The 57,671-nt window shown below is 59.1% G+C and carries 54 protein-coding genes (2 of these 54 cut by a window edge); 48 read left to right on the top strand and 6 right to left on the bottom strand.

Going from position 1 to position 57,671, the window contains the following annotated elements; all coding sequences use genetic code 11:
- The 27 genes from AC781_RS00470 to cysK all read left to right on the top strand — a co-directional run.
- Window positions 1-1,655, top strand: the 3' portion of a protein-coding gene (locus AC781_RS00470) for a phage portal protein family protein (protein WP_067771785.1). It extends 619 nt beyond the left edge of the window; 1,655 of the gene's 2,274 nt are visible here — the last part of the coding sequence; its start codon lies off the left edge, out of view; its stop codon occupies window positions 1,653-1,655.
- A gap of 123 nt (window positions 1,656-1,778) precedes the next feature.
- Window positions 1,779-3,029, top strand: a complete 1,251-nt coding sequence (locus AC781_RS00465) for a phage protease (RefSeq protein ID WP_083076308.1) — start codon at window positions 1,779-1,781, stop codon at window positions 3,027-3,029.
- 21 nt (window positions 3,030-3,050) lie between these two features.
- Complete coding sequence (locus tag AC781_RS00460; RefSeq protein ID WP_067771779.1) at window positions 3,051-3,482, top strand: hypothetical protein; 432 nt, start codon at window positions 3,051-3,053, stop codon at window positions 3,480-3,482.
- A gap of 14 nt (window positions 3,483-3,496) precedes the next feature.
- Window positions 3,497-4,435: a hypothetical protein gene (locus AC781_RS00455; RefSeq protein ID WP_067771776.1), complete on the top strand. Its 939-nt coding sequence runs from the start codon at window positions 3,497-3,499 to the stop codon at window positions 4,433-4,435.
- A 68-nt stretch (window positions 4,436-4,503) separates the two neighbouring features.
- Window positions 4,504-4,932 (top strand): hypothetical protein, encoded by a 429-nt coding sequence (locus tag AC781_RS00450; protein WP_071133353.1) that lies wholly within the window; start codon window positions 4,504-4,506, stop codon window positions 4,930-4,932.
- Complete coding sequence (locus AC781_RS00445; RefSeq protein ID WP_067771770.1) at window positions 4,929-5,369, top strand: DUF1320 family protein; 441 nt, start codon at window positions 4,929-4,931, stop codon at window positions 5,367-5,369. Before AC781_RS00450 ends, AC781_RS00445 begins: the two co-directional genes overlap by 4 nt.
- A gap of 163 nt (window positions 5,370-5,532) precedes the next feature.
- Complete coding sequence (locus tag AC781_RS00440) at window positions 5,533-6,324, top strand: hypothetical protein (RefSeq protein ID WP_067771767.1); 792 nt, start codon at window positions 5,533-5,535, stop codon at window positions 6,322-6,324.
- A gap of 22 nt (window positions 6,325-6,346) precedes the next feature.
- The gene (locus AC781_RS00435; protein ID WP_067771764.1) at window positions 6,347-8,377 is read left to right on the top strand and encodes a hypothetical protein; all 2,031 of its coding nucleotides are present in this window, start codon (window positions 6,347-6,349) and stop codon (window positions 8,375-8,377) included.
- Window positions 8,374-8,796, top strand: coding sequence for a hypothetical protein (locus AC781_RS00430; protein WP_067771761.1), 423 nt, complete (start codon window positions 8,374-8,376; stop codon window positions 8,794-8,796). Before AC781_RS00435 ends, AC781_RS00430 begins: the two co-directional genes overlap by 4 nt.
- Before the next feature lie 9 nt (window positions 8,797-8,805).
- Window positions 8,806-9,438, top strand: a complete 633-nt coding sequence (locus AC781_RS00425) for a hypothetical protein (RefSeq protein WP_067771758.1) — start codon at window positions 8,806-8,808, stop codon at window positions 9,436-9,438.
- A complete protein-coding gene (locus tag AC781_RS14325) occupies window positions 9,435-9,569 on the top strand; it encodes a hypothetical protein (protein WP_281241744.1) in 135 nt (44 codons plus the stop codon). The genes AC781_RS00425 and AC781_RS14325 overlap by 4 nt, the downstream gene beginning before the upstream one ends.
- Before the next feature lie 6 nt (window positions 9,570-9,575).
- Complete coding sequence (locus AC781_RS00420) at window positions 9,576-10,088, top strand: hypothetical protein (RefSeq protein WP_067771755.1); 513 nt, start codon at window positions 9,576-9,578, stop codon at window positions 10,086-10,088.
- A 17-nt stretch (window positions 10,089-10,105) separates the two neighbouring features.
- Window positions 10,106-10,312: a hypothetical protein gene (locus tag AC781_RS00415; protein WP_067771752.1), complete on the top strand. Its 207-nt coding sequence runs from the start codon at window positions 10,106-10,108 to the stop codon at window positions 10,310-10,312.
- A gap of 29 nt (window positions 10,313-10,341) precedes the next feature.
- Window positions 10,342-10,956 (top strand): hypothetical protein, encoded by a 615-nt coding sequence (locus AC781_RS00410; RefSeq protein WP_067771749.1) that lies wholly within the window; start codon window positions 10,342-10,344, stop codon window positions 10,954-10,956.
- Window positions 10,957-11,014: 58 nt separating this feature from the next.
- Complete coding sequence (locus AC781_RS00405; protein WP_141675641.1) at window positions 11,015-12,178, top strand: hypothetical protein; 1,164 nt, start codon at window positions 11,015-11,017, stop codon at window positions 12,176-12,178.
- 12 nt (window positions 12,179-12,190) lie between these two features.
- A complete protein-coding gene (locus AC781_RS00400) occupies window positions 12,191-12,676 on the top strand; it encodes a hypothetical protein (RefSeq protein ID WP_067771743.1) in 486 nt (161 codons plus the stop codon).
- 12 nt (window positions 12,677-12,688) lie between these two features.
- The gene (locus tag AC781_RS00395; protein WP_067771740.1) at window positions 12,689-14,839 is read left to right on the top strand and encodes a hypothetical protein; all 2,151 of its coding nucleotides are present in this window, start codon (window positions 12,689-12,691) and stop codon (window positions 14,837-14,839) included.
- The gene (locus AC781_RS00390) at window positions 14,836-17,244 is read left to right on the top strand and encodes a hypothetical protein (protein ID WP_067771736.1); all 2,409 of its coding nucleotides are present in this window, start codon (window positions 14,836-14,838) and stop codon (window positions 17,242-17,244) included. The genes AC781_RS00395 and AC781_RS00390 overlap by 4 nt, the downstream gene beginning before the upstream one ends.
- Window positions 17,217-18,206 carry a hypothetical protein gene (locus AC781_RS13850; RefSeq protein ID WP_218107243.1) on the top strand — a complete coding sequence of 330 codons (990 nt, stop codon included), beginning with the start codon at window positions 17,217-17,219 and terminating at the stop codon, window positions 18,204-18,206. The genes AC781_RS00390 and AC781_RS13850 overlap by 28 nt, the downstream gene beginning before the upstream one ends.
- A 73-nt stretch (window positions 18,207-18,279) precedes the next feature.
- Window positions 18,280-18,783 (top strand): LamG-like jellyroll fold domain-containing protein, encoded by a 504-nt coding sequence (locus AC781_RS13845; protein WP_172801783.1) that lies wholly within the window; start codon window positions 18,280-18,282, stop codon window positions 18,781-18,783.
- A gap of 326 nt (window positions 18,784-19,109) precedes the next feature.
- Entirely contained in the window at window positions 19,110-19,691 is a 582-nt protein-coding gene (gene hpf / locus AC781_RS00375; protein WP_067771726.1) for a ribosome hibernation-promoting factor, HPF/YfiA family, read from the top strand.
- Window positions 19,692-20,219: 528 nt separating this feature from the next.
- A complete protein-coding gene (locus AC781_RS14320) occupies window positions 20,220-20,345 on the top strand; it encodes a hypothetical protein (protein ID WP_281241745.1) in 126 nt (41 codons plus the stop codon).
- A gap of 511 nt (window positions 20,346-20,856) precedes the next feature.
- Complete coding sequence (gene rph / locus AC781_RS00360; RefSeq protein ID WP_067771717.1) at window positions 20,857-21,636, top strand: ribonuclease PH; 780 nt, start codon at window positions 20,857-20,859, stop codon at window positions 21,634-21,636.
- 107 nt (window positions 21,637-21,743) lie between these two features.
- On the top strand, window positions 21,744-22,511 hold the full coding sequence (locus AC781_RS00355) for a type II secretion system protein (protein ID WP_067771714.1): 768 nt from the start codon (window positions 21,744-21,746) through the stop codon (window positions 22,509-22,511).
- 139 nt (window positions 22,512-22,650) lie between these two features.
- Complete coding sequence (locus tag AC781_RS00350; RefSeq protein WP_067771712.1) at window positions 22,651-23,367, top strand: peptidoglycan recognition protein family protein; 717 nt, start codon at window positions 22,651-22,653, stop codon at window positions 23,365-23,367.
- Between the two features lie 381 nt (window positions 23,368-23,748).
- Entirely contained in the window at window positions 23,749-25,020 is a 1,272-nt protein-coding gene (locus AC781_RS00340; protein WP_067771707.1) for an O-acetylhomoserine aminocarboxypropyltransferase/cysteine synthase family protein, read from the top strand.
- Window positions 25,021-25,159: 139 nt separating this feature from the next.
- Window positions 25,160-26,158 carry a cysteine synthase A gene (gene cysK / locus AC781_RS00335; RefSeq protein WP_067771703.1) on the top strand — a complete coding sequence of 333 codons (999 nt, stop codon included), beginning with the start codon at window positions 25,160-25,162 and terminating at the stop codon, window positions 26,156-26,158.
- Window positions 26,159-26,271: 113 nt separating this feature from the next.
- Here the strand turns inward: cysK and AC781_RS00330 are convergent, their stop codons facing one another.
- The 3 genes from AC781_RS00330 to AC781_RS00320 form a co-directional block, all read right to left on the bottom strand.
- Window positions 26,272-26,709: a GNAT family N-acetyltransferase gene (locus AC781_RS00330; protein ID WP_067771700.1), complete on the bottom strand. Its 438-nt coding sequence runs from the start codon at window positions 26,707-26,709 to the stop codon at window positions 26,272-26,274.
- A gap of 67 nt (window positions 26,710-26,776) precedes the next feature.
- Window positions 26,777-27,298, bottom strand: coding sequence for a preprotein translocase subunit SecG (gene secG / locus AC781_RS14175; RefSeq protein ID WP_067771697.1), 522 nt, complete (start codon window positions 27,296-27,298; stop codon window positions 26,777-26,779).
- Window positions 27,299-27,337: 39 nt separating this feature from the next.
- Complete coding sequence (locus AC781_RS00320; RefSeq protein WP_067771694.1) at window positions 27,338-27,676, bottom strand: aspartate 1-decarboxylase; 339 nt, start codon at window positions 27,674-27,676, stop codon at window positions 27,338-27,340.
- Between the two features lie 222 nt (window positions 27,677-27,898).
- Between AC781_RS00320 and AC781_RS00315 the strand changes: the two genes are divergently transcribed.
- The 18 genes from AC781_RS00315 to AC781_RS00230 all read left to right on the top strand — a co-directional run bounded on the left by AC781_RS00315 (window position 27,899) and on the right by AC781_RS00230 (window position 48,827).
- The gene (locus AC781_RS00315; RefSeq protein WP_067771987.1) at window positions 27,899-29,839 is read left to right on the top strand and encodes a phospho-sugar mutase; all 1,941 of its coding nucleotides are present in this window, start codon (window positions 27,899-27,901) and stop codon (window positions 29,837-29,839) included.
- Window positions 29,840-29,992: 153 nt separating this feature from the next.
- Window positions 29,993-31,285 carry a phosphopyruvate hydratase gene (gene eno, locus AC781_RS00310; RefSeq protein ID WP_067771691.1) on the top strand — a complete coding sequence of 431 codons (1,293 nt, stop codon included), beginning with the start codon at window positions 29,993-29,995 and terminating at the stop codon, window positions 31,283-31,285.
- A 26-nt stretch (window positions 31,286-31,311) separates the two neighbouring features.
- A complete protein-coding gene (locus tag AC781_RS00305) occupies window positions 31,312-31,683 on the top strand; it encodes an FtsB family cell division protein (RefSeq protein ID WP_083076303.1) in 372 nt (123 codons plus the stop codon).
- A 48-nt stretch (window positions 31,684-31,731) separates the two neighbouring features.
- Entirely contained in the window at window positions 31,732-33,294 is a 1,563-nt protein-coding gene (locus AC781_RS00300; RefSeq protein WP_067771685.1) for a hypothetical protein, read from the top strand.
- Between the two features lie 15 nt (window positions 33,295-33,309).
- Window positions 33,310-33,558 carry a hypothetical protein gene (locus AC781_RS00295; protein WP_067771681.1) on the top strand — a complete coding sequence of 83 codons (249 nt, stop codon included), beginning with the start codon at window positions 33,310-33,312 and terminating at the stop codon, window positions 33,556-33,558.
- 3 nt (window positions 33,559-33,561) lie between these two features.
- The gene (locus tag AC781_RS00290) at window positions 33,562-34,581 is read left to right on the top strand and encodes a chorismate-binding protein (RefSeq protein WP_067771677.1); all 1,020 of its coding nucleotides are present in this window, start codon (window positions 33,562-33,564) and stop codon (window positions 34,579-34,581) included.
- A gap of 166 nt (window positions 34,582-34,747) precedes the next feature.
- Window positions 34,748-36,154, top strand: a complete 1,407-nt coding sequence (locus AC781_RS00285; protein WP_067771674.1) for a sugar transferase — start codon at window positions 34,748-34,750, stop codon at window positions 36,152-36,154.
- 15 nt (window positions 36,155-36,169) lie between these two features.
- Window positions 36,170-36,631: a tRNA (cytidine(34)-2'-O)-methyltransferase gene (locus AC781_RS00280; protein WP_067771671.1), complete on the top strand. Its 462-nt coding sequence runs from the start codon at window positions 36,170-36,172 to the stop codon at window positions 36,629-36,631.
- A gap of 5 nt (window positions 36,632-36,636) precedes the next feature.
- Window positions 36,637-37,194: a ribonuclease H-like domain-containing protein gene (locus AC781_RS00275; protein WP_067771668.1), complete on the top strand. Its 558-nt coding sequence runs from the start codon at window positions 36,637-36,639 to the stop codon at window positions 37,192-37,194.
- Window positions 37,195-37,434: 240 nt separating this feature from the next.
- On the top strand, window positions 37,435-38,031 hold the full coding sequence (locus AC781_RS13180) for an RNA recognition motif domain-containing protein (protein WP_083076302.1): 597 nt from the start codon (window positions 37,435-37,437) through the stop codon (window positions 38,029-38,031).
- A gap of 163 nt (window positions 38,032-38,194) precedes the next feature.
- Complete coding sequence (locus AC781_RS00265) at window positions 38,195-39,046, top strand: FKBP-type peptidyl-prolyl cis-trans isomerase N-terminal domain-containing protein (RefSeq protein ID WP_067771665.1); 852 nt, start codon at window positions 38,195-38,197, stop codon at window positions 39,044-39,046.
- A 172-nt stretch (window positions 39,047-39,218) separates the two neighbouring features.
- Window positions 39,219-40,397, top strand: a complete 1,179-nt coding sequence (gene galK / locus AC781_RS00260; RefSeq protein WP_067771662.1) for a galactokinase — start codon at window positions 39,219-39,221, stop codon at window positions 40,395-40,397.
- A 279-nt stretch (window positions 40,398-40,676) separates the two neighbouring features.
- Complete coding sequence (locus tag AC781_RS00255) at window positions 40,677-42,737, top strand: sodium:solute symporter family transporter (protein ID WP_083076321.1); 2,061 nt, start codon at window positions 40,677-40,679, stop codon at window positions 42,735-42,737.
- Window positions 42,738-42,888: 151 nt separating this feature from the next.
- On the top strand, window positions 42,889-45,108 hold the full coding sequence (locus AC781_RS00250) for an NPCBM/NEW2 domain-containing protein (RefSeq protein WP_172801784.1): 2,220 nt from the start codon (window positions 42,889-42,891) through the stop codon (window positions 45,106-45,108).
- Between the two features lie 84 nt (window positions 45,109-45,192).
- Entirely contained in the window at window positions 45,193-46,047 is an 855-nt protein-coding gene (locus AC781_RS00245; protein ID WP_067771653.1) for a TerC family protein, read from the top strand.
- A 9-nt stretch (window positions 46,048-46,056) separates the two neighbouring features.
- The gene (locus AC781_RS00240) at window positions 46,057-47,127 is read left to right on the top strand and encodes an Mrp/NBP35 family ATP-binding protein (protein ID WP_067771650.1); all 1,071 of its coding nucleotides are present in this window, start codon (window positions 46,057-46,059) and stop codon (window positions 47,125-47,127) included.
- Window positions 47,128-47,267: 140 nt separating this feature from the next.
- Complete coding sequence (locus AC781_RS00235) at window positions 47,268-47,780, top strand: glucosaminidase domain-containing protein (RefSeq protein ID WP_067771647.1); 513 nt, start codon at window positions 47,268-47,270, stop codon at window positions 47,778-47,780.
- Between the two features lie 165 nt (window positions 47,781-47,945).
- A complete protein-coding gene (locus tag AC781_RS00230; RefSeq protein ID WP_176712461.1) occupies window positions 47,946-48,827 on the top strand; it encodes a thioredoxin family protein in 882 nt (293 codons plus the stop codon).
- Window positions 48,828-48,912: 85 nt separating this feature from the next.
- Here the strand turns inward: AC781_RS00230 and AC781_RS00225 are convergent, their stop codons facing one another.
- Genes AC781_RS00225 through AC781_RS00215 form a run of 3 tightly spaced genes read right to left on the bottom strand, consistent with a single transcriptional unit; the run spans window position 48,913 to window position 51,678 of the window.
- Entirely contained in the window at window positions 48,913-50,067 is a 1,155-nt protein-coding gene (locus AC781_RS00225) for an FtsX-like permease family protein (RefSeq protein ID WP_083076299.1), read from the bottom strand.
- Window positions 50,030-50,662 carry an ATP-binding cassette domain-containing protein gene (locus AC781_RS00220; RefSeq protein ID WP_067771639.1) on the bottom strand — a complete coding sequence of 211 codons (633 nt, stop codon included), beginning with the start codon at window positions 50,660-50,662 and terminating at the stop codon, window positions 50,030-50,032. The genes AC781_RS00225 and AC781_RS00220 overlap by 38 nt, the downstream gene beginning before the upstream one ends.
- A complete protein-coding gene (locus tag AC781_RS00215; protein WP_067771636.1) occupies window positions 50,659-51,678 on the bottom strand; it encodes a hypothetical protein in 1,020 nt (339 codons plus the stop codon). Before AC781_RS00215 ends, AC781_RS00220 begins: the two co-directional genes overlap by 4 nt.
- A gap of 179 nt (window positions 51,679-51,857) precedes the next feature.
- On the opposite strand from AC781_RS00215, the gene AC781_RS00210 reads away from it, so the two are divergent.
- The 3 genes from AC781_RS00210 to gyrA all read left to right on the top strand — a co-directional run.
- The gene (locus tag AC781_RS00210; protein WP_172801785.1) at window positions 51,858-53,360 is read left to right on the top strand and encodes a sulfatase-like hydrolase/transferase; all 1,503 of its coding nucleotides are present in this window, start codon (window positions 51,858-51,860) and stop codon (window positions 53,358-53,360) included.
- A 156-nt stretch (window positions 53,361-53,516) separates the two neighbouring features.
- Window positions 53,517-56,075, top strand: a complete 2,559-nt coding sequence (gyrB, locus tag AC781_RS00205; protein WP_067771630.1) for a DNA topoisomerase (ATP-hydrolyzing) subunit B — start codon at window positions 53,517-53,519, stop codon at window positions 56,073-56,075.
- 21 nt (window positions 56,076-56,096) lie between these two features.
- Window positions 56,097-57,671, top strand: partial view of a DNA gyrase subunit A gene (gene gyrA, locus AC781_RS00200; protein WP_067771627.1) — the 5' portion only. It continues 1,050 nt past the right edge of the window; 1,575 of the gene's 2,625 nt are visible here — the first part of the coding sequence; its start codon is at window positions 56,097-56,099; the stop codon falls past the right edge of the window.

The following is a 57,671-nucleotide window of genomic DNA, read 5'->3' as shown; positions in this document are numbered from 1 at the left end:
TATTCGACCGCAAGAACGGCAAATGCCAGCTGGCGGTATACAATGGCCGATACGGCACGCCGCCCATGTACATCATCATGCCCGACGGAATCTCGGAAGAACAGAAAAAAGCCTTCATCGAATTCGGACGCCAGTGCCTCTCCAACAGTGCCGGAGTCCTGCCGCCCGGCAGCAAGGTGGAAACAGTCCAGCCCGGCTCCCTCGGCCCCGACTCTTTCACGCGGTACATCGACATGGCCTCGCAGGAAATCGTCCTACGCTGCACGGGCGGCCTCATGACCATGCTCACGGCGCCGGGAGAAGGAACGACGACCTCCACCGGCAACGCCCACCAGGACGCCTTCGATGCCATCGCCGCCGCCGAAGGGGAAGACATCGCCGCCCTCCTGCAACGGCATCTCTTCGCTCCGGCATTGAACCAGTGGCACCCCGGCCAGCCGCATCTGGTCGAATTCACGCTCGCCCCGCTGGAAGACAAGGGCACCTCCGAAATCGTCCAGTCCATCGCCATGCTCGCCTCCGCAGGCTACCGCCTCACCGACGACCAAGTCGCAGAACTCACGGGGCTGGACGTCACCAGCGCCAACATGGACGCCCGAGCCATCTACGCCGCCAAGTCCGCAGGATTCGTGCCGACCCAACAAAGCCTGGAAGAACGAATGGGCATGCCTCTGGCTCCCGTGCCTCTCACGCCGGAGCAGCAGGCTGCCGGCATGCTCAACAGCATGCACCGTCGCTTTGCCCCCACCATGCTGTGGCCGCAGGCCCGCAGAGTGTATGACGCCGCCACGGCCGTACGCATGCACAACCTGTCTGCTCGCCCTGCCGCACAGGTGCAGCCGGAAGACGGCATCACCGCCGAACAGCGTGCCATCCTCACACGCCTCGCCTCCATGCCGCTCGACCCGGCCCGCATCGAGGCCAAGGCGGAAAGCCTTCGAAAGGCCCTGCAGGAAGCGATCGCGCCCTATGCGCCCGATGATGCCTCCGACGCAGCATCCCCCCATGCACGCCCGATGCACGGCGCGGCACGGGGCACATCCGAACAGGATGGTGACAACCATGCGGCACAAAACGCGCAAACCTCCCCGGAAGACGAACCCGTCGCCGAAAATTACGGCACCAGCGAAGGCGCCAAAAAGGGGTGGGACAAAAGAGGACGCGGCCGCAAAGACCTCAAAACCGGATTCGGCCATGCCGCCGTCGGCAAAACGGGAACGGCCGAACAACTCGGCCTGGGCAGGCTGAAAGACATCTCGCCCGATCCCGCCTCGACTGCCAGCCACCCGGGCCGTGCCAAACGCGGCCTGACGCGCGGATTCAGCGCCCGGAGTATCGACGGCCAGAACGTGCACTTCACGCGCGACGTCCTCGACCACTGGGAAGCGGCCGGGAAAACATCCACCGAACAGGCCCGCCGCCTGCGCCACCTCTCCGAAGCCGTCCGCGCCGTCAAAAGCCCTCACGAAATATGGGAAAACCCGCGCGACGGGCAACGCACGTACCTGCGCTCCTACAAGGATGCCTCCGGCCATTACGTCCTGGCGGGCTTCGTCGTCGGCAAAACGGGCAACGTACGCACCTACTTCCACAACCGCAGACTGTCCAGCATGGAAAAAACGAGAAAAGGAACCCTCAAATACAAACGGGACTGAACCAAAGAGGACCGGACGCGGGGGCGCCTCCCGCCGATCGGTCGTCCGCTCCTTAACTTGCAGGGCCGCCAGAGCAGATTTCCAAGCACACCATAGCACAACGCCACACAAAGTCAACACGCCATGTCACAAATCCCCCCCTTCGACCAGTCCCCGCATGCACCGTTTCCCGTAGGGGAAGTGCCGCGATCCGCCTGGTACTGCATCGAACCCACCTACAACCACGCCACCGTCGAAATGGAGAAAGTCGGTCGAAGTCTCGGCTACGACATCCCCGAGAGCTGGTCGGATGAAGAGCTGCAGGCATTCGCGGAAAAAAACGGATTCGCCCGCGAACTGTCCACGGAAGAAGACCTCCTCCGCATCGTCGACAACTTCGAACGGTACGACAACGAAGGCAAAGGCATCCTCGTCACGCGCGACCATCTGTCGTGGGTGGACGTGCCGGACACGGGCGCCAGAGGATGGATCAAGGCATTATGCGTACCGGACGGCCGCCTGTGGGCGTGGATCGAATGGACGGATTCAGGGCACGCCCTCGTCAACTCCGGCGAATACTGCTTCTTCTCGACGGAATACGAATTTGCGGACTTCCGGAAAATCGAAGGCGGCGTCACACCTACCGCCCTGTATGCCTGCACCATCACCAACACCAACCGACACAAGGGACAAGTCCCCATCACCAACAGCCTCACCTCTACCCAAACCAAACACCACAACCAAACAAAACACATGAAACCCAAAGCAACACGCAATCGCGGCACGCAACCGATCACGGGCCAGCGCCGCAACTCCGGCACCTGCGAACCCGAGAAAGACCAGGAAAAGGCTGCCAACTCGGATGCCGACCCGGATGATCCCGATACCGCGACCAACTCCGAAACCGATCCGGACGAAACCGACCCCGAAACCAATGCGGACGGCGACGAAGAACTGACTCTGGACGACGCCGTCGCACAAATCGCCGAAATGCTCGGCCTCGATGCAACGGCCAATCCGGCCTCCCTCGTCTCGGCCGTATCCGACCTCCAGCGCAGCAACGAAGAACTCACCTCCGCCCTGGCCGAAGCCAACAAGGCAGCCGGCACAGGCGGAGCCGCCACCAACTCCGCCCGCTATCCCGGCCTGTTCGGAGTGCGGCGCAATGCGGCCAAACCGGCAGCGCCTCTCAAAGGGCACACGCCGAACCGCACCGTCACCATGCGCATCAACGGCGCAGACATGCAGGTACCGACCCAGGACATGGCCCTCGTCGACTACTGCCGGAAACACGTCAAGGAAGAATCCGCCCGCCTCGGCCGCCCTCTCAGCCCGGCCGAATACAATGCAGCCTACAACTCCGCCGTCAACTCCTACTCGGATGCAAGGCGCTAACCCACAACCGCACACAACCACATGATCGTACAAGACATCCCGCGCTTCCGCGCCAATTACACCGCCGAGCTGCGCCCCACGGGCCACCTCCACGAAGGCAAGTTCGGCAAATTCACCGCTTCGGGCGAAATCGCCCTGGCGACATCCTCCTCCGACATATTCGGCATCATCTCGGAACCCGACAGCCAGCTAGCCCAGATATGCGGCAACACCACGGGAGCCACCCTGATCCCGTACACCTTCGGCGGAGTGGTCGACGTCCAGCTCGGCGCCAATCCCGGCGTCATCTCCAAGGGCATCACGAAACTCAAGCTCAACAGCGACAGCACCGTATCCGCCGCCACCGGAGCATCGGGCGAAATCATCGTCGCCATGGCCATGCAGAACGTCACGGCCCAAACGGCCGGGCAACTCGTCAGCGCCATCATGCTGCCGCCCTCCACCAAACCCTAATCCCTCCCATCATCATGAGTACCACCACAGAATTTTGCTATCCCCTCTACGACCGCGCCGTCAACTACTTCAAAATCCCGGTCTTCAACGTCCTCGAATTCCTGGCTGCCCGCTGGGCGGGCAACATCGGAGGCATGGGCACCTACAAAAGCTGGCCGCAGGGCTACGTCTGGCGTCCTGTCGAAACGGAACGCGGCCTCCACGAAGTCGCCAAAACCATCAACACCGGCAGCGTCGACCTCCCCTTCATGCTGCAAGACCACAGCATCCGCATCGGGGTGGATGACAAGGAACTCAAGCGCAACCCCGGCAAAACGGCCGACCAGATCGCCAATGCCAAACTGGGCACCCTGCTGGGCACCTGGCGCACCTCGCAAACGGCCCAGGGCCTCCAGGCCCTGCGCGACAATGTGCCGGCTCTCTCGGGCATCGGCAATTGGTCCAATGCCTCCTCGAAACCGCTGACGGAACTGAAAGACCTGATCAGCGACTACCGCAACAACCACGGCGTGGAACCCAACCGCATCATATTCTCGCACCAGGCATGGGACATCCTGTCCGAAAACCCGAGCATCCTGCCCAGAATCCAGTACAACTCCACGCAAACGCTCACCCCCGAACGCCTGTACGAACTGCTGGGCCTCGATGCCGCCACCGGCACGAAGATACACCGAGTCACCGTCCCGGTAGGCACGGCCGCACCGGGACCGAACGTCCAAACGACGGGAGCCAACATGCTGGGTTCCGACGTCATGCTCACCTTCATCGACGATCAGAGCCAGTATGACGACCTCTGCGGCATGGCTATCCTGTACGGAGGAGACTCCGGACCGGTTGAAGTCCCCATCAAGTACCGCTCCGATGCGGAACACACCTGGTGGTACGAAATCGGCATGTCCCGCCAATTCGTCTTCCCCGCCATCGGCCTGAACAACCGCATCACCGTCAGCTGAACCATCCCCCATGCACGGCGCATGCCTGCACCGTGCATGGCGCCGCAACACAAAACCAGAACACACACATGGCTACAAAAAATACCAAGCAGGAACCTGCACCCGCCGCACCCAACAATCCGGAAATGGACGAAAATGCGGTCGCTGAACGCCAGCAACAAACCGACATCCCCGATCAGGAAACAAATGAATCGGCTGCCGCCAAAACAGGCCAAGACAAGCCTGACGAACAGCCCACAGGCACCAAACCAAATCAAGCGGAAGGCGAAGACAATGCCGAAAGGTTGATCCTTGACGGGTGCTGCTCCCTGCAACCCGTATCCGTCGAACCGTCACGCACGGAAATCCGAGTCCGCATCGCCTGCGCCCTGATCCAGTCACCCACATGGGGCAGCGTCATCACCGACGACAAACACCTGGAATGGATGATGGGCCGCGTGGACGCCGTCGCCGACGCCCTCCTGCAACACGAACAACCCTCCGAACAGGAATCATGAACTACTGGGTCGCCATCAGGCCGGACGACTTGTCCGCCGTCTTCGTCGGTGAAGAACTCACCGCCCTCACCAGGCCGGAAGCATCCGCCGCCGTCCAGGACGCCATCGACGACGTCACGGCCATCGTACGCGATGCCGTCGCGCAGAACCTGGCCAACATCCTGCCTGATGGCGCCCTCATCCCCCGCAGCCTGCGTCCGGCCGCGCTGGACATGATCGCATGGCGCCTCCTCAAACGGTACGCGCTGGCCATCACCGACGAACGCAAACAGGCCGCCGCCGAAGCCGCCGCCCGCATCGCCGAAGTACGCACGCAGAAGCAGCTTGTCCTCGATGCCACGGGCAAACTCCCCATCCAGCCCGCCAGCACCCCGGCGATCATCGCCCCCGACCCCGCCTACGGCAACGACGGCCCCGGACTCTACCCCATACCTTGATCCGGCGGCCACGAACGCAGAAGCCACAGATACCGCAGATGAACACTGATTTATTTTATATCAAAATATTACAGCTCCATCAATCCGGCGATCAGCCGGATTCGAACCCGGAAAAATCTGTGCATCGATCTGCGCCATCTGTGTAACCCAGCCTCCACCCACCATGCCATCCGCTGCCGACATCCTCAACGCCAAAACACCGCTCCCTGTCCGCATGACGTCGGAGCAGTGGGCGCGCATGTCTCCGGAACTCACCGTCCGCTCCATCTTCGGCGCTCTGGTGGACGACCTGGCCACCCTCCTGAAAATCCGGCAGCAGGCAGCGGCCATCCTCACAGGCGGAGCCTCCAAAACCGAAGCCCGCCATGCGATCACCGACATGCTCGATGCGATCGGCTACACTCCCGAACCGGGCGACGAAGGAACCATCCGAGACCTCTCCGGCACGGCGCGGAAAAACCTCATCCTCGAAACCCAGACCACGCAGGCAGCCAGCCGCGCCCAGGCCGAAGCCTACCGCGGATCGCTCGCCTTCCCGGCATACCGCCTCGTCCGCATGGGCGAACGCACCCAGCCGCGCGACTGGCCCTTGCGCTGGCGCATCGCCTACGGCGCAGTAGGCGGCGCCGGAGCCAGCGCCACCGAAATGGTCGCACTCACCACCTCGCCCATCTGGGCCGCCCTCTCCCGCTGGGGCAGCGACTACGCCCCCTACGACTACAACAGCGGCATGGACCGCATCCCCGTGGCGTGGGAAGAAGCGGCAGCCCTCGGCCTGATGGACGCCGCCGCCTACAACTCCCTCGACACCGCCCGCAACACACCGCCAGAACCCCTCTCCCTGGAAGCAACACTCCCGGACCTGCCGCCCGACCTGCGCGACCAGGCCACCGCCCTGATGGACGGCCTCGCCATGTGGGACGGGGATACACTCACGTTCACAGGCAACAATTAACTAATCACGCTCATCCGACGCCATGGCCGCAACCAAGCACTACATCGAAACCGTCGCCGGAGTCACCCGGCACATGATCCTCCGCCTCGCCAACCAGGACGGCACCCCGGCCACTGCTGCCGACTACGCCATCTACGGAGCAGCGCGGCTGGGCGATCGCATCCACCCCTTCGGCGCCGCCCCGATGGATCCATCCAGCGTCCGCCTCTCCATCCCTCCGCTGGTAGCCAGCAACTACGCCTACGACCTCTACGCCAAACACACCGCGACGGGAGTCGAACACGCCCTCCTGTGCGGCAGCATCCGCGTGGCGGACCGCGTCGCATCGATGCCGCCTGCCGACCAGGGCGGGGAACACATCGAAGCCTCCATCTCCTCGGACCTCACAGCCATCACCGTCACCGTCCAAATCGTCCCCGTCATCACCGCCGCCACCTGGGAAGCCATCGAAGGCAGCATCGCCACCGCCGACAGCCTCCTCGAAACGGCCTCCAACCTCCTCCCCGCAGCCCGGCAGGAAATCGCCACCGCCACCGGCACGGCCAAACAGCACATCACGGCACACGCAGCCGTCGAAACAGCCGCCGCCAAAAAGGAAATCAACCAAACCGCCGGACAGGCTGCCGCAGACACCGCCGACATCATCGCCGCCAGCGGTGAAGCCGCCCTCGAATCCATCTCCAGCGCGGAAGCCACCGTAATCGCCCAAGCCACGAACGACGGCATCAACGCCATCGGCCAAAGCATCACAGCAGGCACCGGCACCATCTCTGACGCCACGGCCTCCGGCAAATCCTCCATCGACACCTACATCGCCACCACGCAGGCCGACCTCGCCCGCAAATCACAGCCCAACATCTGGAGCGGAGTCAACACCTTCAACGCGCCGGTCGTCGCCAACGGCGGTATCATCATCCAGCCGACTGCTGCCGCCTCTTCCGTTGGCACCCACATGAGTGCATGGCTCTGGGCCTCGACGTACTGCACGGAGAGGGCAATCCCCTACATCGGCCGCTGGACAAGCGCCGCATGGACGGGCAACGACTGCCTGATGGAGAGCTACACCGTACCCGACCAGTCGACCTATCATCACCGCCTCACCTGCATGGCCCGCGTCGACGTCGCGTACCTTACGCGCCGCCGCAACTGCATGGACGAGGCCAAAAGCCGCATCGCCTGCGGCATCGAAACGAGGCCAGCTTCCACCTACACCCCGCATGCGGGCACCTATCCGTGGGACTGGGCCAGCGGTAACGAACTGCGGATCGTGGACACACCGCGCCATGCCGTCCGCTGCATGATGATACGCCATGCCTACAGCGTCCTCGGCTCCGTCCCTACGTCGTGGCGGCTCATCTACCCCGGACGGCTGGATGATCTGCACAGCCTGCAGATCATCAGCCGCGGTACCGAGTGGCACGCCCCCGTCTACATCGGCTGCCATGCCGGCAACCTGTATGCTGTCGAATGCAGCTACAGCCAGGCGACCAACCCGGCCGTCACGTCGGACGTGGGCCAATACTCGAGCATCATGTCGCGCGGCACGTTGTGGGTCAGCCGCACCTACCTGAGCGACCGCGCCAACCAGGACAAGCAGGACGTACCGCCCGCCATCACGATACATGCCCACACCATCCCTCTCCGCAACTGGACGACCTACAAACGCTGGCCCGAAGAACAGGCCCTCCTCGAAGCAGCCGACAAATCCTGGGTGGACTGGCGGTACGTCACCGCCAGCCTCGACTACACGCCCGCAGGCTCAGAAACCGTCATTGTCGCCGCCAACATCGGGCGGCATGTCTACGTTACCGCCGCCGCGCAGGACATCGGCCTCTCCGCATCCGTCTACCGCCCCAAGGCGGGCGACGACACCCTGCTGCCTGACGGCGTCGTGGTGGACATCGACACCGCGGCCACATGGCTCACCCACTCGGGCGGAGCCTTGCACCTCGCCGCCAACACCACGGGCGCGGAGCGCATCGCCAGCGTCTGGCTCTACTCCGCCTCGTTCACGGGCACCATCTACGAACTCCAAATCCACCAAAGCACATGATCCCTCAGCTTCAAATCACCTGTTGCCCAGCCGACTGGGACTCCTCCACCCTCACCGCCGCAGGCATTACATTGCCGGATGGCCGCACACTCCTGCCACGCGACATCATAGCCCGTGACCTGCCGCCCGACCTCCTCACCATCTGGCATGGAGCGGTCGACACCATCTCCACCCTCGACCCCGGAGGCTGGGCCGCCACTCTCATCATCGCCCGGCGGGGAGAAACCGCCGAACCACCGGCAGCAGAGGATGGCCTCAATGCCGCGCCCATCGTCATCCCTCACCTCACCCTAACCATTGACCGCCGCTGGGATGACGGCGCCACCGCTCCACCCATCACTCAGACCTATCCCGATCCCTACATGCTCCACTTCTTCGATATTCTTACCGCTGCCTCGTACTGGGTCGCGGATGCTTGATTTACCGCCATGATCAAAATATCCGCCAAACTGCAAACCGTCATCGTCCCCACCACAGGGTTGGGGCAGGCCGACCTCGCCGAAATCAGCCGCTCCGCTGCCCTGGGTGTCCGGCAGCAGGTCGTCGATCATTTCATGGGGATGAAAGAGGCCACGAAATCTCGGTACTGGTGGCATGGCGCCATCAAATCCATTGGCCAGCCGGCAGTGGAAGGCTGCACCGCCACCATCTCCATCGGGCAGAAAGGCGTGCGCCTGCAGTGGCTGGGCGGAACCGTCCTCCCCAGCGGCCGCACCTCCCGCGTCACGGGTCGTCCGATCCAATCCCTCCTGGTACCTTTCTCCGACTCTCCCCTTCGCCGCAAAAGCCTGGATGAACTCGGCATCCCCGACGACGAAATCGTCGTCCTGCCCTCGCAAACCGGCAAAGCTCCCGTCATGTACTGGGTCCATGAGCGCAAACGGAAAGGCAAAGACGGGCTGAAACACAAAATCGTCCCCCTGGCATGCCTCCTGCGATCGGCCACCATCAAGCCGAAACCGCAGGTCATGCCCACCGACGCAGAGATGACCGACGCGGCGCGATCGGCCGTCGTCTCCTACACCCGCGCCATCAACCACAGAAACACCATCCAACCATGAACATCACGGACAAAGCAGAAACAACGCTCGAAGAAATCGCCAAAGACACCCGCCGCCCGCACTGGCAACGCATCCTGGGCTGGCTCGGCTGGATCATCGCCGCCGGCATCACCGCCGCCTACAACCTCTGACCCGCCATGCCCACCGCTCCGGACATCTCCCAGCTGCCGACATCCCCCCGATGGGAATTCGGGAAGGCCCTCATCGACCGCCTCCGCATGTACGAACCGATCCGGCCGTACGTGTACGAACACCTCATGACCTCCCCCGATCAGATCAAAGCACTGGACGCCATCGTGCGGCAATACTCCGGACTCGTCGCCGTCGTCCCGCAGGACCTGGCCAACCCCACCAGGGACACCACCGTCCGGGCGGCCTACCTGGACTGTGAATACGTCATCTCCTGCGGCGTCTGGAGAGGCCTCGGCATGGACGCAACCGGCATCACGGCCGACGAAGCCACCGACCGCCTTGCCGCCACCGTCATCTCCATCATCCAATCATGGGACATCAGCAACCGCCCCTACGGATCGCCGGTCGTCACCGGAGACGGCGACCTCGCCGTCGTCCTGGGCGACAAACGCCTCCTGCAAACCCGGGGCATCAGCATCACCGCCCGCATCATCCACCCGACCATCGCATTCGATTAAACCAACCACACAAACACATGGCTACAACACCAAAAAACACAGACAAACCCCAAGCCGAAACGCCTGCGGAACCCGCCGTTGAAGCAACAACCTTGCGCTGCACCATCACCGCTCGCTCCCTGCTGATCGGCCGCATGTACCATGCCCGCGGCACCATCGTGGACATACCCTCCGCCAAGGCCGCCGCCCTGGAACAGGCAGGCAAACTCCGCATCCTCGGATAATTATTCACTCATACCTACTCACTAAAAACATGTCTACACCTCCCGTCATCACCCCGAAAATCACGGCCCGCGTCGTCTCGCACGACGTCCTAGGCCCCTCCTCCATCTCCTTCTGCCCCGCCTCCCTCACCGTAGACGGCGCAAAAGTATCCGCCACCAGCCGCCCCGACTACGCCACCGCCCCCGAAGCCTGGCACGACATCGGCCGCGGCTCCAACTTCCAGCCAGCAGCGGAAGAAAAAATGATCGAAATTGAAGAATGCCAGCAAAACGGCGCCTGGATGAAACACAAGGAATCCATGCTCCAATCCTTCAGCTTCACCTTCACGACATCCCAAACCTCTCCGGAGGCTTTGCAGCTCGCCTTCGGCCTCGGCTCCCCCATCAAGGACGGAGAAGAAATGCCCCTGGCCAACGCCGGCAGCAACTGCATCGAAGGCTGGCTGCGCATCGTCATCAAACGCTCGCAGGACGGCACCGACAAAGTGCAGGAACTCTACGGCTACGGCCGCCTCAAACTCAAAACGGCCCCCTCCTTCACCTCCGACTTCATCAAACCCGAATTCGAATTCCTCGTCGATCCCGGCGTCGAAATGGCCACCATCACCTTCGCCAACGTCCAGGCCATCGCCGCCTCCGCCTAACCCCGCGCACCGGGCATGCCTCCACCGTACATGCCCGGTGCGAACCATCTCCATCGCCATGATCGCAACCGAAAAACACCTCAAAACCACAGCAGGCATCCGCGGCGTCTTCTACTTCCAGTTCCGGGATGGCGACACCATCGTGCAATCCCCGGGCATGCTCACCGGAGCCGTCCAGCTCGACTCCACCGCGGGCGGCGGCATCATCACCATGCCGCCGGACACCGAAAACCTCAGCTACCCCGGCCTCCCCGCAGGCCTCCACACCTACGAAATCCGCATCGCAGGCGTACCTGCCGTCCGCGGCCTCCTCGAAGTCCAGCCCTCACTCCTGCCGCCTCCCGAAACCTCCACCTCCGTCTTCTTCGACCTTGACCTCGGCACCACCATGGCCATCCACGTCGAAATCGGCACCGGGCGCAACGGCACCAATGGCAAAGACGCCTACGAAATCGCCGTCGCCCAGGGCTACAAAGGCACCCGCGACCAATGGCTGGCCAGCCTCAAAGGCGACTCGCCCTCCATCTCCGGCCTCGTCCCCTGGGCCACCTACAACGCACACGCCAACAGCGGTGCCACCCACGTCTCTGCTGCCGACCGTACCAAATGGAACGCCGCCGCCACCGGCCCCAGCTACGCCGTCAAAATCCTCTGGACCAACCCGCCCTCAGGCCCCTACTACCGCGACGACCTCGACTCCGCCTGCACCTCCTGCGGCTATGAATACGACTGGCTCGCCGCATCCGGGTGCAACCTCATCGTCTACACCGACACACCCACCCTGCAGCAACCTCTCCTCGCGACACTCGACAGCTACAAATCCACCTCCCCCGGCAGCAGCTACGCCCTGCAAACCGTCTCCCTCTACACAGCCCTGCGCGAACACATCTCCAACGGCGGCGGAACTACTGCCTCCACCGTCCGCCGCAACTACTGGCGGCTCCGCTGGACCAAATTCCCGGACGTCTACTCCCCCGGCACAGTCTCCTCACTGGTACGGGCCCAGCTGGATCAGGACGGCTACACCTACACCTACGACACCGACGACGCCTGCGACATCTACACGGAAGACTCCACACTCGCCTTCGGCTTCATCAACCAATTGAGCGAATTCATCGCCCCGCAAGCGAACGGCACCTACACCCTCCAGCGCGCATGGATGGATGTCGACCCTCTCGCCGCCGCCTGTGCAGACCGCCTCAACCGCCTCCGCACCCCCTGACCCCGCTCTGCCATGCAAACCGCCCTCTTCACCTTCGACTTCGTCACCCTCCTCGGCGGCCAGGAAACAACCATCCCCTGCTGCAGCCTTGGAGACATCATGCCCGGCCCCGAAACCAACGACTGGCAAACCTCCATCCAGACAGACGACATCATCGCCTCCCCCTGGCAGCACCACCAGGGCCGCGGCAACGCCACCAAAACCTTCGGCTTCACCGTCCTGCGCTCCTACCCCACCCGGGCCCAGGCCGAACTATACGCCCACGACCGCGAACACCTCCTCAACACCAGCCAAACCGGCCACGCCCTCTACCGCTACGGCTGGCACGAAGGCATCCCCATCTCCTCCGAACGCTGGCAGGCCACCGTCCAGCGCTGCCGTGCCCTCCCCATCTCCTCCGACCAATACGCCGGCATCCGCCGCCGCTACGGCCAAACCTGCGGCGCCTGGATCGCCGTCGAATACGCCTTCCTCCTCACGCACCGCACCATCATATAATCGTCCCCCGCCATGTCCACCGACCCGAACATCAAAATCACCATCGCCTCCGCCTACGACCCCACCGGCACCAACCAGGCACAGGCCGCCCTCCGACAAACACAGGCCGCCGCCGCCGGCATCGGCAATGAAACCATCACCGACATGAATTTTGCCGATGAGCTGGAGGCTGCCGGCAAAGCGGCAGGAGACGCAGCCAAGGAGGCCAAAACACTGGGAGATACAATCACCGATGCAGGAAGGAAAGGAAAAACTGCTGCAACCGACATCGTCTCGGGTTTCGGAAAAGCTCCCAATATCATACAGACCTCAACAGGTGCTGTTGGACGTATGGCATCTGGATTCAATACAGTCATGGGGTTAGCTCGAGGGCTGCTGGGCAAATTGGGACAGTTGGGCTTAGCTTATTCTCTCCTGCGCGGAATGTATGATTTTTTTACCAAAAGCCAGCGTGAAGCAATCGCACAGAAAAACAAAGATTTGGAAGCTTCCATTGACAAAGCTAAAGACCTTCAAAAAGAATTGAATGATCTGATTGAAAAAAACAGACTACTGAACGAACAACAGGAACGACAAGAACGGTGGGATTCGTTGATGAACTCATATCAATCCCAAACGGCTGAATTGCAGAAACAGTTGGAAATCACGAGAGCGCGTGCTGCCGTCGAAGCCGAAATCAAAGGCTTGGGCATGCAAGCAAAAAAATACGAACTGGATAACAGACGTGACCGAGGTGAAATCACGGCCTTTGAACATCTACAGGAAACGCGAAAACTGGAAGATGAAGAACTACAGGCGAAACACGCGTCGGAGTTGGCAGAGGCCAATACAGAATTGGACAATCTGCGGGAACAATCGAAAAAAACTGCTGAAACGATCAAAGACTTGAATCAGGAATCCGAACGTTTGGATCAAGGCAAAGCCGGAGCACTCACCCCTGAACAGAGAAAACAACATGAAATAAACCAGAAGAAAAATGAAGCCTATGCTCTAACCAGAGAAAAGGCATTGGCAGAAGGCTCCATCGGAGTCATGGACCGCTATCAGGTAAGGCGTGAAGCGGAACTGGGCCGGGCCGAGGCCAAAAAATTTGAAGATGCCATCAAAAGATCGGACGCATGGTACAAGGCGGAAGGCCGCGGTGGAAATTACGAATCGTATATCAAAGCTAAAGAAGACATTCAAGGCAAGAAGACGCAGGCATACGCAAATGCCAATCAACTGATGGGGCGGATTCAGGAAAAAAACAAAACAGTTGATGCCATTAAGAAAAAACAACAGGCAGAAACCGATGCGGTCATAGGGAACCGACAGGTAGTCGACCAAACTGTAGCAGCCAAGGCAGCTGATGATTTCGCCATCAAGGAAGCAGTCGGCACCCTCACCTCGGAACGCAACATCCTCAAGGAGGCGACGCAAGGCCTGGCGGATGCCGCACGGATCGATGCGGAAGAAATCTCCAAACAGGCCGAAGCCATGAACGAAATCGCCGCCGACGCCGCCAAACTGGGCAACAGCGGCAAAGATGCACAGAAACTCATGGCGGACTTCCAGCGGCTCGCCTCCTCCGGAGACTTGTCCGGCCAGCAGGCAACCCTCGCCGAAATGGGCTCGAAACTCGAACTGCTCCTCAACAACGGCACCTTCGACAAAACGCAATACGACACCCTCTCCAAAATCCTGGAACACATGAACAGCATGGCCGGCTACCAGCTGCGGGCAAAAGACAACGAAGCGAAAATCACGGAAATCGACCAGAAAATCGCCCAAATCGAAACCCTCCCCATCCTGAAACGCAACCTCCTCGCCGACGAATCCGGCTCCCAGGCCATGGCTGAAGTCTACAGCTCCCACCTGAAGGGACTGCAGCAACAGGTGGAGGCCGGATCGGAAGCCGAACGTGCGGTAGCTGACTCACTCAACGACCTGTCAGACGGCTACCTCGACACGCAGGAAGCCCAGCGCATGGCTGACAATGCCGAACGCCTCCTGCAATCGCATGATGCCGCCGCCCAGCAGATTGGAGGCTTCCTGAAAACTGTCGTCTCTTCTTATGGTGAAGCTTCCTCCATCCTGCAGGACACCCGGTTTCAAGTTTCATCCGCTCGGGCCCAAATGGAAAGCATCCGCGCGAAAAACAATCAAGCCTATACCGCCAAATGACCACCGAACACCGCTACGACCTCGCCGCCATTGGCCCGGACAAACTCACCGAATGCACCATCACCTACGCCAGCCTCGCCGCCGGAACCTGCAGCATGGCCTGGGCGATGGATAACCTCGCCGACATCCCCGTCCCATGGCAATACGGCCACTGGGTACGCCTCTACCGGGGTACTGACCTCGTCTTTTTGGGATACGTCAAAAAAGCCCAGCCGAAAATCTCCGCCGGCAGCATCCACTACGCCGTCGAAATGACCGACCCCTACGACCTCCTCGGCCGCTCCATCTACCAGCCTCCGCCTGCCGACCCCTCCCGGTCGGATGGCCGCCACCTCCAGATCGGCCAAACCGCCACCACCGCCCGCGCCTGTGCCGACCTCGCCACCGCCCTCGACCAGGCCACCGCAGGCCCCGCACGGAACATGCCCGCCACCATCGACATCCTCGCCAAAGGCACCACGGGAGCCATCGGCACCAACGGATCCAACACCTGCGCTCAGATGATTGAAGCCATGTCCCGCTGGTGCCCCGGCCTCGTCTCCTGGATGGACTACGGCGGCACGCACCCCCGCCTCGTCATCGCAGACAGCCTCGACCTCCCCGTCATCGACATCCCCTACGGCACCTGCGCCATGGGCGGCATCGACCTCACCCCCCGCCACGACCTTGTGCCGCCGGTGGTTGCGCTCAAAGCCCCGGATGGAACCATCGTCAAAATCATCCCCGAAGGCGGCGACCTCAACGTCCCGGACGCCTTCGTCTACACATTGCCCTCTGTGACTCGGACAAAGACTGTGGAGAAGAGCGAAGAGGAAGAAGCCGAAGAACTCTCCAAACCCGGCAAGGCCGAAACCTCCGGCCCCGTGGATGCAGCCACCGCCGCCGCCGCCCGCCAAGTCATGGAACTCAAAGGCATCCCCTTCCCGAAAGCCAACCCCAACGGCAAAGAAAACGAATGGACGAAAAACACGGCCGCCTACAAATACTGGAAACACCACTTCCCCTTCCTCGCCCAGGTCAAAGACCACGTCAAATTCTCCACATGGTGCAACATCACCTACGAAGGCCAGCCCGACGAATTCCACGAAGAAAACCCCGAAACCGGCGTCGAAACATGGATACTGCCCGCCAACTACAAAATCGACGGCCAGAAATACGAACTCATCCTCGGCAGCATCACCCGCAAATTCCCCAGCATCCGCTGGTGCTACGCCAACATCGAACAACGCGTCTGCTGCACCCCGGATGCCCCCCGCAAAGCCAGCGTACGCGAATTCTTCAGCGGCGACGGCACCGACGGCGCCGGCAAAGTCATCACCCGCTCCCTCGCCTACCGGGTCATCGCCATCAACCTCTCCGGCAACAAACGCTACATCGGCGGCGACTACGGCGACGCCTCCGGGGACCCTGCCGCCGATCCCGAAGCATGGGAACAAAACTCGACGCCGGAAGAAGAAAAAGAACACGGCAAATACGAATACCGCTACTACATCGTCCACCTACCGGAAGGCGGCCTCCTCACCCTCTCCACCGAATGGTTCGACGCCCTCGGCTTCATCCTCTGGGGAGACGGCCACGTCACCTACACCATGGACCCCGGCCGCATCAACCAGGGCACAGCCACCGTCCACCCCGCCTCCCGGCAATGGGCACCCCAACAGCAAATCGCCCACACCTACGCCCCCGGCATCTACACCCTCAAACTCGCCGCCCGCGAAAACGAAAGCATCTTCTTCACCCCGCACGACAAAGTGCAAGAAATCGAAAGCGACATCCCGGCCGACCTCATCCGCAACTACTGGGACAAAACGCGAGCCCTCCAGTACGACGGCAGCCTCGGCCCCATCCTCTGGCCCACCCCCTGGCAACTCCCCGGCCACCGCATCCGCATCACCGGCTCCGGATACGCCCCGTGGGACACCATGGACACCACCGTCCAACACGTCTCCTGGGACCTCAAAACCGGACACTGCACCCTCACCCTCGGCACTCGGGCCGCCTACAACTTCGATGAATACACCAACCGCAACCGCGTCGCCGACCTCCGAGACCAAACCCTCGTCAGCGACACCGCCCTCGACCCCGCCCAGCAACCCTCTTCCGGAAACAGCGGCGGAAGCGGTGGCGCAGACAAAACCGAAAAAGAAGACAACCCCGTCGCCCCCATCTTCCAGCCCCTCAACACCGGCAGCAGCGGCGGAGAACGGCGTAAACCCTTCGAAGTCTACGTCGAAAACGGCCAATGGTGGATGAATGGCGGAGAACTCCCCCTGCCGGACAGTGCGCGGCCCCAGAAACTCGAACCCGTCCTCCTCCCGGACGGCCAGAAATACGGCTACTACCACGTCCTCGAAAAAAACAACACACTCGGCTGGATGTGGACCCTCAAAAAGAAACCGAAATGAGCGACATCCCCGACCTCCTCGAAACCGAACAACACCGCGCCATCCACATCGCGGACATCGACGGCATCACCGCCACCCAGCACCACCTCGGCGGCATCCTCCTCCCTCCGTCATGGGGCAGCATCGACCAGATCGACGACCCCGAAGCCTGGATCGTCATGGATGAATGCCCCCTCTACCACAACAACAGCAACGGCACCTACACCCCCGCACCCTCCCGCTACCTCCACGGAGCCTACTGGCGCGGCAAACTCCACCTCCGCATCACCGACATCGCCTTCCCGGAACCGCCTCCGCCACCCGACCACACCATCCCCGACCTCATGGAAGAAGAACCCGGCATCCTCCGTGCCGAACTGGATGGCCCCACCGCCTCGGACGTCAGCCCCGGCACCTACCGCGGCTGCACCCTCGTCCCCGGCGACCTCTACGAACGCGACGCCTACCTCCGCCACAACGGACAATGGCGCGGCGACCTCCCCTGGATCATGGCCGACACATGGGCCCTCCCCTGGTACAACCCGGACGGCTACACCGGGCAAAACGGCGTCACCTACTGCCTCTGGGCCTGCATCACCTGCGGCCGCCTCTTCCTCGTCCTCCAGCACGCCGTCGAAGGCTTCGGCAAAGTCTGCGAACTCATGGATGGCCCCTGGGATGCAGACGGCACCCAACCATGGCGCCCCCTCGGAGGCGAACACATCGGCATCCCCGACCTCGACCCAACCCTCCCATCAACCGCCATCCACATTGCGGACATCGACGGCATCGCCTCCACCCAGCACTACAGCGGCGAACACATCATCCTCCCCGCCTTCGCCCCATCGGCCGTCGCCACCTACGACACCGTCATCCTCCGCTGGCAAGCCATCGACCCGCGCCACACCATCACCACCACCGCCAGCCTCGACCCCCTCACCTGGACCTACGCCCTCCACACCTCCGTCGACTACACCGGATAACCCGTGCATCCCCCGTGCATCCCCCATGCACAACACAGGCACGCCCCATGCACGGGACGTGCCTTTTTCATCCATGAATGCCTCGACATCCAAACTACATGTCAAACGCATCCAAACCCTCATGGCGCGTTACACCAATTATCTGTATGTGCAATCCGGCGGCAACAATAAATACAACGTGTACGGCAATGGCCTGATCGGCAATGGAGGGGAATCGACGGCGCCGATTACGCAGAACGTATGGAACCACATGGCCTTGACCTACCAGAACGGAGTAGCCACTCTGTTCCTGAACGGCGAACAGGCCGGACAATGGACCGGCACACCGATTGCCAATGCGGATGTGACGCAGTTCACCCTTGGAAACGGAGATTCGGGTAGCAAGCCGACAGCCATGTACGATGAGGTGGCGTTGTTCTCCGGAGCTTTGACGAAGGATCAGGTAGGCTATTTGGCTAAGGGACGTGTATCCGATGCCATCAAGGCGGAAAATGCCGCTGTTCCCGAGCCTGCAACGGCAACTCTGGGCCTGTTGTCCCTGGCTGGCCTGATGCTGCGCCGCCGCCGCATGGCGTAAGAGGACAAACGGATTCGGAACGGCTGCCTTTCCATGGGGAAGGCAGCCGTTTTGCATGCTTGCGTGTAGCAGAAATGGTAATAGAACCACGCAGTGAATGTACTTGTGTGTCGTGCGGCTCCAGAATGGCGTGACCACCTGCCTGGGCTCATGGGGGTGCGGTAGGGTGAAAGTTTGCGTTGTTTGGATGGATTCTTTTCCGAAAGGCTATCTTTTTGTGTCTTTTTTTCAAGAAAGCTCGACAATACAGAGGTTTCAGGTGTATTATTAACAGTGCGAAAAAACATGAATTCGCAATAACCCAAAAATAGAAAGAGGTAAGTACCATGCAAAAAGCAGATATTACGGTAACGGGGCGTCATGTAGAAGTGACCGAGGCGATCCGCGAATTCGCGGTCAAAAAAATTGAGGCAATCCATATCGACTACCCCAAGATCATTGAAGCACGAGTGATTGTGGACGTGCAGAAAGACCGACAAATTTGTGAAATCATCCTTTTCTGCTCCGATCATATCACGATTGAAGCTTCCACCGTCGGTGTCGATCTCTATGCGGCCATTGACGAAACGGTAACCAAGATCATGCGCCGCATGCGTAAGCACAAGACGCGTCTGATGAAGAGGTTCCGCCCGCATCGCGCAGAATCCATCCGCCATCTGGAAGCTCAGGTGTATGGGGAAGATGTGCTTGATTACGAAGAAGGTGCAACGGAAGATCCGAAGCCGATCACCATACACCGCGAAGGCTACGAACTTGTCACCATGTACAAGGAAGATGCCATTATGGCACTGGAAATGTCGGACAAGCCTTTCGTGCTGTACCGCAATGCCCGCCGCGATGTTTTGCAGATCGTGTACCGTTTGCCGAATGGAGATTACTCCATTATTGAGCTCGGTGCATCCTTGTAATCATCGATTGTACGGTATTTGAAAAGAGCCCCGGAATGATCCGGGGCTCTTTTTTTGCAATTAATATGACAAAATGATGCAAAATTGTTTATATGAAAATTAATTGTAAAAAATCTGGGAAAAGATGCGAAAAAATGGTAATTTTGAAATAAGGAGAAACAGCAATCGGTATAGTATAAGAAGCGGATTTTAAATCCGTTTATTTTCATTTATGTTTATTTAATTAATACTAAAATGATTGTATTTTTGTACATGTACACAAAAGCCGTTTTCGCTGTGCAATAATATTTTTTCATTCCACGTAACGCGCTTATAGTAACTAATAAATGATAGATGTTCATTTGAGGGTTGACGTACGGATTTAAAAACCGTAGAATAATGCCGTTCCAAATCTGAAAGCTGAACGCCAACAAGTGGAATTTATTGTGCTTGCGTATCCTGTCCTGTCGAGAAGGCAGCAAGGCATCCCCCTCTTCCATCAGGTAAATGGAAGTTACATAGAGAGAGTAGTGCCACCTCCGTAAGGGGGTGGCACTTCTTGTTGGAGAGGAAGAACGGATGATGGTATTTTTTGTGGCGGAGAAAAGGGCTGAAAAAGAGAGGAAAAAAGGATGTGAAATAATTATTTATGATGTGCTGATTAATGAAAATTAACGGATTATCAATCCGTTTGTCAATAATAAAATCCTGAAATATACAACTTCTTCATTTTTTATGCTTCCTGTTGCTACATGGTTGATCTGTGTGCATGATGCCTTCACGGTATATCTATTCATAAGTGCATCAAGACGCTGAATGTCTGACGAATGTGAAATGGGTATGTCATGCGGATTGATAATCCGTATTCTAGGTTTTGTTCCGGATGGGCAAAATATCCCAATGGTTCAATTGTTGTTCTGTTGACGTTTTTACTTCGCCGGGGCAACATCTGCTTCATGCGCTTGCAATTCCTGTCGTGCCGCGAAGGAGCAAGGCATCCCCCTCTTCCACAGGTAAATGGAAGTTACATAGAGAGAGAGCTGCGCCACCTCTGGGTAGAGGTGGCGCAGCTTTTTTTCCGAGAACGGCATGTAACCGGTGTTCGGTTTGTTCAATGTGAAGATTTCCTTGACAACCCGTTGCCTTTTGCCTTGTCAAATTCGTGGAAACAGGGCATTCTAACGGCATGAACCGTCACGATCACAGACAGGCGGACGAATTGCGTCCCATCTCCTTTATTCCGCATATCGCCCCGAATGCGACGGCCTCCGTATTGGCATCGTTCGGGAATACACGCGTGATTTGTGCGGTGACAATCGAGGAGGATGTGCCCCGCTGGATGAAGGTGCAGAAGGTTGAGGGCGGCTGGCTGTCTGCCGAGTATTCCATGTTGCCCTATTCCACGCTGGATCGTAAGCGCCGCGATATTACTTCCGGTAAACTGGACGGGCGTTCTTCGGAAATCCAGCGACTGATCGGGCGCTCCTTGCGCGCCGCCGTCGATCTTTCGAAGATCGGCCAGCGCACGGTCTGGATCGATTGCGACGTGCTGCAGGCTGACGGCGGTACAAGGACGGCTTCCATTTCCGGAGCGTCGGTTGCTCTCGCGATGGCGCTGAACAAGCTTGTAGCGGAAGGGAAATTGGCTGAAATGCCCATGAAGCAGCTCGTTGCCGCTATTTCCGTCGGCATGCTGGAAGGTACGCCTCTTCTGGATCTCTGCTATGTGGAAGACCGCGATGCAGATGTGGATATGAATGTGGTGATGACGGAAGGCGGCCAGTTCGTCGAAGTGCAAGGTTCCGGGGAAGAAGCGGTGTTCACGGCCGATGAGATGGCAGCCATGCTTGCTCTTGCTGGCAAGGGCATCCGGGAGTTGAACGCTTTGCAGCGCGAGGCGATTGCTGCTGCAGACCGCCCGGCGGCCGAGGATTTATCGGCTCTGCAGGCTTTGTTTGCCCGCTAAAAGGGAAGTGCGGGCAGGGGCGATCGGCATGGTCGGGAAAAATGAATTTACCGCTTGCCAACTATACTTGTAAATGCTATAAATAACCGTCAATCACAGATTCAACCATGAAACTCAAATTTGCACATAAAGTCCGTCGCGCAGCGGCATTCACGCTGATCGAGCTGATGGTCGTCGTTGCTATTATTGCGTCTCTGGCCGCCGTATCCTGGGGTCCGATTCTCGATAAGTTGAACGATGGCGATCGCACTGCCGGTGTTTCGAACATGAGGAACGTGTATTCCACCCTGATGGATTTCAATAATTCATACGGTTCCTTCCCGTGCGATAGTACGGCGCTGGATATCGAGGAGCAGAATGGCGAGACAGCAACCCAGTACGGCCCAATCAAAGGCAACTATTCGAACGATTATCTTCGCCAGCTCTTTTTCCTGAACAATGTTGGTCCTTCCTTTGAAGGCAATTTCTATGCAAAAATCGCTATTGCCGATGGCCGCAAGATCAAGGAAGCCGATAAAAAGGTAGGCGGTGGCAAAGCTCTTTCCAAAGGCGAATGTGGCTTCGGTTACGTGATGCGCACCGACCCCGACAATGCGGACGTGCGTACGCCCGTGACGGGCAACGACGCTACTCCGATTCTCCTTTCTTCGGTGGCCAGCAAGGCTCCGACGAAGGCTGCCGATACCCGTTACGATATGAACAGCTTCCGCGGCAATCTCCTGTACTATACGATTTCCAATTCGGGTGGACAGAAGGAACTTGTTGAAGAAGAAGATAATACCGATTATGGTACTCCCAAGAAGAGTCTCTTCGGTGAGGACAAGAAAGGCCGTGACAATGGCAGCAAATACATTGTCATGCCTCCCAATCTCTAAAGAGGCGGGTAGATACTGAACCGAACTTTTCACAAGGCGTTCTGCATCGTGCAGGGCGCCTTGTTGTTTATGGCAGCGGGAGCTTCGGAATGGGCGAAAAGCGCCTTGACATTCCGATGTCCGTGTAGAAGGATACGCCATGCCCTTTCTCTACCTTGTGGTTTTTCTCTGCTGCTGCCTGCTGCTGGGATGCGACGATGCGGTCGATCGTCTACCGGAACCGCCGCTGGTTATTTTTACGCCGGATCCTGCTCCGCTGCGTTGTCTGACTCCGCAGCAGTTGCGCGAGGAGATCAATATCTGTGAGGATTTGATTCCGAAAGGGGAGTTCGGCCGTTGCAAGCCGCGTGAGCTGGTGCCGCACTATATCACGATCCATGCGACGCGGAATATGAATGCCTCCGCCAATGCGGCGCGGCATGCCTCCGTGCTGAAGATGGGGCGCATTACGGGCGGTGCGGTGGGGTATTTGAGCTGGCATTTTACCGTGGATTGCGGGGAGGTGCGCCAGCATTTGCCTCTCAACGAAATGGGGCATCATGCGGAATACGGTTACAAGCCGGGCAATCTGTATTCCATCGGCATTGAGATGTGCGAGAACGAGGGGAACGATATGCCGGCGACGTTCGAGCGAACGGCCAAGCTGGCGGCTTTGCTGATGTACGAGTACCGGATTCCGTTGAAATGCGTGGTCGGCCATATTTTCTGGACGGGGAAGAAATGCCCCGCCCCTCTTCTGGATGACGGGTGCCTGGGGGCGACCTGGGCCGGCTTCATTTCGCGAGTCGATTACTATGACCGTTGCCTTAAATTCGGGTCGCAGCAGCAGAAAAGGGCGGAAAACAAGGCAGGCTGACAAGGGAGTGTCATACTTTGTTTTCTTGTAGGATATTGATTATTAATATAAATGGATGTTCGTTCGTTGCCTCGGCATGAAAAAAATAGTCTGTACGCAAATTATTCTTGCGAATCAGTCTAAAAAACGGCAGAATCCCGGCGCACCAAGTTCATCCTTCATTCAACTTTTCGGTTTTTTCCGCTTCCGATCCTTGACAGGATATTTCTTCATTTCGAGGAGGCTTTTTTTGTTGATTCCCGCATGGCATCCGTGTCTTCCTTTTGTGCGGTCCAGTATCATGTCTCCGCATCTTCTTGCCGCGCCGTAACCGGCAGGTGATTTTTCCGTTCTTTCCTTTTTCATTCATTCACAATTAACATAGAAATAAATAGATCCATTATGAGTTACAAGCCTGAAACATTAGCCATTCATGCCGGACAGCCCGTCGAAAGCGATACCCTTTCCCGCGCTGTGCCCGTTTACCGCACTTCATCCTTCCTGTTCAAGAGCGCCAAGCATGGCGCCGACCTGTTCGCCCTGCGCGAGCTGGGCAATATTTACGCCCGTCTGATGAATCCGACGAACGATGTGCTGGAGCAGCGCATTGCCGCACTGGAAGGCGGAGTCGGCGCCCTGTCGCTGGCTTCCGGTACGTCCGCCATCCAGTATGCGTTGTTGAATATTCTGAAGGGCGGAGACGAGTTCGTGACGGCAAACAATCTGTACGGGGGCACCTACACGATGTTCGACGCCATTTTGCCGAATTACGGGATTACGGCCCGCTTTACGCCGGTGAACGATTTTGCCGCCGTGGAGGCCGCCATCAATGAGAAGACGCGTGCCATTTATATTGAGGTGATCGGGAATCCTTCCCTTGATGTGGCGGATATCGACCGTTATTCCGAGATTGCCCGCAAGCATCATTTGCCCCTCGTCGTGGATTCGACGTTTACGCCGCCCACGCTTTTCCGCCCGATCGATCATGGTGCGGATGTGGTGATTCATTCACTGACGAAGTGGATCGGCGGGCATGGTACGGGCATCGGCGGCATCGTGATCGATGCTGGCAAGTTCGACTGGACGGATCCGAAGTTCGCCCTGTACAACGAGCCGGACGGCGGCTACCACGGGCTGCGTTTCGGACATGATCTCGGCAGTTTGCAGCAGCTTGCCTATATTCTCCGCATGAGGACGGTGCTTCTGCGCAATCTGGGTGCGACTCTTTCTCCCGATTCCGCCTGGAATTTCATCCAAGGAGTCGAAACGTTGCCGCTTCGCACGCAGCGCCACAGCGAGAATGCCTTGAAGGTGGCCCGTTTCCTGAAGAATCATCCGAAGGTGGCATGGGTGCGCTATCCGGGGCTGGAGGACGATCCTTCCTACCCGCTTGCAGCCAGGTACCTGAAGAACGGGTTCGGCGGTATGGTGGTGTTCGGCCACAAGGGCGGTTATGAAGAGGCCGTGCGCGTGATCGACAATATCCAGCTGTTCTCGCACCTCGTGAATGTGGGCGATGCGAAGAGCCTGATCGCCCATCCGGCAAGTACGACTCATTCGCAGCTTTCCGAAGAGGCCCTGCTCAAAGGCGGCATTACGCCTGATCTGCTGCGCCTGTCCATCGGTCTGGAACACGTCGATGATATTATCGCGGCTCTGGACGAAGTTCTGTAAAAAACAAGGAAGCCGTGAACGCGGCTGCGTCGGGAGGCGTCTATACCTGCAAGGCAGGGTAGCCCTTCCGGCCCGGCTGCCCGCGCGGCCTCAACCCGGGCGTCGGCAGCGCCGCACGCCCTCAGCCAATAAGAAAACCATGAGTACACCAGAAACATCAGCAGACAAGAAGGCCTATTCCTCCGTCGTGGAGACGATCGGCCGCACTCCTCTCGTTCGTCTCAACCGCCTGGCCGAAGGCCTGAATGCGGAGATCTGGCTCAAGTGCGAATTCCGCAATCCCCTTTTCAGTGTGAAGGACCGTATCGGCCGCGCCATGATCGACGCCGCCGAGAGGAGCGGAGCCTTGAAGCCCGGAGGCATCATTATTGAACCGACTTCCGGCAATACGGGTATTGCCCTCGCTTCCATCGCCGCTGCCCGCGGTTACCGATGCATTCTCGTGATGCCCGAGACCATGTCTCTGGAGCGCCGGACGCTTCTCCGCATGCTGGGGGCCGAGATCGTGATTACGCCGGGCTCCCTCGGGATGAAGGGCGCTATCGCCAAGGCGGAAGAGTTGTTGAAGCAGTATGGCGATCATGCCTACGGCCCCGGCCAGTTCGATAATCCTGCCAACCCCGAAGCCCACTATTTCACCACCGGCCCGGAAGTGTGGGACGATACTTCCGGCGAGGTCGATGTGTTCATTGCCGGCGTCGGCACGGGGGGTACCTTCTCCGGCACAGTGGAGTATTTGAAGGAGCGCAAGCCGAGTGTGCGCGGTGTGGCCGTGGAGCCTGCCGCCAGCGCGGTCATTTCCGGTGGCGCGCCTGGACCGCACGGCATTCAGGGGATCGGAGCGGGGTTCATTCCGAAGAATCTGAACCGTTCTCTGATCGATGAGATCGTGCAAGTGACGAATGAAGACGCTCTGCGTACTGCTCGCGCCCTGGCGGCCCGCGAAGGTATTCCGGCCGGCATTTCGACGGGAGCCAATGTGTGGGCGGCTCTGGAGCTGGCCCGGCAGCCCGAATATGCCGGGAAGAAGATCGTGGCGATTGCCGCTTCGGCTACGGAGCGCTATTTGTCCACCCCGCTGGCTGCGGAAGCTGCGGAAGAGATGAGACACCTGTCTGTCAGCCCTGTGAATCTTTGAGTTTGCAGGCTGGCTCTGTGCGGATCCCCTTGTCCGGCATGTCCGGGCAGGGGGATTTTAGCGTCGGAGGCAGGAGGGCACCGAAGTATCCGCAGAAGTGGTCAGGGTTCGGTTTAGAGGAAGTCCGGCAGTTTGCGCTGCATGAATTCCATGGGGTCGCCGGCACCGTGGACTGAGAAGCCGAACGGCGCATAGAATTCCGGAGTTTCTGTGAGCAGGGCCATGCGTCCGACGCGGGCAACTTCGGGATTTTCCATGACGGCGGCCAGCAGGCGGGAACCGAGCCCTTTGCCCTGGAATTCCGGCACGATGAAGACATCGGTTACGTAGCCGAAGGTGCAGCCGTCGCTGACGACTCGCGCTCCTCCTACCTGGACTCCGTTTTCCTCGTCGTACATGCCGAAGACCCAGCGGGAGCCGTCGAAGCTTTCTTCGATCATGGCGTGGGAACGCGTTTTGGCCCAGTAGGAGTGGTCGTTCAGGAAGCGGCAGATGACGTCGAACTGGAGTTTGCTCCGGTCGTCGGAAATCAGGATGGATGGTGTTTTCATGGCTGTTGTATCAAGAAAAAAGGACGGGGTAAACCCGTCCTGAGAAAAAAGCGGAATGTCTCGGATGTCAGGCTACTGCCGGTTGAGTGGCCGGAGCTTTGTCTCCTTCGGCTGCGGGTGCAGCAGGCTGAGCCGGAGCTGCGGGCTGGGCTGCCGGCTGTGCAGGTGTTTCGGCGGGAGCCGGTGCGGGCGTTTCTTCCGGTTTGGCGGCATCGGCAGCGGCAGGCTGCTGATTGAGGAGGGCGCCGATGTTTTCCGTGGCAGGCTTGGCCGGTTCGGCCTTTTTGGTGGCGGTCGCCCGATTGCTCAGGGAGGATTGTTCTTTCTTGAAGGCTTTGCTCAGCATGATGCCGAGGGCGAGGCAGACGATGAAGAACAGCGTGCCGAAGAGGACGGTGGCTTTCTTGAGGACATCCGTGGTACGTGCGCCGAAGGCCTGGTCGGTCATGGCTGCGCCGAATGCTGCGCCAAGGCCTTCCTGCTTGGGCCTCTGCATGAGGACGACAAGCAGCAGCAGGGCGCTGACGACGAACAGCACGGCAAACGAAATGTAGATGCTGATATTGAGAAGATCGGCGATAACAAGCATGGCAGGACAGATTAACTGAAAAAAAAGATTTTGTAAAGCCTAGGAAATGATTTCGTTGAGTTCGTTGCAAACGATTTTCGTCGGGATGATGGGTTTGTCGTCCATCGCGAAGCTCATAATGACGACGCGTTCACCTGTTTTGATGAGGTGGGCGGCGCCGCCGTTCATGATGATGTTGCCCGTGCCGGGAGGGCCGACAAGTGCATAGGTTTCAAGGCGGTTGCCGGAGGTGACGGAGGCGACGAGCACCTTTTCTCCCGGCCACAGGTTGGCGGCTTCCATCAGATCCTGCGGAATCTCGATACTGCCTTCGTATTCGACATCGCCACGGGTGATCATGGCGCGGTGAATTTTCGATTTGAGTTGTTGAACGAGCATGGCGTCGGAAAATTTCGCGTGGAGGGATCAAATACCGATACGCGCCAAAGGTCAAGCGAAAACGCAATCGAAGTGTGACTGTCGTTTGACATCGCGGATGCGGGAGTCGCCGTTTGCAAGGGATGGCGGGAGGTTCGCCGTTGATATCCCGGGCGGCGGCTTTCGCCGTCGCTGCCGCAGCTTGTTCTTGTGTTGAGTGAGTGAATCTGTATGATTCGCTCCATGGAAAGCATATTGCATCCGTTGCTTGAAAAGGCGGTGGCCGATGGCAGGCTGCTGGCCTCGTCTCTTGAGAATATCAATCTTTTGCTGGCGGGTTCGAAGGATCCCGTGGTTCCGGTGTCCATCCGGGAGCTGGCCGAGGCCGGGGAGTGGCAGGAATTGAACGACCGTTTTTACAAGACTCTGGCTTTCGGGACCGGAGGGTTGCGGGGCCGGACGATCGGCAAGGCGGTGACGAAGGCGGAGCAGGGGCATGGCGGCCCGAACGGCAGGCCGGAGTTCCCCTGCGTCGGTACGGCGTCGATGAATTATTTCAATGTGGGGCGCGCGATGCGCGGCCTGATTATTTATATGAGCCGTTTCGTGGCGGCGGAAGGCGGCAATCGCAAGCCCCTGATCGTGATCGGGCACGATACTCGCCATTTCTCCCGCGATTTTGCGGAGTTCTGCGCCCGCATCGCCTGCGATCTGGGTTGCGATGTGGCGTTGTTCGACGGCCCGTGTTCGACTCCGGAGGTGTCCTTCGCCATCCGCGAGCTGGGCGCAGATACCGGGGTGGTGCTGACGGCGAGCCACAATCCGGCGCACGATAACGGTTTCAAGGCGTATTTCCGCGACGGTTCGCAGTTGATCGCTCCGCATGACATGGGGGTGATTCAGGAGGTGAATGCTCTGTCTTCCGATTCCTACGAGCCTCTTCCCGAGGCGGAGCGCGGTTCCGTGCGCGTGCTTGGCCCGGAGTTCGACCGCGTGTTCATGGATCGCCTGAAGACGATTATTCTTCGTCCCGGCGAGTTCGAGCAGGGCGGCGCGAATGTGGTTTATACGAATCTTCACGGCACGGGCGGCCGCTGTATCGTGCCTTTGCTGCGCGAGCTGGGCTGCAAGGTGACGACGGTAGCCGAGCAGGATGTGCTGGACGGGCGTTTTCCGACGGTGGCTTCTCCGAATCCCGAGAATGCTTCAGCCCTTGCGATGGGGATTGAGCAGGCCGACCGCATCGGTGCGGAGATCGTGATTGCGACCGATCCTGATGCGGACCGCATGGGTATTGCCGTGCGCGATGCTTCGGGCGAGATGAAGCTGATGACGGGTAATCAGATCGGCTCTCTGCTGGCCTGGTACCGCTGCATGACGATGCTTGAGCTGGGCATGATTTCTCCGGACAATCTCGATCACACGGTGATGGTGAAGACGTTTGTGACGACTCCCCTGCAGGATGCGATCGGCGAGAGCTACGGTATTCCCGTGGTGAATGTGCTGACGGGTTTCAAGTACATTGCCGCGAAGCTCGGCAAGTACGAAGCCGCGATTCCCGAGGATCTTCGCCGCGGCTACCGCCGCATGAGCGAGGACGAGACTCGCGCCCTGCGCCTCAAGTTCAGCCGTTTCTTCGTGTTCGGCGGTGAGGAGAGCTACGGTTATCTGGCTCAGGATTTCGTGCGCGACAAGGATGCGAATGCCGCCGCGCTGCTGGTGGCCGAGCTGGCGGCCTATGCCTCGAACCACGGTACGAATTTGACGGCTCTGCTGGACGATTTGTTCGGGAAGTACGGTGTGCATCTCGAAGGCGGCAAGTCCATCGTGATGGAGGGTGCGGACGGTGCGGCGAAGATTGCCGCTCTGGCGCAGTCCTACGCCGATCATCCTCCCGTGGAGGTGGACGGTTCTGCGGTGAAGGCGATTCGCGATTTCTCGAAGGGCGATATGGTGGATGCCGAAGGCGATCCCATTCCGGCGGAGAAGATGCTTTTTGTCGATCTGGAAGACGGCCGCAGCTTTGCCGTGCGCCCTTCCGGTACAGAGCCGAAGATCAAGTATTACCTGTTCGGCCACGGTGCGCCGGGTGCCGATGTGCAGGAATCCCGCAAGGCCGTGCAGGCCGCGGAGGATTCGCTGTGGAAGGCTGTGGAAGCCGATGCGCACAATCGCATGGCCTGATGCGGTCAAACAGTTGCCTGTTTCCGGGCGGGGCCTGTTCCGAAGGGGCGGCTCCGCCCGTTGCTTTTCAGGGAGAGAAGTCAGGGGAATGAGAGTTAGTTAGAACAAACTTTCTTTGAACGCCTCTCCTGTTCTTCGTGTCCAAGCGGTACTATGGAAAAAGATCTGTTCATTACAGAAACAAAAGCCCGCGAAATTCTGGATTCTCGCGGCAATCCCACCGTCGAGGTCGATGTCCGCCTGGCAGGCGGCGCCGTAGGCCGTGCGGCGGTGCCCAGCGGAGCCTCTACGGGCGAGCATGAGGCATGGGAGTTGCGCGATGGGGACAAGAGCCGCTATCTCGGCAAGGGCGTGCAGAAGGCCGTGGATAATGTGAACGATATCATTGCTCCCGAGCTGGCCGGCATGCGGGCGACGGATCAGGTTTATCTCGATCATCTTTTGATCAATCTCGACGGTACGCCGAACAAGGCTCGCCTCGGTGCCAACGCCATTCTCGGCGTTTCTCTGGCTATTGCACGCGCGGCGGCCCAGCAGCTCGGTGTGCCTCTTCACCGCTATCTCGGCGGCCCGAATGCGAAGGTTCTTCCTGTGCCGATGATGAATATTATCAATGGCGGAGCCCATTCCGACGCTCCGATCGATTTCCAGGAGTTCATGATCGTGCCGAAGGGCGCGCCGACTTTCAAGGAGGCGTTGCGCTATGGTGTGGAGGTGTTCCATGCTCTGAAATCCGTGTTGCACGACCGCGGGCTGGCAACGACCGTAGGCGACGAAGGCGGTTTCGCCCCGACGCTGAAATCGGCCGACGATGCGCTGGAATGTATCATGAAGGCGATCGAGAAGGCGGGCTACCGGCCCGGCGAGGATATCGCGATTGCGCTGGATGTGGCTTCTTCGGAGTTCTACGATGCGGAATCCGGCCTGTATGTGTTCAAGAAATCGGATCAGAGCCGCCGGACGGCCGCCGATCTCGTGGCGTACTACAAGGAGTTGCAGGCGAAGTTCCCCATCGTGTCGATCGAGGACGGTTGCGCGGAAAACGACTGGGCAGGCTGGAAGGTGCTGACCGACGAGCTCGGCAGGACGATGCAGCTCGTGGGCGACGATTTGTTCGTGACGAATGTCGATTTCCTGCGCAAGGGCATCGATCAGGGGGTGGCCAATTCCATTCTCGTGAAGGTGAATCAGATCGGCACGCTGACGGAGACGCTCGATGCCGTCGAGCTGGCGCGCACGAATCGCTATACCGCCGTGATTTCACACCGCTCGGGCGAAACGGAGGATTCCACCATCGCCGATCTCGCCGTGGCGACGAATGCGGGGCAGATCAAGACGGGTTCCCTGAGTCGTTCCGACAGGCTCGCCAAGTACAACCAGCTTCTTCGTATCGAGGAAGATCTTTATGAAGACGCCATTTATGCTGGCACCATCATGAAGTTTTAGTCTATAATGCGGTCGAGCAGCAAGTTATGTTTCGACTGTTTCACAGACACCGGCAACGCCCCACGCTGGAAGAGGTGGAGATGCGCCGCGCGGCACGCGCCGACGGCCTGAAAAGCCTTCTTCCGGTGATGGGGATCATTCTGCTGGTGATTCTGTTTTTCCTGCTGACGCTGATCGTCTTCCGCCCGTTGCGGGATCTGCGGCGGCTGGAGCAGGACAAGGCTGCGATGCAGGGTAAGCTGGAGGATGCCAAGGCCGACCACGAGAAGGCCCGCAACGAGTTCCGGTGGATGGCTGATCCTGAGTATTTTGAAAATGTGGCGCGCGACCGGGCCAATCTGGCAAAACCCGGAGAAACGATTCTGCGCCAGCCGGAAGCATTGCCTCAAAAGCGCTAATTCCATGCTTGAAAACGGCTGGGGCGCATGCTAGGCTGTGACGACACTATGGCACGGCGCAGACGAAAGAGCAAGGGACCCAAGACGGGCGTGAACTGGAAACGCAGGCTGACGATCATCGCGGCCGCGCTGGTGCTGGTTTGCCTGCTGGCCGTCGGGGGCGGCTACCTGTGGCTGACTTCCTATCTTTCCGGCTCTTCCTTCCGCTCTTCTCTGGAAGACCGCTTCATGCGCGAATTGCGCGCCGACCACGTGGCGCTGGGCAATCTCGACTGGGCAGGCGGCAAGATCGGCATGCCGAAGGCGCAGGTGGAAATGCGCGGCGCGCTGAATATGGCCGATGCGCGTGATATCGAGGTGAGCCTCAACCGCTCCGCCCTGTGGGACCGTCTGTGCCATATCCCGATGCTGAACATCAGGTCGCTGGATGTGCGGCTCGATCTCTCCCGCCGCGATGTCGAGCTGCCTGCCTACGAGGCTGTCGAGAAAGGTTTCTTCGATTCCTTCGCCCCGAATAAGACGCGGGTTGACCGGGTTATCATCCGCCAGCTGGATGTGGACGCGGTGGACGGCCCCAGCTCCTATTCCCTGCAGAATGCCAGGGTGACTGTCAAGCCGGGCCTCAAGCTGGATTCCTTTTCGGCTTCCATTCAGGGCGGCACGTTGAAGCTTCCTCTGGAATGGGTGCGCGAGTCCGAGCTGGAATCCATGACCGCTTCCTACACGAACGGCAATCTGGAGCTGCGCGACGGTATTTTCCGGACGAATCCCGGCAATATCGTGCTGGAGCGTGCTTCGTGGGATCGCACCGACAATCTTTGGAGCCTGTTGCTGCGCGTAAACAATGCCAATGTGGAGCGTCTGCTCAATCCGGACTGGAAGAAGAAGCTGACTGGCTCCCTCCTCGGGAATGTGCGGATGGACGGCGATGCTTCGGGCATCCGCCACGTTTCGGGCAAGGTGAATCTGGTTGGCGGCCGGTTGACGGCTCTGCCCGTGCTTGAACGCCTTTCGACGCTCTGGGACGAGCGTTACCGGAGCCTTTCGCTGGACGAGGCCGGGGCGACTTTTTCCTTCCCGTACAACGATCCAGAGAAGAATATCCGCAATGCGTGGATGATTCGGAATATCAACGTCGTCAGCAAGGGGATGATTCATGTGAAGGGCTATGCCATCATCGGGCAGGACAGGCGCTTGAGCGGCACGCTCCAGATCGGCATTCCGGCCCGTTACGTCGAGATGGTGCCGATGCTCAAGGAGGCCGTGTTCAATGTGCGTCACGAGCCTGACGGGGGTATGCTCTGGGCCAATATGAACCTTTCGGGTACGATAGACGCTCCGGAAGACGATCTCGTGGTGAGGGCTTTTTCCGCTCTCGGTTCGGCGACTCTCGGCGCCGCGACGAATGCTGCTGCCGGAGTGGCGAATACGGCTGCCGGTACTCTGAAGAATCTCGTCTCGCCCTCGGGCGGCGATAAGGAAGCCGGTGAAGAGGAGGAAGACGGCAAGAAGGATGAAGACCAGCCCGGCGGCTTGCTCAATAAGGCTGTGGACGGCGCCGGAAAGGCTCTTGATACCGCAAGCGATGCGCTGAAAAAGCTTCCTCTTTGAACGAAAGTCCCAGTTATGAAAAGAATCATTCATCCGTCGAATTTCATCGAATGCACGGGCATTGTGATCGACCGTTTCGCCGAAACGGCGTTTCATGCCAGCTTGCCCAACGGCAAGGAGTGCGTGGCTTTCGTGGAGAAAAAACAGGCCCCTCTGCGCGATCTGCTGAAACCCGGCGACCGGGTGCGCCTGACCTTGTGCCCGGCCGATATGGATCGCGCCCGCGTGGACGCCCTGCTGGAGGATGAACCTCGGACGAAGTAGGCGATGAAGGCGGAAGAGATCATCCAATGCCCGGCAGGCGCGATGTTCCGCCACCCGGAGAAGGGGCTTGTGATCGGTGTGGGGCCGTTCGAGGAGTGCGCCGACTGGCCGGAAGGCAGGACGGCCTTTTATGTGAACGATTTTTTCCTCTCGGCGGCAAAGCCCTGGAAGATTCCTTCGGAGGTTGTCGTCCTGTCCGAGTCTTGTCTCCGGAAGGAGCCGTTGCCCGTGCAATGGGAGGCTCCGTCCCCTGCGGCATTCGTGCAGGTCTTTGAAGAAATTGCCCGCGAGTTGAAATCCGGACGACTGGTGAAGACGGTGCCTGCCGTGGCGGAAAAGGGAGTGATCGGCGAAGGGCATTCTCCAAAGGAAATCGTGCTTGCTGCGGCTTCTGCGCCGGATTACCTGTATCCCTATGCCTTTTGGGAGGGCGATCGCGGTATCTGCGGCGCGACTCCCGAGATTCTGTTCCGCCAGAGGGGCAGGCGGCTGGAGACGATGGCTCTGGCGGGAACCGCCCGGCCGGAGGATATCGAGGTGTTCCGCGACGATGCCAAGGAAATTCACGAGCATGAGATCGTCGTTCGGGCGCTCCTCTCCCGTCTCTCGCCGCACGGCAATCTGGTGCGTGCGCCTAGGGGGATCATGGAGCTGGGTTCTCTGGTGCATTTTCTGACTCCCTTGGCTCTGGATGCCGATGAAGACCTGTCGCCCGGTTTCTGGCTGAATCTGTTGCACCCCACTCCCGCACTGGGGTGCCAGCCCTGCACGCCGGAGACTCTCGGCCTGCTGAAGCAGTGGCGGGAGAGGCTGCGCTGCCCGGCGTCTTTCGGGGCCCCGTTCGGCCTCGGCATGGATGGGGAGGTAATCATGCTGGTCGCCATCCGCGGCGTGGAGTGGAGGGGGAACCGCCTGTCGCTGACGGCTGGCGGGGGGATTGTGGAAGCGTCGTCCGTGACGCACGAATGGCGCGAATTCGGCCTGAAACGCGCTGCCATCAGGCGGGTGCTGGGGCTTGCCTGACCGCAGCTGCGCCGCTCGGCGGCTCCGGAAAACAGGAGTTTGTCCGGTTATTTTTCTATGGTCCTCATGTTGAGTTCCGTATTCTGTTATACGCGTGTGCAGGCAAGTCTTGACATTTGTTGCAACAATGCTAATCTTTTCGCAGGTTTCTCTCTCTATATTTTTCATGACAAAAGACAGCTCGTTTTACATCCGCTTTTTCAAGGTGCTCGATATGGGGCTTGTGGCTCTTTCCATTTGGGTTTCATGCCATCTTGTCGTGCTGCTTGCGCCATTGTTCCATTGGGAAGGGGTGTTTTATCCGGATGCGTTCGACTGGGCTCCGTGGAAGGTGTGGACGGTGGTGGTGGCTGTGCCTTTGATCCTGGAGCGGTACGGATTTTACCGGAAACGCAATTTGCAGCGGCCGGCCCGCGCCGTCCAGCAATTGTGCAAGTTCATGGTTTGTGTGGGCGTGCTGCTGTCTCTGTACCTGCTGTGGCTGCAGTCCATCGACCTCAATGTGAAGCGCCTGTTGTGGGTCGGTTGTGCGCTGGTGCCGATCGTTTTGTTCGTGCGGTACTATCTCTGCTACCGGTATATGACCCGCGAGCATGCCGATGCGGAGCAGTTGACGAGCGTTGTACTGATGGGCAAGCATTCCAAGCAGATGGCGATGTGGGAATCGTTGCCGGACGACTGGAGAAAGTCGTTCAACGTGGTGGGTGTTTACGATCCCGACATGATGACGCTCGACGAGTTCGAGCAGCTGATCGTCGTGCACAGCGTGGAGCAGGTGGTCGTGTTCGGCAAGCTGGCCGAGGCGATGCTCACGAGGGAGGCCTGTGAACTGTGCGATCTGCAGGGGATCGATGTTTGCCTGTGCGTCGATAATCTCTCCGCCACGGAAAAGATGCCCCGTTATGAAACCGTGGGGAACAAGGGTTTCCTCATTTTCCGCAATGCGCCCGTGTTGTCGTGGCAGATGTTCTTCAAGAACGTGCTGGACAAGGTGGGGGCGCTCTGCCTGCTGCTGGTGAGCAGCCCCTTGTGGCTGATTGCGATCATCGGCATCAAGGTGTCCGATCCGAAGGGCCCCGTCTTCTACAAGCAGAAACGCTCCGGCTTGTATGGCAAGCCGTTCAATATGTGGAAATTCCGGTCGATGTACGTGGATGCGGAACAGCGGCTGGAGGAAGTAAAGCGCGAATATGGCAACGATATGTCGGGCCCCATCTTCAAGCTGAAGAACGATCCCCGCATTTTCCGCTTCGGCAGCTTCATCCGTAAAACATCCATCGATGAACTTCCCCAGCTGTTCAATGTGTTGACGGGCGATATGAGCCTCGTCGGCCCCCGCCCGCTGCCCGTGTACGAAACGGCGGCCCTGCCGAACATCAAGGACCGCCGCCGCATGAGCGTGAAGCCCGGCCTGACCTGCTACTGGCAGATCGAAGGGCGTTCGTCCACGACGGATTTCGACCAGCTGATCGCCAAGGATCTGAAATATGTCGATACATGGAGTTTCTGGCTCGACATCCGGCTGCTCTTGCGTACGATACCTGCAGTCCTTTTCCGCAGGGGCGCCGAATAGAACAGAAAAGCAAGCGTGTACCACATCGTCCTCTTTCAGCCAGAAATCCCCCACAACGCAGGAGCAGCCGGAAGGCTCGCCGTCGCGACAAACTCGGCTCTGCATCTCATCAAGCCGCTGGGTTTCAGCCTGGACGAGAAGCATATCCGCCGCACGGGGCTGGATTACTGGCAGTATGTGGATCTTCACCTGTGGGATTCGCTGGATGAGCTTTGTGCCGCGGCCGATCCGGACGCCCGTTTCTGGTACCTCTCCACCAAGGCCAGCGTGGCGCACTGGGATGCGCCGATCAGGGATGGAGATTACTTCGTGTTCGGCCCCGAGTCCCGCGGCCTGCCCGAGAGCTGGATATACGGACATCCTGAGACCGCCCTGCGCATCCCCATGAGCGGGGAGCATGCCCGCAGCCTGAATCTTTCCACCGCCGTGGCCGTCGTCCTTTACGAAGGGATGCGCCGCTTGTCCCTACCTCGATAAACGCCATGCAAGATATCGTCTATTTCGACTTGGAAACGCGCCGTTCGGCTGCCCAGGTGGGCGGCTGGCACCAGACGGCCAAGATGGGTATTTCCGTCTCCGTCACCTATTCGACGAAACTCGACGAATACAGGATTTATACCGAAGAGGAAACCGGTGCGCTGATCGACCAGCTCCGCGGGGCGGATCTCGTCGTCGGGTACAACCACGTCGGCTTCGACTACGGCGTCGTGCAGCCCCATACCTTGTGGAATATCGGCGAGATGACGCGCAACCTCGACCTTTGCACCGATTTGTCGGAAAAAATCGGCCATCGCCTCAAGCTCGATTCCGTCGCGACGGCCAGCCTCGGCCTGACGAAGACGGCGGAAGGTACGGATGCCCTCAAATGGTGGGCCGAGTACGAGCAGACGAAGGAAGTGTCGAAGCTGATCGATATTGCCTACTATTGCTGCTACGATGTGAAGGTGACGATGGCCGTGCACCGTTTCGGGGTTGAGAACGGTTATGTCCTCTACGACGACAGGAACGGAAATATCGTCAAAATCGCCGTCGATTGGTAAGATGCGGGGTGTCGATTTTTTTCCGGCCGGATGACTCGAAGCGTGCTTGCCATCCTGACGCGATGGGGTAGCATGAGCAAGCTTCCGCGGGAATAAGCGTATGTTAGGTATTGTCATGCGTCTCTCCCTTTCCGCGCCGTGCCGCGTATGCAGCGGTATCTGAAGCCCCAAATGCCGGGTATCCTTGCATGAGCATCCCGGCCAGTGCAACCGACCAAAACACCATATTCCAACGATAACATGTCGCAACACCAAACACATGGAAGACAAGGGCAGGGTTCCCGCCGTCGCTCCTACAACAAGAGCAACTACCGCCGTGGCGAAGGAAGCCACCGCATGCCTCGCCCGGAACAGCCTCCCGTCAAACTGACTTTCTGGCAGAAGCTGCTGAAGGCGATCGGCCTCTACAAGCCGGCCCCGCCCGTGAAGCGCAGCGCTCCCCGCACCAATACGCGGGTCGCCGGCGAATCAAGGCCCCCGCAGAAGGAACGCCGCGCCTCCTTCTCCAAGGCTCCGACTTCCAGCCCCCGCCTGTACATCGGCAATCTCTCCTACGAAGCTTCGGAAGTCGATATCGAAGAACTGTTCAAGGGTATCGGCGATGTCAAGAGCGTGGAAATCATCTACAACCCCCGCACGCACAAGTCCAAGGGCTACGGCTTTGTGGAAATGTACCAGATGGGCGATGCTGCCCGCTGCGTGGAAGTTCTTCATGGCCAGCCCTTCATGGGCCGCGAGCTCATGGTGAGCGCCGCCAACGAAAGGCAGGAACGCCAGGACGACAGGCAGCCCGCCGATCGCCAGGAGCCGGCCGGGTTCGATCCGGACGACGTTTGATTCCGTTCCTCTCGTTTTTTACCGGGCCGCAGCACAAGCTGCGGCCTTTTTTGCGTCGTTGTGCGGCCTGTGCCGGATATTGCGTATTTTCTTCTTTTATTTGAACGTGGGACGTGATTCAATGTCTCACCTACAACCTTCAAGAATTCATTCCTGATATCACATGAAAACAATTCGCAAGATGATGTGCGCGACTGCCTTGGCAGCCGTCTCCCTCAATGGCATGGCCCAGGATGCTCCCGCAGCCCCTGCCGCAGCTCCGGCTCCCGATAAGGAACAGAAAGCGGAAGCCCCCAAGCTGGACGATGAAACTGTCAAGCAGCGCGTGGGCTATTTCCTCGGCCACCGCATGGGGCAGCAGCTTGCGGAAATCCCGACGTTCAATCTGGACGATGTGGACGCGAACTCCCTTCTTCAGGGCATCAAGGATGGCCTGAACAACAAGGTGGACGACAAGATGAAGGAAGTCGAGCCCGCTCTCGACATTTTCCGCCAGCGCATGGACGAACGCTATGAAGCCAAGGCCGAGGCCAATCTCGAAGCCGGCAAGAAGTTCATGGAGGAAAATGCCAAGAAGCCCGGTGTGAAGACCCTTCCTTCCGGTGTTCAGTACATCGTGGTGAAGCCCGGCGGCGACGTCAAATACAATGTTGAGAAAGATGGGGACGATCCTACCTTCAAGCTCATGTACGAAGGCCGCCTGATCGACGGCACCGTGTTCGACAAGTCGGAAAAGCCCGTCGAATTCAAGCTGCAATTGATCCCCGGCTTTACCGATGCGCTCAAGGCGATGCCTGTCGGTGCGAAGTGGAAGGTGTTCATCCCCTCCGAACTGGCCTACAAGGAAGCCGGTCCCGGTATCATCGGGCCGAATTCTACGCTGATCTTCGACATCGAATTGCTGGAAATCATTCCCGGCAACTCCCCCGCCACGCCTCCGGCCGGCGGCGGTCAGCTCACGCCTGAAATGCTGCAGCAGCTTCTCGAAGCCCAGCAGCAGGGTGCAGCGAAGTAAGCTTCTCAGCCTTCCCGTTTTGTCAGTCCGCAGGGTTCGCCCTGCGGATTTTTTTTGTTGGTTTTTCCGGGTGTTGATTTCCCGCCGATCATGCGGAAGCCTCAACATTTTATTCAAGGTGCGTACTTTGGGATTGAGTCGCCGGGTTCATTTGTGTTATAGGTACTCCGCTATGGATTTAGAGCAACGCGAAATCAACGTGGGGACAATCAGTCCCTATTTTGAACAATACTTTGGTCATAAGCCGACAGTGGTGGCCGCCTCTCCCGGACGCGTGAACCTCATCGGGGAGCATACGGATTACAATAACGGGTTTGTCCTTCCGATGGCTCTTGAAAACAATTGCGTCGTTGCCGTCGCCCCGTCTCCTACGGGCAAGCACCGCTGGTGCGGCTCTCTGGGCGATACCATTTATGAAATCCCCGTGGAAGAAGCTTCCGAAAAGGGTGAACCCTTCTGGTCCAACTATGTGCGCGGCGTGGTCGCTCTGCTCGGACGCCGCGGCATCGAAGTAGGCCCCGTCGATATGCTGATCGACAGCAATGTGCCGCGCGGCGGCGGCCTTTCCTCCAGCGCCGCCTTGGAAGTGGCCGTCTGTACGGCTCTCGCCGCCCAGTTCGACGCCGATATTTCCTCGAAGGACAAGGCTTTGATCGGCCAGGCCGTCGAACACGAATTCGTCAACGTGCCCTGCGGGATCATGGATCAGTTCGTCTCCGCCCATGGCAAGAAGGGCCATGCCCTGATGCTCGACTGCGCCGATCTGGAATACAAGCTCATTCCGATGGACGATCCTGAAGTTTCCGTGCTCGTGCTCGACAGCGCGGTGAAGCACTCTCTCGCGGACGGAGCCTACGGGCAGCGCCGCAAGCAGTGCGAAGAAGCCGCCCGTATTCTCAACGTGCCTTCCCTGCGCGAAGCCGACCTGCAGATGGTGGAAGCAGCCAAGGCCGAACTCGGCGATGTGCGCTACCGCCGCGCCCGCCACGTGGTAGGTGAAAACAACCGCGTGCAGGCTTTTGCCGGAGCGATCGCCACGCGCAACTGGGATGCCGCCGGCGTCGCCATGCGCGGAAGCCATGCCTCCCTGCGCGACGATTATGAAGTTTCCTGCCCCGAGGTGGACACGCTCGTCTCCCTGTGCGACAGTATTCCCTCCGCCTCTTCCATCTACGGCGCACGCATGACGGGCGGCGGCTTCGGCGGCTGCATCGTGGCTCTCGTGAAGACGAAGGATGTGGACAAGGTCGGCCAGGAACTGCTGGATGCCTACCGTGCCGCCACCGGAATCGAGACGATTTATCTCGTGACCCGCGCAGGCGACGGTGCCCGGGTTCTCTCCAGAAAATAAAACTTTTTTACTTATACCTGTGATCATATGAACAAGATCAAACTCGCATTGGGCCTCCTCTCCCTCGTCGGGATGGGCGCATGGGCTCAGGAAGCTGCACCCGCTCCGGTCGATCCGGCTCCGGTGCAGGCAGTAGCGGCCGAAACTGCGCCTGCGGCACCTGCCGCCGCTCCGGCTGCCGCACAGCCCGCACCTGCTGCGGCCGTTGTGGAACAGGCGGCAACCGCTGAAGCCAAGGCTGCTCCGGTTCCTGCCGTCGAAGCCAACAAGCAACCCATGATTTCCGTGTGGGAAGCCATCGTGTTCTGCGTCGTCGTCATCGGCGTCATTTTCCTCGGCATCTGGAAAAGCCGTGATGAAAAAGACAGCGAAGACACGGACAAGGGCGCGTCCGACTACTTCCTTGCAGGCCGTGGCCTGTCCTGGTGGCTCGTCGGCTTCTCCCTGATCGCCGCCAATATCTCGACGGAGCAGTTCGTCGGCATGTCGGGCAAGGCCGCCGACTGGCTCGGCATGGCCATCGCCTCCTATGAATGGCTTGCGGCCATCACGCTCGTCGTCGTTGCCTTCTTCTTCCTGCCCAAGCTTTTGCGCGGCGGTGTGTACACCATTCCGGAATTCCTCGAATACCGCTACAATACGGGAGCCCGCGCCATCATGGCTCTGGCGACTCTCGTCATTCTCGTCGGCGTGCCGACGGCAGGTGTGATCTACTCCGGCGCGAAGGTGATTTCCGTCTTCTTCTTCAGCAGCGACATGGGTTCGTTTGAGCTCGGCCTTGCTGGCATCGCGTTCCCGTGGCCGATCCTGATCGGCTGTATCATCATCGCCCTCTGCGGCACCATCTATGTGTTCGTGGGCGGCCTGAAGGCCTGTGCCTGGACCGACCTCATCTGGGGCGCGGGCCTCATCGTGGGCGGCGGTGTGGTGGCCTACCTCGCCATGCAGGCTCTCGGTTCCGCCGATCCGGCTCACTTGATCCATTCCGCTTCCGCCAATTCCGGTGCGACCGTCGATTCCCTCAAGGATGCCGATGCGTGGAGCCGCCTGATGCAGCTCAATGCGGGCGATGTGGTCGATGGGGTGAACAGCGCCGGCGGCAAGCTTCACATGGCCCGTCCCGAAAACGATCCGGATATTCCCTGGACGGCTCTTTGCATCGGCCTCTGGATCCCGAACTTCTTCTACTGGGGCCTGAACCAGTACATCATGCAGCGCACGCTGGCTTCCAAATCCCTTGCCGAAGGCCAGCTCGGCATCGTGTTCGCCGCTTTCCTGAAGCTGATCATTCCGTTCGTGGTGGTGATTCCCGGCATTCTCGCCTACAATCTGTACCGTGACGATCTCCGTGCGGAAGCCGTGGTGAAGAACGCCGTCGAAATGAAGAAGCTCGAGAATAGCGAGAAAAGGGCCGTGACCGTGATTCATGTGACGGACAGCTATCTCATGGAGAATTCCACGGAGGGTTGTGCTTTCGTGAAGAAGAACGCCGAGTTGATGAAGGCGTCTCCCGATGTCGTCAAGGAACTGGATACGGCCATTTCCGCCCTGCAGGCCGACGTGGCCGACGAGTCGACGACCATGGCACAGCGTTCCCAGCTCATCAAGCCGATCGTCAAGATCAATGAAGAGTTCGTGAAGAAAGCCAAGAAGGACGACAAAACCTACGCCGTGACGGATAAGCTGGTCGGCTTCGACTACGATGCTTCCTTCCCGACGCTGCTCAAGAAGCTTCTGCCCGGTACGGGCTGGACGTGGTTCGTGCTGGCCGCCCTGTTCGGTGCGGTGGTGTCCTCGCTGGCTTCGATGCTGAACTCGGCATCGACCATCCTCACGATGGATATTTACAACAAGCTCCGCAAGGATGCCTCGTCCCGTTCTCTGGTGCGTTTCGGCAAGTTCGGCGTGCTCATCTGCGCCCTGATCGCCTTCATGATCGCTCCGTTCCTCGGCAGTCCGTCGTTCAACGGCATCTTCAACTACATTCAGGAGTTCCAGGGCTACCTGAGCCCCGGTGCGCTGTGCGTGTTCCTCTTCGGCTTCTTTGTGCCGAAGTGCCCGCGCTGCTTCGGCTGGATGGGTATCGTGATCAATGCCGTGCTGTACGGTTCCCTGGCTCTGGCCTATCCCGATATGGCGTTCCTGAACCGCATGGCGGTCTGCTTCGGCGTGATCGTGGTGGTCGGCCTCATCTTCACCATCGTGAATGCAGCCCGTGGCGGCGAAGCCATCGTGCTGCCTGCCAAGAACGAAGTCAGCCTCGAATCGTCTTCGAAGGCCAAGGTCTTCGGCGTATTCGTGATTATCTGTACGCTTCTTCTTTACTGGAAGTTCTGGTAAAGAACCGGATTTATCCGATCTTTGGAAAACCCCGTGGAGCAAGTCTCTGCGGGGTTTTTGCATGAAAGGGCGCAGAGGCATGATCGGAAAGGTGAAAGAATGGAGGGCATGCACGCGTATTCATGGAATGCTTCGTACATGGTTTTTGAGTATGTGCGCCTGTGCCGGTACGGCAGCCGGCGCTGCGCTGCCGCCCGTTGTTTCGGATCAGGATCTCGTGATGACCCGCCAGACGTGGGGGGAGGCTCGCCGTGATGTTTCCGTCGAAGGCAAGCCGCTGACCATCGGCGGCAAGGTGTACGCCTCCGGTATCGGCACGCATGCCATCAGTATGATCCCGGTGGATGTGCCTGCGGCAGCCGCCGTGCTGGAAGGCGCCTGCGGCATCGACGACGAGGCGAAAGGCGGTTCTGTTCAGTTCCGTGTGATGGACGGTTCGTCCGTGTTGTGGCAGTCCGCCGTGATGAAGAAGGGCATGCCTGCCGAGGCGTTCAAGGTGGCTTTGCCTGCAGGAGCCCGCAAGCTGTACCTGATGGCTCACTGGGTAGAGAACAGCGATAACGACCACGCCGACTGGGTCGATCTTGCATGGAAGGAAGGTCAGCGTGCAGCCGGCGATGCCCCGGTGCGCATTTCTGCGGCCGATTTCGGCATCAAACCCGGCGAAGGGAAGGGCGCGGGCAAGGCTTTGCGCGCGGCCATCTCCGCCGCTCGCAAGGCGGGCGGTTCAAGGCCGGTGGTGATCGAGCTGCCGAAGGGCGAATACCATTTCGACCGTGAGGAGGCGCTGGAGATGAGTTTCCATGTGTCGAACCACGACCAGCCGGAGATTCACCCCGTCGGCGTGCCGATGGTGGATCTGCAGAATGTGACGTTGAAGGGGAACGGTTCCGTGTTCGTGTTTCATGGCCGGATGATGCCTTTTCTGGTGATGGACAGCAGCGGCGTGAAGGTGGAAGGCATCGGAATCGACTATGCGCGGCCCTTCTATTCGGAAGGCCGCATCGTGAAGAACGAGGGCGGCAGTACGGAGCTTTCTCTGGACAGGAAGCTGTTTCCATACGAAGTGAAGAACGGGAGGTTTGAAGCCATTTACGACGACGGCAGCAGGTCGGGCATTCAGACGGCCATGGCATTCCAGAAGGATACGCTGCATATCGCCCCCGATACGAGCGATATTTCATGGAATGGCCGCTGCGAACAGCTGGAGAACGGCAATGTGCGGATGGAGTGGGATACGCAGGCCCGCGGGTTGAAGCCGGGCGATACGCTGGTGCTCCGCAACTGGGGACGCCCTCACCCCGCGATGGTGATTTACCGTGCGAGCGATACCGTGCTGAACGATGTGCCCTTCCACTGCTCGCAGGGGATGGCTCTGCTGGCGCAGCGGTGCGAGAATGTGACCATCCACGGTGGCGGTTGCGTGATTCGCCCCGGTTCGGAGCGGGTGTACACGGCCAGTGCGGATGCGACGCATTTTTCCAATACGAAAGGCTTGATCAAGGTGGAGGGAGCCCTGTACGAAGGGATGATGGACGATGCGATCAATGTGCATTCGACTTGTTTGTCGATTAAGGAAATCGTTTCCCCTAATACGATCAAATGCCGCTATATGCATTATCAGGCCGTCGGGTTCGAGGTGTTCCTGCCGGGTGAAAATCTCTGTTTCATCTCGGGGCGCACGTTGGAGAACGGCAGCACGGCGAAGGTGAAATCCGTTCGCAAGCTCAATACGAACGAATTGCTGGTTACGCTGGAAGGAGATCTGCCTGCCGGAGTGAAGGCCGGAGATGCCGTGGAGAATGCGGATTATTATCCTTCCGTGGTTTTCAATGGCAATACCATCCGCAACAATCGCGCCCGGGGTTCCCTGTTCACCACGCCGAAGAAGGTGGTCGTGGAGAATAATCTGTTCGACCATTCTTCCGGTTCCGCCATTCTTTTGGCCGGGGATGCGCAAGGCTGGTACGAGAGCGGCCGCTGCATGGATGTGGTGATCCGGAATAACAGGTTCCTGCATAATCTGACGTCGCGCTACCAGTTCACGGAAGGCATTATTGCCATTTATCCAGAAGTGAAGGATTTGGCGAATCAGAAGGAATACTACCACCACAATGTGCTGATCGAGGGCAATGAGTTCGTGACGCAGAACGTGCCGCTGGTATTCGCCATTTCGACGAAGGATCTCGTTTTCCGGGACAATAAGGTGACGTACGACGATAAGTACCGCAGCTGGAACACGAAGCCTTTCATCCTCCGCCGCTGCGCGGATGTGCTGATCGAAGGCAATAAGGTGAACCGCCCCGCATGGACGATCGACAGCTGCAAGCTGGAGATGACTCCGGCTTCGGCGGTCACGGTCAAGCCGTAAAACAAATGCAGCTCCTCCGCCTGCAAAAGATGACGGCAGAGGAGCTTGCCAGTATTCCCGTGTCCTGTTATTCTCGCGCCAGCAATGATTGCGGATATATTGACGACGTTCGAAAACCTGCCAGACGGGTTTTATACGGCAGCGGGCCTCCTGATTCTCGGCCTGATTTTGATTGAAGGACTTTTGTCCGTGGATAATGCGCTGGGGATTGCCGCCATGGCGGCGCACCTGCCCAAGCACCAGCAGAAGCCGGCGCTTCGCTGGGGGATCATCGGCGCCTATCTGTTCCGCGGTATCGCTCTGGCGACTGCGGCATGGCTCATGCACAATATGTGGGTGAAGTGGTTCGGGGCTGCGTATCTGATCTATCTGGCCTGCGAGCACCTGATGCTGCATCCGAAGGAGGAATCGCACGATGAGAGCGGGCAGGTGGCGAAGCTCGCGGGCAAGAGCTTCATTGCCACGATTTGCAGTATTGAGCTGATGGATCTTTCCCTTTCAATCGATAACGTGGTGGCGGCGGTCGCCATGGTGAACGGCGAGAAGCGCATTCCTGCGGAATTGCATATCTGGGTTGTCTGCCTTGGCGTGTTCATCGGCATTATCGCGCTTCGCGTCGTGGCGGGCTGGTGCATCGGCATTTTGGAGAAGCATCCGATCCTGAAGTATACGGCTTTCCTGCTGGTCGGCTTCGTCGGCATGGCGTTGATTACGGAGATGTCTCTGGCGCAGTTCGGCATCGAATGGCATCTCGGCATTCCGCTCAAGTTCGCCTGTATCATGGCTATCGTCGTGTCGAGCCTGTGGTATGAGCAGTCTCCCGCACTATACCGCGCCCTGCATCCGGTCGTTCACGTTTTCCGGGCCGTTTGTTCCGGCGTGACAATTGCGGTCGAATCCGTTATCATGCCTTGGAGATTTTTCAAAAAAACCAAATAAGGACGATTTATGAGCGAGCAGCCCCCATTGACACCGGAACTGATCCGCGCCGCGTTGACGACTGTCAAATATCCCGGCTTCAGCAGGGATATCGTGGCCTTCGGACTGGTCAAGAATATTGCCGTGACTCCCGATAATGAAGTGACGGTCGATCTCGTGATCGAGAGCAAGAATGCGGATATTCCGCGCTACATCTACGAAGGCGTGCAGGGTGTGATGAAGCACTTGCCCGGTGTGAAGCATGCGGATATCCGCATCGAGCACAAGGCTCCGGAAGTGAAGCAGGCGACCAATGACGACCCGGCGAGCTGGAAGGCGGCCGTGCCCGGCGTGAAGCATGTGATCGCCGTGGCCTCCGGCAAGGGCGGCGTGGGCAAGTCCACGGTGTCTGCCAATCTCGCCGTCGCGCTGTCGAAGCTCGGTTACAGGGTCGGCCTGCTTGACCTCGATATCTACGGCCCCTCCATGGCCCTGATGTTCGGCACCAAGGAGCGTCCCGGCGCAAACGATAATGATGAGTTCCTTCCGATCGAGGCTCATGGCATCAAGCTTCTTTCCCTTGGCCTGATGATCGAAGAGGATTCCCCCGTGGCCGTGCGAGGCCCGCTGGCGACCCGCTATGTGCAGCAGTTCCTCCGCAATGTGGAGTGGGGCGGCCTCGATTTCCTGATTCTCGATCTTCCTCCGGGTACGGGCGATATTCAGCTCACTATCGTGCAGACGGTGGAGCTGGCCGGCGCCGTGATCGTGACGACTCCGCAGGAAGTGGCGCTGATCGATGCCCGCAAGGCGATCGGCCTGTTCAAGAAGGTGGAAACGCCCATTCTCGGCGTGGTCGAGAATATGAGCTATTTCCTGTGTCCGTCCGATGGCAAGAAGTATTTCATCTTCGGCGAAGGCGGCGGCAGGAAGGAAGCGGATAAGCTGGGAGTGCCGCTGCTGGGGCAGATTCCCCTTGATGTGGATACGCGCACCTGCGGTGATGAAGGCCATCCGGTCGCGCTGGAAGATCCTGCCGCGAATCCCGTGTCCGCCGCTTTCCGCGAAGTGGCCGAAGCCTGCGCGAAGACGGTGCAATAAACGAAGTACCGGATTTTTTTGACAGGGCGCATCTTCGGATGCGCCCTTTTTTCGAGGGTTCGGCGACGTGCCGGAGGCGGGTGGAGCCGGGGGAGGAGCTTTCGGCTTGAGTAGCCGTTTTTTTGTGGTATGGTATTCGGATGAATTTTATTGCCGCTTTTTGCGTGACATTGCTGTGCCTGCCGCTGTTCGCCGATACGATCAGCGACCTGCGCCCAGCCATCCGGAAATCGGCTGTGGAACACGGTATCGACCCCGTGCTGATGGAGGCGATCATTCGCTTCGAGTCGGGCAACGGAAAGTCGAAGGCCGCGCGCCAGAAGAACAATTTCGGCGGCCTGATGAGGAAGCGCGGCGGGTTGCAGAAGTTCGAGACGCCCGAGCAGGGCGTGGAGGCCGTGGCCGTGCTGCTGGAAAAATACCGTGCTTCCGGGTTGACCTCGGTCGAGTCGATCGGCCGCCGTTATTGCCGGAGAAGTACGGGTCGCTGGGTGCGGAATATCAATTCCTACCGGAAAGCCATCGTGGAGGGGAAATATGGAGCCGTGGAGGAGGGCGGTGCGGCGGAGGCGGCCGGAAAGCGTTCGGGATCATGGTTTTCCCAGAATGCTCCGGACGATGAAAAGAAGTCGTCGGTAAGCGTCAGGCCGTGAGCGGCGAAGATGCTCCGGGACCAGGCAGGGGAGAATGACGGAAGAGTTGCAGTTTCATGGCAGATAGATTGAACGCAATGTGTTTTTTTTGACTCTAACCAATAGCAAGCAAGTTTTATGTTGAGTTCCGCCGCATCCATTGTTCTCTGTTGCACGATCAGTGTCGTGGATGAGCCTCGTACAGATCTTGTGTGGTTGGAGAATATCGAACAGGCTGTGCAGAAGGCGAAGGTGGAGCATAAATCCGTGTTGGCCAGTTTTCTGGGCCCGGATTGGGATGCCACCAGCCGAGCCGTGCGTGAGGAAGTGCTGCATACCCCGGCGTTTGCCGAATACGCGTCAAAACGTTTCGTCTGCGTTGAGATAAGGTTTCCGGGGTTCCGCCCGATATCGCCCGAGCGTTGCAAGTATAATACGGAGCTGAAGAACCGCTTTCAGGTAGGGTCATACCCCAGTCTGGTGCTTTTGGATGCCAACGGCCTGCCTTATGCCCAGGTGGTTGGCGGCGAGGAGCTGCTGGATGCGAACGAGTGGATCGGCCAGCTGAAGCTCACATTCAGGGTGAAGGAGAAGTTCGATGCCCTGATGCAGGATGCCCGGCATTCCAGCGGCATGGCCCGTGCGACTTTGCTGGCGCATGGCGTGGAGCTTATTCCGGAGAATTTGCAGCTTTGCTATGAGCCGGTGATGCAGGAAATCGTCAAGATGGATCCGGATGATATGCTGGGTTTCGCCAAAAAGCTGGATAAGCTGGTGCGGCACCGGGATCAGAGCGAGAGGCTCGACACGTTGCGCGATCTCGTGTCGGACCAGAAGTTCGATGAAGCGGATGTGATGGTGGATGAGATGCTCGCCAGCACGGATCTCCTGCCCGAGATGCGCCAGAAGCTGCTGGCCCGTTACCAGATGCACCGCTACGCCGTGCGCAAGAAGGATATGCGCAAGGCCTACGAGATTCTCAAGGCCGCCTACGATGCGGCTCCTTCTTCGGAGATGGCTCCGAAGCTGAAGGAACAGCTGACCCGCATGAAGCTGTACGTCGAGTAGGGCGTTGCATGATCGTTGAACCGCCCGGTTCACAGAAGGGCCGCTATCAAGGGCGGCCGTTTTTGTGCTCTCAGGCGGAGGAATTTTATTTCAGCACGCGGCCGATTTCACGTCGGGCGGCAAAGACGATGGGGATCGAGGAGATGAGGACGCAGGCGATCAGTGCGCAGGCAAGCAGCTGCACGTCCGGCATGATTTCCGGGAGGGTGAGAGTTTTGTTGCCCAGTCTGAAGAATTCGCGCAGGACGATCTTCTGTGCTTCCATGAAAGCGAAGACTGCCGCGACGAAGGCGATGGCGACCAGAAAGAGGTTTTCGATGATGAAGGAGCCGACGAGCAGGATGGGATGGATGCCGAAGCTCTTCATGAGCGTGTAGATGTATTCGTTCTGCCGGTATTCCATGGAGGCCAGCGCCGTGAGCAGGATGCCGACGATGACGGCGATGCCGATGGAGAAGCCGGCGCGGCATTCCGCCTGGTTGCTCATGATGAGCTCCATGTCTTTCAGCAGTTTGGAGATGGTGGTGACGTTGAGGCGTTTGTTGTCCAGCCTGCCCAGGGTTTTGAAGTAGTCTTCCACGCGCTTGAGGGCTGCATAGCTCATTTCATCGAGCTTGAGGAGAACGCTCGTGAGGTTGCTGCGGGCATTGAATGTGGCGGCCAGTTCGGGGGCGACGAGGATGAATCCCCGGGAGTTGCCGCTCAATTGGGCGCAGACGAGGCTGTCCTCCGGGATGCCGAGAATGCGGACGTCGCGCACGATGCTTCCTCCATTGCCGCTGATGGTGAGGCGTTCCGGCCCGTCTCGCAGCGTGGCGTTCTGTGTTTTGGGGTAGAGGAGTACGGGCTGCCCTTCGTTGATGGGGTAGAATTCGGCAAGTTGCGTGTTGGAGTAGGTGTAGATGGGGTAGTTGTCCGTGCCGATGTTGGCCGATCCGACGCTGTGCAGGATGACGGCCTTGCATCCGAATGTTTCTTCGTAGAACTGAGGGTCGTCCGTCAGGCTTGAAGTGGCGTTTTGCGGAGTGATTTCCATGATGCTCGCGAAGTCGCCTCCCTGCTGGCGTATCTGGCTCGATACGTTTTTGGCGGTGAGGACGTAGTTCGCCATGAAACACAAGGAACACAGGGAGAGGAAGAAGACGACGAGGAGGCGAGCCAGCGGGCTCGAGAGTCGGGTTATCCACCGATGGAACGTATCCTTAGCGAGATACAGGCATGTCAAAATCAATGATTTCATCGGCGGTGTCGAAGAGGCGCACGTCGTGCGTGCTGATGATCCAGATTTTGTCGGCCATGTCGTTCCGGATCAGGTTTTTGATGATGTCCGTATTGCCGTCGTCCAGGCCGGAGGTCGGTTCGTCGAGCAGTACGATTTCGGAGTTTTTCATGAGCGTGCGGGCGAGGGCCGCGCGCTGGGACTGGCCGCCGGAGAGTTTGTCCGCGCGGCGTTTGCGGAGGTCGGCGAGGCCGAGGGCTTCGAGCAGGTGGTTGCAGCGGGGTTGCCAGTCCTTGCGTGGGAGCATGGCCATTTCGGCGCAGAGCCGCAGGTTGCGTTCCACGCTGACGAGGGGCAGCAGGTTGATGCCCTGGAACATGTAGGAGGCGTGCTTGCGGCGGTAGGCTCGGCTCGTGACTTTATCGCCGCTGGGCGTGATGATGTTGCCCTTGTTGATTTTGAGGTACCCGGCGAGGATTTTGAGCAGCGTCGTTTTGCCGCTGCCGGAGTATCCCTTGAGGATGGTGATACCGGGAGGGAAGGTGAAGGAGAAGTCCTTGATGACGGGAGCTTTGCGCGAATACCCGAATGTGATGTGATCGCAGACGAGATTCATTTGGGGCGGAGAATGATGCTCTTTTCGGCGATGAGGACGATGTTGTAGTCGGGATAGACCCGTTCGACGAGATTTTCCCAGCTGTAGGCGGTGGCGGCTTCCGGTCTTCTGGCGAGTTCCAGCCGGGAGACGACCGTGTCGTTGCCGTCGCTCTTGTAATAGAGGGTGACGCGCGGGCGGGAGGCGATCATGTCGTAGGCCCGTTCGTTGTCCTCGGGGGAGAGCTTGAAGAAGTACAGGATGGAGGTGTTGCTGGCCGAACCGCCTGCTGAGGATACCTGCTTGCGGTCGAACTCGCCCTTCATCAGTTTGCCTTCGGAGAGGGTGATCCGGGCGCAGATTTTTTTGCCGTCGAGCTGGGTGATTTCCGCATTGGTGATGGGGCAGGTGATGTAGAAGGAGGAGTCGTCGTAAGCGGTGGCGAACTGGGGCTGGGTAGGCATCATTTCCATTTCCATGGGCGCGTCGAGATCCTTCGGCAGGGGGAAGCTGTATTGCAGGCGGCCGTCGAAGGGCATCTTCATCACATACTTGTCGAGCTTCTTGTCGTAGGTTTCCCGTTCGAGGCGTTCGGAGGTTTCGAGGTTTTTCTCCGCCAGCGCGATGCGTTCATCGGTATCCTTGATGACGTCCTTGTTGTCGGCTCCGGTCGGTTTCGGTGCCATTTTGCGTTCTTCTTCGGGCAGGGAGAAGTAGAATTCGATGTCGCGCTTTTGCTTCTGCATGTTGCGGATGTCGTCGCGCTTGGTCATTTTGTTGGTCCGAATGCGCGTTTCCATGTCCTCCTTTTCCTGCTTCAATTGTTCGTCGTTGAGCTTGGCGAAGACGGTTCCCTTCGCAATGCGGCCTTCGGGATCGATCAGGTTGGTGACGGTTCCCTTTTCGGGCAGGGTGAACGGGCGCATTTGTTCCGGCACGATGGATCCTTCATAGGTGCCGATCGGAATGAGTACTTCCTTGCCTTGGCAAAGGAAGCATGAAACGATGCTGAGCAGGGGGAAAACGGTCTTGAGCATAACAAAGGGCCATGCGGGCTGTTCCGCAGTATCCGCCAGCCGATGGTGAAAGTCAAGCCGCTTTTGCATGCCTCGGGGTGGCGGAGAGGTGTTGGAATGCAGGGAGCAAAGGCCGGAAAATCAGGCTGTTCCCGGCTTTGGACTTGCCATTTTCTGACAAACCATGCATGATGACGGCCATGGTGCGTTACCTGTTCTGTTTTCTGTTGTCGGTGTGCAGCATGGCGTTTGCCGCGACGGAAATCTCGCCGAAACGGCCGAATATCGTCGTGATTCTGGCGGACGATATGGGCTGGTCCGATCTCGGGTGCTACGGGTCGGAGATTGCGACGCCGCATATCGATTCTCTGGCGAAGCAAGGCATGCTGGCGACGCGCTGCTATACCGTGCCGCGCTGTTCTCCTTCCCGGGCTTCGTTGTTGACGGGCATGTACCCGCAGAGCGTTGGCGTGGGCCATCTGGACAAGGATCTCGGACGACCCGGCTACCGCGGGCATCTGGACCCGTCCATTCCCACTCTCCCCGAACTCTTGCGCAACAAGGCGGGTTACCGCACCTATATGTCCGGCAAGTGGCATGTGGGCACAGGAGACGGCTGGTATCCGTGGCAGCGCGGATTCGATCGTTACCGCGGGCTGCTGAGCGGGGCGAACGGCTATTATACGCTCGATCCCGGCCGCAAGATGGCGGAAGACGGCCGCATGCTGGAAGCCGGAGATTTGCCCAAGGATTTCTTCATGACGGACGATATTACCGGAAAGGCCATCGAGTACCTGAAGGATGCCGCCAAGACGCCGGACAAGCCGTTTTTCCTGTATGTGGCCTATACGGCTCCGCATACTCCGCTCGAAGCTCCCAAGGCGACGGTGGACAAGTATATCGGTTCCTACGCCCGGCAGGGGTTCGCCGCTGTGCAGAACAAGAGGCTTGCCAGGCAGAAGAAGCTGGGGCTTGTCCGCAAGGATGCGGCCATTCCTGCGGAGCGCACTCTGCCTGCCGTTTGTTCGAAGGAAGACGATGTGAATATGGCGCTGTATGCCGCGCAGATCGTGGAGATGGACAAGGGTGTGGGCCGCTTGATCGACGCATTGAAGCGGCAGAAGCAGTGGAATAATACCGTCGTCATGTTCCTTTCCGACAACGGGGCGACGAAGGAGATGCCCGGGCGGAATTACGAGCCGTATCCCGGCCATCCGCGCAAAACGAGTGGTTATGGCAAGGCATGGGCAAGCGTGTCCAATACGCCGTATAAGGGTTACAAGATCCAGACCTATGAAGGAGGCGTGGCCGTGCCGTGCATCATCCGCATGCCGGGCATGGAGCAAGGTGCGCTGTATCATGCGCCGATGCACTTTATGGATATTGCCCCCTCCATTTTGCGATGGGCCGGAGTACAGCCGGAAAAGCCCATGGACGGCATGGCGGAGCCATGGAAGAAACCGGGGGCGAAAAGGACTATTTTTTGCGAACACGAGGGCAACAGGATGGTGATGACGCCGGAGTACAAGCTCGTCTATGCGAAGCAGAAAAAGGCGTGGGAATTGTATGCCGTCGACGACCGGGCGGAGCTCCGGGATGTGGCTGCCGGGCACAAGGATGTGGTGGACGATTTGAAGAAACGGTACGCGGACTGGGCCGCTACGCACCAGGTTGACGACAAGGTGAAGAATTACTATCCGTGACGCGTGGCCGGAGGGGTGTCTTAAGCGTTGATGGAAAGAGAAATGCGTTTTGCTTTCGCCCGTGTGTGAGAAGGATGGGCCTGCAGGGGGTGTTTCTCGCCGAAACGATTGATTTTTCTTGTATTTTCATACGCGCGCGCGTATAATTGCGCGCGTATGACTGATGAAAACCATGAGGCCGGCATCCCCAAAGTGGATACCGGCGCTCAGCAAGAATACAGTGCGGCCCAGATTGACAAGTTGGAAGGTCTTGAGGCGGTGCGCAAGCGCCCCGGAATGTACATCGGCGACCCTGACGAACGAGGATTGCACCATTGTGTGTTTGAAGTGTTGGACAACTCGATCGACGAACATCTCGCCGGCTACTGCACCAAGATCGAAATCGCCATTCATGTCGATTGCTCCATTTCCATTATCGACAACGGCCGCGGCATCCCGGTGGACGTTCATCCGAAGTTCGGCATTCCCGCCGTCGAGCTGGTGCTGACCAATCTGCACGCGGGCGGCAAGTTCGGGCAGGGCGCATACAAATACTCCGGCGGCCTGCACGGCGTGGGTGCGAAGTGCGTGAACGCCCTTTCCGACTGGTTCAAGGCGGAAGTGCGCCGCGACGGCAAGCGCTACCAGATCAAGTTCGAGCGCGGCCACACCATCGAGCCTCTCCGCGTCGTCGGTGAAGCACCGGCGGGCGTGACCGGTACGACGATCACCTTCTTCCCGGATGCGACTATCTTCACCGATACCATCGAGTTCAAGTTCGACCGCATGACGACGCGTCTTCGCGAGCTGGCATTCCTGAATCCCGGTCTCATCATCGAACTGCGCGACGAGCGCGATGCGCCCCATCGCAAGGAAACCTTCTATTACAGGGACGGCATCATCGAGTTTGTCCGCCAGCTCGGCACGAACAAGGAAGTCATCAATGAAGATCCCATTTGCATTTCCGGCCTCCGTAAGGTCGAAGTCGAATACGACGGCAAAAAGATGGATGACGACGTTCTCGTCGATGTCGTGTTCCAGTACAACAATACGTACGAAACGAACATTCTCTGCTTTGCCAACTCCATCTACAACGGCGACGGCGGCACCCACCTTTCCGGCTTCCGCGGCGCGCTGACGCGCGTCATCAACGGCTATGCCAAGGCCAACGGCCTGCTGAAGGACAAGGACCCTTCCCTGAGCGGCGAAGACGTGCGCGAAGGTCTCGTCGCCGTCATCTCCGTGAAGATGCCGAACCCCCGTTTCTCCTCGCAGACGAAGGACAAGCTCGTCAATACCGAGATCGAAGGCGTCGTCGGCAATGTCGTGTATGAAGAAATCAAAACCTTCTTTGAAGAGAATCCCGCGATTGCCAAAAAGATCATCGACAAGAGCATTACCGCCTCCCGCGCCCGCGAAGCCGCCCGCAAGGCCCGCGAAACCGTGCGCAAGAGCGCGCTTTCCATCGGCGGCCTTCCCGGCAAGCTGGCGGACTGCTCCGACCGCGACCCGAAGAAGTGCGAACTCTTCATCGTGGAAGGTGACTCCGCAGGCGGCTCCGCCAAGATGGGACGCGACCGCCGCACGCAGGCCATCCTTCCGCTGCGCGGCAAGGTGCTGAACGTCGAAAAGGCTCGTCTGGACAAGGCGTTGTCCAACAAGGAAATCCAGAATATGATTACCGCCATCGGTGCCGGTATCGGTGACGGCGAGGACGAAGGCTCCTTCAACCTCGAGAAGGTGCGCTACCACAAGATCGTCATCATGACCGACGCCGACGTGGACGGCGCGCACATCCGCACGCTGCTTCTCACCTTCTTCTGCCGCCACATGCCGCAGCTCGTCCGCGCCGGGTATCTCTACATCGCGCAGGCCCCGCTGTACCGCGTCATCCGCAAGAAGAAGGAAGAGTACGTGCAGGACGATATCGCACTGAACCGCAAGCTCATCGAGCTGGCTGTGAACGATGTGACGCTGCGCCGCGCGGACGGAGAACGTACCTTCTCCTCCGAAGAGCTCTCCACCATTCTCGACGTGCTGGTCAACCTCCAGCGCTACATCGATTCCATGCAGGCGCAGGGCGGCGAGTTCTCCGCGCTGCTCAAGCACCGCGAAACCTGCGGCGACTTCCCCGAATACCTCGTCAAGATCCGTTGCGGCAACGATGAAGAAGTGCAGTACTTCCACGATACGGAAGCCCTCGCCGCCTTCTCGAATGAAAACCGCGACCTCTTCATCTTCGGCGTGCCGTCGGAAGAAGAACTGCTGGCGAATCCGCTCCCGGTGCGCGAAGGCCCGAGCCGCCGCGCCCTCACGCACGAATTGCATGAGGCCAAGGCCATTGCGCGCCTTCTCGTGCGCCTTGAAGAACTCGGTATTCCGGGCAGCATGATCCTTTCGGAGGATGCGCCGCTCTTCGAACTCGTCGAAGGCGAGGGCGACAAGCAGAAAGTCGTTTCCCTCTTCTCAGTGACGGACATCCTCGAAACCGTCATCAACATCGGCAAGCGCGGCGTCGAGATCACACGATTCAAGGGCTTGGGCGAAATGGACGCCAAGGACCTGTTCAAGACGACGATGGACCCGGAAAAACGCGAACTGCTGCGCGTCGTGCTGAACGATGACAACGCCGTCCGCGCCGACGAAATGTTCACCATCCTGATGGGAGACGTCGTCGAACCTCGCAAGAACTACATCGTCGACCACGCACTCAACGTCCGCAACCTCGACATCTAACCCCCATCCACCTTTTCTATCATGGAAAACAATCGAATCAGACCTGTGGACGTAGCCAGCGAGCTTTCGACCTCCTTCCTGGACTACTCCATGTCCGTCATCATCTCCCGCGCCCTGCCGGACGTGCGCGACGGCCTCAAGCCCTCGCAGCGCCGCATCCTGTACGCGATGAAGGAGCTGAACCTCAGCCCCGGCGGCAAGACGCGCAAATGCTCCAAGATCGTGGGCGATACGATGGGTAACTACCACCCGCACGGCGACCAGGCCATCTACGGCACCCTCGTCAACATGGCCCAGAACTGGTCCATGCGCGACATCCTCGTCATCGGGCAGGGCAACTTCGGCACGCCGGACGGCGACCCCGCCGCCGCCTCCCGATACACCGAAGCCAAGCTCTCCGGCATGGGGCTGGCCCTGATGGCCGACCTCGACAAGGATACCGTCGACTTCGTGCCGACGTACGACAACGAGCATACCGAGCCCGTCGTCTTCCCGTCCGCCTTCCCGAACCTCCTCGTCAACGGGGGCACCGGCATCGCCGTCGGCATGGCCACCAACATGGCTCCGCACAACCTCGGCGAAGTGGTGGACGGCATTTGCGCCACCATCGACAACCCCCAGATGACCGCAAACGACCTGCGCGCCTACATCAAGGGGCCGGACTTCCCGACGGGCGGCGACATCCTCGGCTATTCCGGCATCGACAATTATTTCCGTACCGGGCGCGGCTCCGTCCGCATCCGCGGCAAGATCGACATCGAGCAGACCGACAGCGGCAAGGACCTCCTCATCATCCGCGAAGTTCCCTACGGCGTGAACCGCGCCGCCCTGCAGGAACGCATCGCCGAGCTGTACAAGGAAAAGATCCTGACGGATATTTCCGGCATCCGCGACCTTTCGGACGAAATCACCTGCATCGAAATCGAGCTCAAGCGCGATGCCCGTCCGCAGGTCGTCGTCAACCAGCTCTACAAGCTCACGGCCATGGAAACCTCCTTCTCCGTGAACATGCTGGCCATTCACGACAACCGCCCGAAAACGCTCACGATGCTCGATGCCATCAACTTCTACATCGAGCACCGCCGCGAAGTCGTCGTGCGCCGCACGCGCTACCTCCTCGGCGAAGCGGAAAAGGATGCCGAACGCCTCGAAGCCTTCCTGCTGGCCCTCGGCCACATGGACGATTTCATCCGTATCATCCGCGAATCGAAGAACCGCGACGAAGCCCGCGAACGCCTGCAGGCCTACACCTTCTCCACCCAGACGGCGGAGCAGCTCGGCATCCTCATCCGCTCGCAGGCCTCCGTACAGGGAGACCGCTACGTCTTCACCGACCGGCAGGTCAACTCCATTCTCGACCTACGCCTCTACCAGCTCACCGCCCTTGAAAACGACAAGATCTCCGGCGACTATGCCGAACTTCTCGTCCGCATCAAGGACTACCTCGACATCCTGGCCAACGAATCCCGCGTGCTCGGCATCGTGAAGAGCGAACTCATCGCCATCAAGGACAAATACGCTACCCCGCGCATTACCCGCATTATCCCCTTTGAAGGAGATATGGCGATCGAAGACCTCATCCCGAACGACACGATG

Origin of the sequence: Neoakkermansia glycaniphila (assembly GCF_001683795.1) — a bacterium.
In the GTDB taxonomy this organism is placed as follows: Bacteria; Verrucomicrobiota; Verrucomicrobiia; order Verrucomicrobiales; family Akkermansiaceae; genus Akkermansia; species Akkermansia glycaniphila.
This window is presented reverse-complemented; position numbering and strand designations above follow the sequence as displayed.

Coding starts and splice junctions, on each gene's coding strand:
- AC781_RS13180 (WP_083076302.1), top strand. CDS start 37,435: ATGTCGCAACACCAAACACATGGAAGACAAGGGCAGGGTTCCCGCCGT.
- AC781_RS00395 (WP_067771740.1), top strand. CDS start 12,689: ATGTCCACCGACCCGAACATCAAAATCACCATCGCCTCCGCCTACGAC.
- AC781_RS00450 (WP_071133353.1), top strand. CDS start 4,504: ATGGCTACAAAAAATACCAAGCAGGAACCTGCACCCGCCGCACCCAAC.
- AC781_RS00315 (WP_067771987.1), top strand. CDS start 27,899: ATGGAAAGCATATTGCATCCGTTGCTTGAAAAGGCGGTGGCCGATGGC.
- AC781_RS00215 (WP_067771636.1), bottom strand. CDS start 51,678: ATGCTCAAGACCGTTTTCCCCCTGCTCAGCATCGTTTCATGCTTCCTT.
- AC781_RS00440 (WP_067771767.1), top strand. CDS start 5,533: ATGCCATCCGCTGCCGACATCCTCAACGCCAAAACACCGCTCCCTGTC.
- galK (WP_067771662.1), top strand. CDS start 39,219: ATGGATTTAGAGCAACGCGAAATCAACGTGGGGACAATCAGTCCCTAT.
- AC781_RS00250 (WP_172801784.1), top strand. CDS start 42,889: ATGTGCGCCTGTGCCGGTACGGCAGCCGGCGCTGCGCTGCCGCCCGTT.
- AC781_RS00455 (WP_067771776.1), top strand. CDS start 3,497: ATGAGTACCACCACAGAATTTTGCTATCCCCTCTACGACCGCGCCGTC.
- AC781_RS00355 (WP_067771714.1), top strand. CDS start 21,744: ATGAAACTCAAATTTGCACATAAAGTCCGTCGCGCAGCGGCATTCACG.
- AC781_RS14325 (WP_281241744.1), top strand. CDS start 9,435: ATGAACATCACGGACAAAGCAGAAACAACGCTCGAAGAAATCGCCAAA.
- AC781_RS00445 (WP_067771770.1), top strand. CDS start 4,929: ATGAACTACTGGGTCGCCATCAGGCCGGACGACTTGTCCGCCGTCTTC.
- AC781_RS00390 (WP_067771736.1), top strand. CDS start 14,836: ATGACCACCGAACACCGCTACGACCTCGCCGCCATTGGCCCGGACAAA.
- hpf (WP_067771726.1), top strand. CDS start 19,110: ATGCAAAAAGCAGATATTACGGTAACGGGGCGTCATGTAGAAGTGACC.
- AC781_RS00425 (WP_067771758.1), top strand. CDS start 8,806: ATGATCAAAATATCCGCCAAACTGCAAACCGTCATCGTCCCCACCACA.
- AC781_RS00210 (WP_172801785.1), top strand. CDS start 51,858: ATGGTGCGTTACCTGTTCTGTTTTCTGTTGTCGGTGTGCAGCATGGCG.
- AC781_RS00275 (WP_067771668.1), top strand. CDS start 36,637: ATGCAAGATATCGTCTATTTCGACTTGGAAACGCGCCGTTCGGCTGCC.
- AC781_RS00295 (WP_067771681.1), top strand. CDS start 33,310: ATGAAAAGAATCATTCATCCGTCGAATTTCATCGAATGCACGGGCATT.
- AC781_RS00240 (WP_067771650.1), top strand. CDS start 46,057: ATGAGCGAGCAGCCCCCATTGACACCGGAACTGATCCGCGCCGCGTTG.
- AC781_RS00290 (WP_067771677.1), top strand. CDS start 33,562: ATGAAGGCGGAAGAGATCATCCAATGCCCGGCAGGCGCGATGTTCCGC.
- AC781_RS00430 (WP_067771761.1), top strand. CDS start 8,374: ATGATCCCTCAGCTTCAAATCACCTGTTGCCCAGCCGACTGGGACTCC.
- cysK (WP_067771703.1), top strand. CDS start 25,160: ATGAGTACACCAGAAACATCAGCAGACAAGAAGGCCTATTCCTCCGTC.
- AC781_RS00320 (WP_067771694.1), bottom strand. CDS start 27,676: ATGCTCGTTCAACAACTCAAATCGAAAATTCACCGCGCCATGATCACC.
- AC781_RS00465 (WP_083076308.1), top strand. CDS start 1,779: ATGTCACAAATCCCCCCCTTCGACCAGTCCCCGCATGCACCGTTTCCC.
- AC781_RS00435 (WP_067771764.1), top strand. CDS start 6,347: ATGGCCGCAACCAAGCACTACATCGAAACCGTCGCCGGAGTCACCCGG.
- AC781_RS00225 (WP_083076299.1), bottom strand. CDS start 50,067: ATGAAATCATTGATTTTGACATGCCTGTATCTCGCTAAGGATACGTTC.
- AC781_RS00220 (WP_067771639.1), bottom strand. CDS start 50,662: ATGAATCTCGTCTGCGATCACATCACATTCGGGTATTCGCGCAAAGCT.
- AC781_RS00265 (WP_067771665.1), top strand. CDS start 38,195: ATGAAAACAATTCGCAAGATGATGTGCGCGACTGCCTTGGCAGCCGTC.
- AC781_RS00330 (WP_067771700.1), bottom strand. CDS start 26,709: ATGAAAACACCATCCATCCTGATTTCCGACGACCGGAGCAAACTCCAG.
- eno (WP_067771691.1), top strand. CDS start 29,993: ATGGAAAAAGATCTGTTCATTACAGAAACAAAAGCCCGCGAAATTCTG.
- AC781_RS00410 (WP_067771749.1), top strand. CDS start 10,342: ATGTCTACACCTCCCGTCATCACCCCGAAAATCACGGCCCGCGTCGTC.
- AC781_RS00285 (WP_067771674.1), top strand. CDS start 34,748: ATGACAAAAGACAGCTCGTTTTACATCCGCTTTTTCAAGGTGCTCGAT.
- AC781_RS13845 (WP_172801783.1), top strand. CDS start 18,280: ATGAATGCCTCGACATCCAAACTACATGTCAAACGCATCCAAACCCTC.
- secG (WP_067771697.1), bottom strand. CDS start 27,298: ATGCTTGTTATCGCCGATCTTCTCAATATCAGCATCTACATTTCGTTT.
- AC781_RS00415 (WP_067771752.1), top strand. CDS start 10,106: ATGGCTACAACACCAAAAAACACAGACAAACCCCAAGCCGAAACGCCT.
- AC781_RS00340 (WP_067771707.1), top strand. CDS start 23,749: ATGAGTTACAAGCCTGAAACATTAGCCATTCATGCCGGACAGCCCGTC.
- AC781_RS00460 (WP_067771779.1), top strand. CDS start 3,051: ATGATCGTACAAGACATCCCGCGCTTCCGCGCCAATTACACCGCCGAG.
- AC781_RS00420 (WP_067771755.1), top strand. CDS start 9,576: ATGCCCACCGCTCCGGACATCTCCCAGCTGCCGACATCCCCCCGATGG.
- AC781_RS00400 (WP_067771743.1), top strand. CDS start 12,191: ATGCAAACCGCCCTCTTCACCTTCGACTTCGTCACCCTCCTCGGCGGC.
- gyrB (WP_067771630.1), top strand. CDS start 53,517: ATGACTGATGAAAACCATGAGGCCGGCATCCCCAAAGTGGATACCGGC.
- AC781_RS00405 (WP_141675641.1), top strand. CDS start 11,015: ATGATCGCAACCGAAAAACACCTCAAAACCACAGCAGGCATCCGCGGC.
- AC781_RS00245 (WP_067771653.1), top strand. CDS start 45,193: ATGATTGCGGATATATTGACGACGTTCGAAAACCTGCCAGACGGGTTT.
- AC781_RS00305 (WP_083076303.1), top strand. CDS start 31,312: ATGTTTCGACTGTTTCACAGACACCGGCAACGCCCCACGCTGGAAGAG.
- AC781_RS00235 (WP_067771647.1), top strand. CDS start 47,268: ATGAATTTTATTGCCGCTTTTTGCGTGACATTGCTGTGCCTGCCGCTG.
- AC781_RS00300 (WP_067771685.1), top strand. CDS start 31,732: ATGGCACGGCGCAGACGAAAGAGCAAGGGACCCAAGACGGGCGTGAAC.
- rph (WP_067771717.1), top strand. CDS start 20,857: ATGAACCGTCACGATCACAGACAGGCGGACGAATTGCGTCCCATCTCC.
- AC781_RS00350 (WP_067771712.1), top strand. CDS start 22,651: ATGCCCTTTCTCTACCTTGTGGTTTTTCTCTGCTGCTGCCTGCTGCTG.